This is a genomic window from Nonlabens xiamenensis (assembly GCF_003865345.1).
Taxonomy (GTDB): Bacteria; Bacteroidota; Bacteroidia; order Flavobacteriales; family Flavobacteriaceae; genus Nonlabens; species Nonlabens xiamenensis.
Window position 1 is genome coordinate 346,029 of sequence record NZ_RMVE01000003.1, and the last position, 57,671, is coordinate 403,699.

Sequence of the window (57,671 nt, forward strand, 5' to 3'; positions counted from 1 at the left end):
CTGGATCAAAAGCAATTGGATAAACTCATGCAGATCGCAGATAAATGCCCAGTCCACCGCACATTGCATTCCCAAACCCAAGTTATTACAAAACTGGTCCAGCCATGATCTATGAATTTAAAGCCACATTAAATCATGATGGTTTTACTGGAGCCATTCTGATACCTGAAGACATCGCTGCACAATTGGCCCAAGACAGAGTGAAACGCGTGGTGGCAGAATTATTCCACGATGACCGATCGCTTACCCTTTATGCAGGTGTATTGAAAAAAAAGGGAGTAGTGTATTTAATGTTTTCTAAAGCCAAAAGAAAGGAGTTAGAGGTTGAGCCCGGCGATACCATCAACGTGCAAATGAAGGAGGATACCAGTAAATATCAAGCACCTATGACAGAAGAATTAGAGGCTGTCTTGTTGAGTGATTATGAAGCATACCAGATATTTGAGCAACTGCTGCCTGGCAAACAGCGCAATATTATTTTTATGGTTTATAAAGCCAAAGACTCCCAAAAGCGAGTGGATATTGCCCTAAATGCTATGGAAAACCTAAAAATGGGCAACGCCGACCCTATGAAATTTGAGAAACTATTATGACAAAATCGCAGCCGAAGTACTTATTTTTATCTGCAATAACAACCTTAAACACACAAACTATGAAAAAATTAACTATCGCATTGATGGCTTTTACTATTTCTCTGGGAATGACTTCCTGTAAAGAGGAGAAAAAAGAGGATATGCAAGATGAAGAAATGATGGAGCATAGCGATCACGATGGAGATCATGACCACGAAGATATGGATGAGACCCAGTTGATGATAGGTAAAGAGCTTACCGTAACTCTTTCTGCTAAGAGTGGAAGCAGTGCAAACGGAGTTATCGAATTCATGCAAACTGAAGAAGGCGTCGTGATGGAAGCAGATCTTTCAGGACTTGAGCCTGGACCGCATGCCATTCATATCCACCAGAATGGAGATTGTAGTGCAGAAGATGGAAGCAGTGCAGGAGGCCACTGGGATCCTACCAGCGAGGCTCATGGAAAATGGGGCGATGAAATGCACCACTCTGGAGACATTGGAAACCTGGAAGCTGATGAAGAAGGCAACGCTACCTTGACTTTTAGCACGGACAAATGGTGTATTTCCTGTGATGATGACATGAAAAACATTGTAGGTAAAGGCGTGATAGTACATGCCAAGGCAGATGATTTCACTTCACAGCCCAGTGGCGCTGCCGGAGCTCGAGTAGCTTGTGGCGTGATTGAATAAGCGCTGGCCGTTAAGATAATTCTGACAATCGATAAAAAATCTGTAGGTTTCTTTCCTGCAGATTTTTTTTTTGCATCTTTACTGGATAAACCAAATGATTTTATGAGCACACAACCAGACTTATTAATCGCTAGAATGAAGAGTGGTGATGAAAGTGCCTTTTCCAGGGTATACGATCGTTACCAGGAAGCTTTGCACGGCGTAATCTTTAATATCGTAAAGGATAATGCGGTGTCTCAAGAAATACTTCAGGATGTGTTTATCAAGATCTGGAACAACTCACAATCCTACGACAGTGAACAAGGGAGATTTTTTACTTGGGCTCTTAATATTTCACGCAATGCCTCTATCGATTATCTACGTTCAAAAGGACATAAAAACAGTTTAAAAAACCTAAGTACAGATAATTTCGTAGATGTATTAGAGACCAGCGATGATCTCGAAAAAGAAACCAACGCCATTTTCCTAAAAAAATGGATACAGAAATTGGAACCCATGTGTGTACAGATCATTGACGTGATCTTTTTCAAGGGTTTTACATTTAATGATGGAGCAAAAGAATTGGACATGCCTTCTGGAACACTAAAAACCAGGCATAGGAAATGTATGATGGCATTGCGTAATATGATACTAAACTAATGGATACTCAAGAACTGATCAATAGCGGCGAACTCGAACTCTACGTATGTGGAGTGTTGGACCTTGAGCGATCCATTGAGATTACTCAAGAAATTAAAGACTCTGTCGAGGTACAATTGGAGGTAGAAAAAATCGAAACCACTTATATAAAATTAGCCCAAGGTTTAGCGCCATCTAAAGATGAGCAAGCTATTTACGACCGTTTGATGGCCAATATTCAGACAGGTGGCAACAACAGAACTAAAGAAGGGTCTTCTTGGACCGGATATTTAGGATGGGCAGCTGCCATTGCTTTCCTATTGGGTTGCGCTTACCTATATAATAATAATGCAGAGTTGAACAACGCCAATTCTCAATTGGAAAATGAAGTAACCAATATTCAACAAGAAAAAGAATTCCTCGATGCGGAGATGGAAAACATTAAAGTTTCCAATGAAGATTACCAAGAGGCCTTAACGTTTATCAAGGATAGAAATACGGTTAGGGTAGATCTAGCTGGTCAGCCCGGTTTTGACAACACCTTTGCAACGGCATTCCATAACCCAGTTGAAGATGTGACCTATATAGATATGACGGGATTACCCCCGGCTCCAGATGGTAAAGATTACCAATTATGGTCTCTAACGCTGAATCCGCTGACGCCTACTAGTTTGGGTGTGGTCAAAAACGATACGGACTTGCTGCGTATAGAGAATCCGTATGCCACAGAAGCCTTTGGAATTACCCTAGAACCAGCTGGCGGAAGTCCAGGACCTAACCTGGAACAGTTGTACACTCTAGGGGTGATCAACTAGCCTATATTACTATTATTTTTGGTCTGCCTTCTCCAGGCTCTTTTAAGAGCCTGAAGAAGGCATTCACAAATTTAAATGTCACCCAATGTGACGATGAAAGAATCATGTGTACAGCAACCAAACTAATGACTTTTGAGGCAAATAATAGAATTCCTGAAACAATGATCTTGTGTATTTAGATACGCTACTATTATTTCTTTAATAGGGATTGATGGTATCTCTAATGGTCAACTGTTGGGGCGCGTATAAAAGCAAGTTATCTAAGTTGCTTTTGAGTTTGCTTAAGTCACTGGATGTCGACTCACCCGGGCTAATTATTAAACGCTGTGGGCTTGTCGTTTTATAGCCAGTGCTAAAGAAAATCCTTGTAGCTGATGGAAGAGTCGGTCTAATCATTTTCCGCCCTTATTCCTTATTTTCCAATAGTGGTTAAGCTATTTTCACCAGATAACTTATCAGGCAGAAAACTCACCATAGTTTTTAAAGTGTAGCGAACGAGACCAAGGGCGATGAGATGTTGAATAATCAATACTCAGCCAAACTTCTATAAATAAAAAGTGCCTGAAATCTTAATGATCCCAGGCACCCAAACTAACCAACCAAAAAAACTGCTTTTCCCTGTACAGTAAAGTTGTTGTTTAACCGTTATACTCTATTTACGTAATAAAAACAAAGTCGGTTTTATTATTTGGACATTTTTTTAATAGATGTCATGGTTACTGGCCCTAATTCATAAGCTGCCTCCATCAATTCTGATTGATACTCCCTTGCCTCTTCATTCAGATCATTGGCAAGCAGAATTTCGTATGTGTGTAATGCAGCGACAGGTTCATAGGTTTTATCAATCACATGGGCACGATGGTTTTTCAATGCCTCCTCTTTATTATTGTTTTGCAACAAGGCATATCCCAATAAGTCATAAGTTTCAGGCGTAGGCCTGTGTTCAACTTCCTCTCGGGCAAGCTGAATGGCTTCCTCTTTCATTTTTAGGTTTCCTTGTGCCAATAACTCGATGCGGTAGGTATTGTAAAGCTTACCATATTTGTCTTGTGATGTCTCTTCCAAGAATTCTTCTCGCAGTCGATCTGCTGCGGCAGTATCACCTTGAAACTCCTTAATTTCGGCGATAGCGAGTTTATAGTCAGGTAAGGGATGATTTTCCTGTAATGCCTGAAGTATGTCAAGGGCTTTTGCAGGATCATTTTCGTGCGCGTATTCTATCCATGCGATACCTTTTAGGGCATAGTAATTGTCAGGGTCCAGCGCTAAAGTTTTAAGGTAGTGCTGATATGACTTATCGATCTCGCCATTGTGGCCATAATAATCAGCAATATTTGAATTACTCCACAATTGTAAACTAGTGTTTCCACTCTGATCTGCCAGCTTTTTGGCCTTTTCCATCATCTGTAAGGTAGCAGCCAGATCTCCTTTAAAATCATTCCATTTGGCAGCACGGATGAGGTAATTGTAGTCCCTGGGATTTTCTAGGTTATCCAGCATCTTTTCGGCCAGGGGATAATCTCCCAATTCCATCGCGATATCAAAATATAGCATCTGCTCTTCTTTGCTTAGCTGTTCAGTAGTAAAGGAACGCATTAAACTATCTGCTCTTCTAAACTGATGCTGTTTAATGTATAATTGTGCTAACCCCAGCTTTGCTTTCCAAGGTTTGATAGCCAGGTGTTCTACTTGACGTTCTTTGCTTTGCACTGCTTTGTGCAGGTGATTTACATCGGCCGTCAAATCATAAGATGTATTATACATTACAGAAAGTCTACCCAGGTCTCCCACTGCATTGGGCTGAGACTCTAAGCGTGTTTCCATGCTATCGATGTCCTGTTGTAGATCGGCTATTTTCTGTTGGTTCTCAACATTGAGATACTTTATATAATCTGCCGAATCGGTGATCTTGTCTATGCTTTTTTCCTTTTGGGTTTCTTGCTTGCAGGAAACGATTGAAAGAAGCAACAAAATGATAATAATATTGTTTTTCATGGTAAGGTGGTGGTAGTTATTTAAACAAAAATGCCGATTTCAATTGTAGAAATCGGCATCATTTAGACTAATTCAAAATTTTAGAACTGGGCTGGCGTCAAATACGGGAATGTACTTGTGCTCGTACCAGCTTCTTGGGACACGTTATCTGAAACCAAATTTGGTGTACCGTTATTTCCATCAAATCGTTGTCCAGAATTCCCTCCGAAGAGTACAATTAAAGAAACATCGATTACATCATCTTCTAGCGTTCTTCCAGTCAAAAAGCTAGACGGCATCGTTAGTGCAGTAGCACCAGTTCCAGGAGTGAAGTATGACGTTGGAGCATCTGGGGCAACTTGCAATACGTCCAATGAAAGCACTGCTGTAGTTTGTCCTCTATCCAATCCGAGAATATTATTCTCAAATGTGGCTCCATAGGCATTATAGTAAGCACCTAAAGTAGCGTCAAAAGTACCAGCATAATCAGCCAATTGTGTGGATGGAGTGGTGACGTTAAAATTGTTTTTAGCGGCATCAGATCCCGAAAGCACTGTATTAATACCTGGTCTACCCATTTGATCCTGGGTCATAAATGTTCCAGAGAAATCAGTATCTACCCCACCTCCGGTGATTAGATCGTCATCGCTGTCACAGCTCATTAAAAGGCCGGCTGCCAATGCTGCGGTAAGTATATAATTGAATATTTTCATGATTTTTTCTTTAAGAGTTAAAATTTGATCAGTAATTATCGTCTTTTGGTTTCTACCCAAACATTATAAGAATCTGGCAACCCGTAGACAGGTGCCATCAAACCTGCACGAAACTGATCGGCAAGATGGGTAGGCGCAGTTCCTAATAACGAATTAGGCACTTCTACCACAACTGCGTTGACATTTAAAGGTTCAAAGAAGTTACTTCCTGTCGTACCGAATCCATCTGCTGGAGCTGTACTAATAACAGTATTAAATTGATTAAAGTCAAAGAAGAAAGCGTCTTGACGTTGACCTGCAAAGGCACGTACGCCATTGCTCAATGTCTCTCCAGCGCCGTTGATCTCCACACTACCAATAGCTTGATTAACATCAATGCTTCCTGATAGACCTGTATTTCCCGCAGCGTCGTAAGGACCAAAGAAATACATACGATCTCCTTGTCTCAAGGCTTGGATGACCAATTCCTCAGTAACCCCAACCGAAGCAGGGAACGCACCAGGAACATCTGCGCCTGTGTTATCAATATTAATCTCAATCATCACGTTTTCGTCAAAATTGGCGGCCGCATCTCCTGCAGGCAAAGTGACAATAAAAGTGGTAGCATCAGTATTTTCTCCTTCAAAAGCGTAGAAATCTGCTATGTCGGCAGTTGTACTCGCAACGTTAGGAGCATCGAGGTGGTCAGCCGCGATAAAGATGCTTCCTGCAATCGCAAGAACAGCAAGACTGGACCAAAGGGCAATTTTTTTCATCGTAAAATGGTTATTTTGATTATTTACCCAATCTACGAGTATGCTTACCAGGTGGTTTCACAAGTTTTGTTAAAGTATTCCCAAGGCTTTAACAAACCTTATACAAACAATGCTCTACTTATCCAGCCAATTCTTGAAATCCTTGACCCGCTCTCTACTGACGATCAAATCAAATTCGTTAAAGGAATTTATTTTCACTTTTAATCTAGAGTTGGTATGGTGTATCATGTCATCAATCGCATTTACATTGACAATCGCTTGTCTTGAAATACGGAAGAACTGCTCAGGATCCAGTTCATTTTCCAACGATTCCAGCTTGTTGTCGATCAAATAATTACGACCATTGTCCAGGTGCAGATAAGTTCCCTTATTTTCCGAATAAAAAAGCTGAACTTCATCGGTGGGGAATAGTTTAAGGTGTTCACCTACTTTGGCGGTATATCGCTTTTTGTAGGTTTTGCCTACTGGATTACCTAACATTTTTGCGATATCATTGAAGTCTATGGTTGCAGGTGGAATGTTGGTGGTATCGCTTTCGCGAAAGCGATTTCTAAATTGCTGTACTGCGGTCTCCAACTCTTCCTCGTCAATGGGCTTTAATAGGTAATCAATACTATTCAATTTAAAAGCCTGAAGGGCATATTCGTCATAAGCGGTGGTAAAAATAATGGCACTGTCTACCTGCACCTGATCAAAAATTTCAAATGAAAGACCATCACTGAGTTGGATGTCCAAAAAGATGAGATCAGGTGACGGATGGTTAAGCAGGTATTCTGTGGCTTCCTGTACAGAATGCAACATGGCCAGTGGCTCCAAGTCCAATTCCTTGAGCATACGCACCAATCGCCTGGCCGCTGGCTTCTCATCTTCAATGATGATGGTTTGTATATTTTGTTTGGTCATTATTTGATGTTTTATTGATGGGTCAATATATCTGTGTAGGAACGTCCTTTTTATTCTTCCATAAATTCTTGTAGTTTACGTTCCTGCCATTGTTTATTGGTAAATGGGTTGCGTCCAAATGTTCCATAGGCGTGGCCGAGCAGTCCTAATCCCCAGCCGGCTAGTGTGTAAACGAACCAAGGGGTGGACCATTGATTTTGATAATAATTGAAGGAGGCAATACCCAGGTTCACAACTATATAAATCATCAAGTGATAATAAAAGGAGCGTATTTCCTCTACCCGCTTTTTGGCAGTGTTGTATCTTTCTTTATAACTCTCTTTTTGGTTGGTATAGGTATCTTGAGGTTGATCCAGTAAGACCTGGATTTTGCGTTCCTCCCATCCCCTGCCTAAAAAACCAGAATTACTAAAAGTCCTCAGGTATCGGAAAAACAGCCCTAATGACATTCCCAAGGCAGGAAAAATCACCCATGGAAAATCAGAGCTAAAGAAATTGAGAATGGATAACAGAGCAACGATAACTACGGTTTTGGCAATACTATCATAGAATGATTTGATTCGACTCACTCGTTCTCTAGCTTGGACCAATTTTATATCCTCCACTGCGGCAGGTGCTTCTGGCGTAAGTTGGACATTCTCTGGTCCATCGAGAATTGGAATTTGAACCTTAAATTTACCATCGGCTTCAGAGGTGCTCATCTTGCGATCTGTAAAGAGCTGGTACCTGGCAGCAATATTGTTAAGACCTACACCACTGCTTTTCTTGACGACAGGCTTGACCTGCAAACTATTTTCCACCACCAGATTGCCCGCCTCCTGATAAATGCGTATTTGCAAGGGTTTTGTATCACTGATCACATTGTGTTTTACTGCGTTTTCTAATAATAGCTGCAAGGAAAGTGGCACGACCATGAGCTCAGAAAAAGCAGGGTTATTCTCAATGTCCACCTGGATACTGTCTTCAAATCTGGTCTTCAGCAGACTCACATACGTATCGGCAAATTTTAATTCTTCCTGTATACTTACAAGATCCTTATTGCGCTGCTCCAGCACGTATCTATAGACTTTGGACAGCGAGGTTGTAAATTTTGTGGCTGCCTTTGGGTTCTCCTCTATCAACGAAACCAATACATTAAGGCTATTGAACAAAAAATGTGGATCCAACTGATTTTTCAGCGCATCGAATTGAAGGGTGGCCGACCTGGCAATACTTTTTTGCTCTTTCACCTTATTGGCATTCAGCTCGCGGTAAAAATAAACGGCGTGAAATGTGATACTCATCACAATAGTAATCAGCAAACCAAAGGTGTACCATTCCAGTGATTGATCACTGAGGTATTTGTCTAAGGGAACGTCATAGATCACCACATACATAAACATGAGCAGCAGAAACAAACTCAGCATCGTTAGAATAATGGATCCTACCGCGCCATATATCAACCGTTGCGCCGGTTGTTCCAGCCAAGAAAAATGCTTGTCCATCCAATCAAAGAACCACTGATTGACGAAAGTAAGCGTGACCGAAAACAGTAGGTTGATGGAGAACTCTTCCAGTTGTACAGACCAGGACTTGAAACCCCCATCAAATACCACATCTATAAGACTGATTCCTATTGCAATGAGGATAGCAGCCAGGAGGTTTCTGAATATACGTTTAGAAGTCATGAGTTGGAATTGAATTTTAAAAATAGTCCTTTCTAATACAACAGTACAAATCTGCTATTTGAAGGTAGGCTGTACCAGCAAAACTTACCCAATTGTCAAAAGCTTATACTGAACTGTAATATGTCCGTGGAATTCTGTTGGTTTTTTATCAAACAATTAACCGAAACTTGTAGGAAAAATAGATGAATCTCAGATACATTTGGGCACAAAATTAATCTATTGGTTTTCCTCTATATCCTTCCCATTGTGGCTGCCGCACTGCTTCTTTATTTTTTTGTGTTTAAAAAAGATACACCTACCATTGATTACCCTACCGTTCAATGGCATCAACCCCTGATGGAAAAAGTGTTGTTTTATCAGCAACTGAATGATGTCGAACAAAGAAGATTCAGATATAGAATGGCGATTTTTCTTGAAGATACTTATGTGGAATCGGTAGGTTTTGAGCTGGAGGAATTAGATCGTGTGCTCGTAGCTGCAAGTGCTGTAATTCCGGTTTTTAAATTTCCTGCCTGGCATTATGACGAGCTGACTGGTGTAATCTTATATCCAGATAACTTTAATAAGGATCTTGAATTTGACCACAGCGGAAAGGATAGATTCATCGGTGGGCTGGTAGGAACTGGGAGGTATAAAAACCAAATGATTCTGTCCAAGACATCACTGTATCACGGTTTTGACAACCAAACCGATAAACGCAACACTGGTATACATGAGTTTGTGCATCTGATAGATAAGACTGACGGCGATACCGACGGTGTTCCTGAAGTGCTATTAAAACAATCCTACGTTATTCCTTGGATCAATCTGATGCACCAAAAAATGGATGCCATCAACAAGGACAAGTCGGACATTCGCGCCTACGGAGGTACCAGTCAGGCAGAATTCTTTGCTACAGCCGCAGAATATTTTTTTTCCCGCCCCAAACTCATGCGACGCAAACATCCAGAGCTCTATCGTATGCTGAAGCAATGCTTTGATCCTTCTCTTAAAAAGGCTGCTTAATCTCCTACACATTTACCGCAAGCCTTATTGAACCTGGCATAAATTGATTTTCACCCCTTACTTTTGTAAAAAACTTATTATGCGTCAACTACTTCTCCTTTTCTCAATATTAGTATTCAGTCTTCCTGCTCATGCCTTTGATTGGGGAAAAACTGGTCATCGTACCACTGGCGCTATTGCCGAGCAATACCTTACACGCAAGGCGAGGAAAAACATCGCTAGATTACTTGATGGGGAGTCACTGGCATCAGTTTCCACCTATGCAGATGAGATCAAAAGCGACGAAGCTTATAGAAAATATAGTCCATTGCACTATGTCAATATCCCATTTGATCAAACCTATGACACCCATCCGCCTAGCGACCGAGGAGATATTATTACTGGTATCGACCAGTGCATCGCCGTTTTGAATTCTGCTACCGCTACAAAGGAAGAAAAGGCTTTTCAATTACGTATGTTGGTGCATTTTGTTGGTGACCTACACCAGCCCTTACATACCGGCTTGCAAGAAGATAAAGGGGGGAATGATTTTCAGGTGCGTTGGTTCAATGACGGAACAAATCTGCACCGGGTTTGGGACACTCAGATGATCGAGCATTATGGCATGTCCTATTCAGAATTGGCAGCCAATATGCCCAGACTGAGTCGCAAAAACCGCAAAGCAATGTCGACAGGAACTCACCGCGAATGGTTGGAGGACAGCAGGAAATTGGTTAAAAAAATCTACTCCGATACAGAAAAAGGAGATCAATTGGGGTACAGATATATGTATGATTATTTTAGTACCCTAAAATTACAGTTGCAAAAAGGTGGGGTAAGACTTGCAGCACTACTCAATGAATTATTGGGCTAGAAATGAGATTAAACTGGTAAGGATACCCCCACGAAATAGTTATTAAATAGCTCATTGTAACTTTCAATCGCTCAACACTGACCTTATGAATATCAAAAGACTGTTGACTACCCTGGCGATAGCACTTTCGCTATTACTCATACCGTTGATCGCTATGTTTTTCACGAAAGGAGTTCAATGGAGTACAAGCGATTTCTTGATGATGGGTGTCCTACTTACCGTTTTGGTTGTAATATTCGAGTTGTTGAGAAACATCAAGAAACGCAAATTTCGCATTCTGGCGATGATCGTTCTATTGTTTTTTTTCCTTTTGGTATGGGCAGAATTGGCCGTCGGAGTATTCGGGACGCCTTTTGCCGGTACCTAGAACTATTCGGTTAATTTCACTTTGGCCCTTTCCAATTTAATCTCGCTTATTTTTTCCAACTTACCTTCTTCCCAAAGGTCATCCATTTTGGACAAAGTAGGATCTGTTTGCAATGCTTTATAATTGTTGTAATCCTGAACAATAACTCCGTTGAGGTTGCGTCGGTTCACGCTTTCGCGAAAGCGATATCCACATTCTTGCTCGCAATAGGAATAGGCAAGAAAGTCGATCAAAAAGTTCTCAGCATCAACCCAATAAACAAAAATATCATCATGGTCTTCTCCACCACCTTCCTCGTCAAAGGTGACTTCTATTTCATGATAGGTTTTTCCCTTGATCAGGTCCTGTCCCAAATAGCGCAAATTGATGGCTGGTCCATCCAACCCAAATGGTAATTGGGCAAAATATACCACGCTATTTAAACTGGCAGCATATCGGTTTTTCAAACTATCTGCAATCATTTGAATCTCACCATCGCTGGATCTGGTAAAACCTTGATTGTTCAACCGATCGACAACTTCAAGACTATCTATTTCCAGATGACGCTCATACACGTAGTTGCCGTTTTTTCGCTCGACCGCATAAGCAATACCTCTGAAATCAAATTCCAGTCGGGCGTTTGAAGCAATCGCTGTCCCGTGAGCCTCGAGTGCCTTATTCATGATTTCGCCTGCAGATGGTTGTGGATCCTGACATGCTCCTATGGTCAAAAGCACTAGTAATATGATCAGTTGTTTCAATTTCATTTCACAAAGATATAAGAGATTACAAAGCGGTTTAAGGTATATTTGTCCCGATTATATGGATTTTAAGAACAAAATAGAGATAAAGAATCGCAAGGCCAGGTTTGAATATGAAATCCTGGATAAATATATGGCGGGCATCGTGCTGACGGGTACAGAGATCAAGGCCATTCGCTTGGGAAAAGCCAGTATAGCCGAAAGTTTTTGCGAATTCAAAAATCATGAACTTTATGTCATCAATATGACGGTTCAGGAATATTCACATGCGACCTATTTCAACCACAATCCAAAACAAGAACGCAAACTTCTTTTGAACCGTAAGGAGCTAAAAAAACTGGAAAAAGAGGTAACCAATTCAGGGAACACCATTATTCCTCTCAAACTTTTTGTGAATGACCGTGGATTGGCCAAACTCGATATCGCTTTGGCCAGAGGTAAAAAGCTTCACGACAAAAGAGAGACCATAAAGGATAGAGATAACAAGCGCCGACTTGATGCCATCAAAAAACAATTTGGATAGACACTTTTGATCTTTAAAAATATTGAATGAATGTCCGCGCCATCGACAGTATAAATTGATCTCCCAGTGCAAATGATTTATTGATCTTGAATAGATGATAACCTAACTAAGCATTTAGGTTATTGTGAGGCTGATCTTTCTAGCATGGGAATTGATGCTTGAGTTGAAAAAATTGGTTTATAAATTCTCCCAGACAACCTTTTTACATTTCGTACGTCTTAACAATAGTTAGGAGTCATTCACACTGATTCTTAAAAAGTCTTGTTTTCTTTGTACAACCAAACCAATTACCAGCCAATGAAATTTATCTCTACCTCTTTCGTTCTGTTCATTATTTCTCTTTTGGTGTCCGCTTTTGCGAAAGCGCAACTTACCGGAACCCTGACCGATACCAATAATGAACCCATTGCCTTTGCCTCTATATACATCAAAGGTACTTATCAAGGAACCACTACCAATACCGATGGAAGCTATGCTCTACAGCTCAACGGGAAAGGGCAATACGAGATCGTTTATCAATCGCTGGGCTACGAACCACAAACCATCAGCGTAGATTTTATCGAACAAGGGCAAGTACTGGATGTTCAATTAAAAGAAGAAGTCGCCTCACTAGAGGAAATAGTACTCCAAAGCGATGAAAACCCTGCTGAAAGAGTGATACGAGAGGCCATTGCTCACAGGGAAGAAAATCGGAGAAAGTTTTCCAGTTATACGGCCAATTTTTATTCACGAGGGATCTGGCGTATGGAGGATGTACCAGAAAAATTTTTAGGTCAGGAAATTGGCGACCTGGAGGGATCGTTAGACTCTGTCACCCGTAGCGGTGTCATTTATCTGTCAGAGACCTTTTCAAAGATTGCCTATCAAGCTCCAGATAATTTTAAGGAGCATATCGTCGCCAGCAAGATCAGTGGTGATGACAATGGTTTCAGTGCCAATAGTGCAGAATCAGCCAACTTTGATTTTTACAACAACAATATAGATTTAAACAATCGTATTGTCTCCCCTATTGCAGACTATGCATTTGGGTACTACAGATATAAATTGTTAGGGACTTTTTATGATGATAATAATTTCCTGATCAATAAGATACAAGTTACTTCACGTAGACCTAAAGACAACACTTTTGATGGAATCATCTATATCGTTGAGGACCAATGGACCATTTATGGTTTGGAGTTGACCACGCTTGGAGAAAACATCAATGTTCCTGCCATCGACTCCATTACCTTTAATCAAGACTTTACTTATGAGCCATCAAGCGGAGACTGGGTGAAACGCTCCCAAAGTATAGATTTCTCTTTTGGCTTATTCGGATTTAAAGGAAATGGAAGGTTTATCGCCAATTATACAGACTACAATTTTGATCCACAATTTGAGAAGTCCTCCTTCGGTCCGGAGGTACTGAGTTTTGAGCGTGATGCCAACAAAAAAGACAGTACTTTTTGGAATACCAAAAGACCGGTCCCTTTAACCGTTGAAGAAACTAAGGAGTACATTAAAAAAGATAGTATATCTACTGTGCGCAACGATCCCAAATACAAGGACAGCGTGGATAGGGCGCGCAATAAGTTTCAGGTGATGGATCTGTTGAATGGTTATACCTACCGAAACAGCAAGAAAAACGAGCGCTATACCTATAACGGCTTTGCAGGATTAGATGCTTTTAAAGGATTTAATACTGTACAGGGGTTTATGATGGGTACAGGGGTGAGTTATTACAAGGGATTCGATGAAGATTATAACTCGTCTTTATATATAGGATCCGACTTTACTTACGGATTCTCGGATGACCGCTTGCGATATACAGGAAGAATTACCTATAGATTCAATCGCATTAATTATCGCTATCTCACGTTAAGCGGCGGTACAGAAACCCGGCAAATCAACAATTCAAACCCGATTACTGGGCTGGAAAACATGATCTCAAGTTTAATGTTTGAACGCAATTTTGCCAAGTTCTATGAAGTGGATTTTGGACGGATCGGCTACGGAGAGGAATTATTCAATGGTTTGTTTGTAAATGCTTCAGTAGCTTATGAGCGCAGACAGCCATTGATCAATACCACCGATCAGGTATGGTTTACCCAAAGTGATGTAGATTACACTAGTAATAATCCGCTTGAACTGGACAACGGCAGGATAGCCTTTATTGATGACCATCAGATCCTTAAAGCAGGTTTAGATGTTCGATTGCGTTTTGGCCAGAAGTACCAGAGTTATCCCGATCGTAAATACAATATTACCAACGAAAAGTACCCTACGGTTTACTTGAATTATGAAGGGGGATTTGCTTCCGACAACAGTAATTATAATTTCCAACATTTACGCATGAGTTTAACCCAGGGATTTGATATGGGTAATCTGGGTAGAAGCAGCTATTGGGCCAATGCCGGCACTTTTTTCAATGCAGAGGATATATCTTTTGTGGATTATCGGCACTTTAATGGTAATCAGTTGCGGTACAAACTTTCTGCTCTTAATCCATACAGCTTTGGCTTGTTGAGTTATTATGATTACTCCACTAATGAAGACTATGCACAAGTTCATCTACAGCATGATTTTAAAGGATTTATCCTAGGTAAAGTACCAGGTATCAATCGGCTGAATCTGGACATGGTACTCAGTGGTAAAGCTTTGTTTACAGAACGTAAACCTTACTTTGAAGCTAGTGCTGGTATCAATAATATAGGATGGGGAAAATTTAGACCTTTTAGGGTAGATTATGTGCATAGCATTACCAGTGGTCGGAATTATGGCGCCTTTATTTTTGGTGCCAACCTTGGCTTCTAAAGCCTGATCCTCTCTGTATTTCAAAAGATGAAGCTATAGTAGGTATCCAAAAAACCTTTCCATGCTTTTTTATTGAATATGTAGAATTTTATAGATTTGGCACTTATCATTTAAGCCAACCTTATGTTAGAAATATTTCTGATTATTTTCCTGTCTAAAAAAATTGGTCGTATGGTCGAAGCCAAAGGCCACAATAAGAAATGGTATCAAATAGGCTTTGTCATTTCCTGGATAGTTCTAGAAATATGTGGTTTTATTTGGGGAGCGATCTTGTTTGGAGAAAATGGAATAGCCACTTACCTGGTGGCAATCATTGGTGCTGCTTCATCTTATCTCACTTTTTATATTATTGCCAAATCACTGGAAGACCGAAGCAAATTGGATGAGGACCCATTGGTCCCTGTCAATGGTTAACTGACTGCACTTAACTGAAAATATTTGCCGTTCAGTGGCTTTTACAGTCAATGATTAGAAGAGTCTTTGTTATTAGTTTTTTCCTCCCAGAAAGGGCACGAATCTGAATTCGCCAAATGTTCTTTTGGTAAATTCAGTAGCCGACTCACGAATAATCAATGTCATGACCTGTGCATTCTCCCCTACTGGAATCACTAGCCTACCTCCTATTTTGAGTTGGCTTAACAAAGTCTGCGGAATCTCTGGAGCTCCACAGGTAACGATGATAGCATCAAATGGGGCGTCTCCAGGTAGGCCTTTGTAACCATCACCGAATACAAATTTTCTGGGACGATAATTGAGTTTTCTAAACAACAGGCTTGTTTTTTTGTACAGCTCATTTTGGCGTTCGATGGTATAGACTTGAGCCTTCATCTCAAGAAGAACAGCACACTGATAACCACTACCAGTTCCAATCTCCAACACTTTTTGCCCAGCCTGCAGCTCGAGCAATTGACTTTGAAAAGCTACCGTATAAGGGTGTGATATTGTTTGGTCAGCACCAATGGGGAAGGCCTTATTCTGGTAGGCGTGTTCCAGAAACGAGCTGTCCAAAAATAAATGACGGGGAACCTGATTCATGGCCTCAAGAACAGTCGCATCGGTGATGCCTTTTTCCCGCATTAAATCCACCAACTGACGGCGTTTTCCTTTATGTATATAATTGTCTTTGATGTTTCAAAAATAATGGCTTACCAGTAGATTCCTGTGCCCAATACCTATCGTTTTTTCAACAATTTAATAGGTAGGAAGAATCGTATTGTGGCCTTTTTAATCAGGTTGGTATTTGCTATTTTTACAAAAAACAGAAATAATGCTAAAAGCAGGCGTGTTGGGTGCGGGCCACCTGGGAAAAATCCACCTTAAACTTTTACAACAAAGCGACAGGTACGAACTGGTTGGATTCTATGATGCTCACCCAGAATACGCCAAAAAGATTGAGGCCGAGTTTGGTTACACCTATTATGAGGATGTAGATGAACTGATTGCCGCTTGTGATATGATCGATGTGGTAACTCCCACTTCCTATCATCACGCTAGTGGTATCAAGGTTTTAGAGGCAGGAAAACATCTTTTCGTAGAAAAGCCGATCACGGTGAGTGTAGAAGAAGCAGAGGAATTGATATCGCTTTCGCGAAAGCGGAACCTCAAAGGACAAGTGGGACAAGTTGAGCGATTTAATCCGGCGTTCAGGGCCGTAGCAGATAGGATTGATAACCCGATGTTCATAGAGACCCATCGCTTGGCAGAATTTAATCCTCGGGGAACTGATGTCAGTGTCGTACTGGATTTGATGATACACGATATTGATGCGATTTTGAGTGTGGTAAAGAGTCCAGTAAAAAGAGTGAGTGCTAGCGGTGTATCAGTCATTTCAGAAACTCCGGATATTGCCAATGCGCGCATCGAATTTGAAAACGGATGCGTAGCCAATCTTACGGCCAGTAGAATCAGTTTAAAGAAAATGCGCAAAGCTAGATTCTTTCAACGGGATGCGTATATCTCTGTAGATTTTCTATCCAAAAAAGTAGAAGTCGTACGTATGCAGGATGCACCAGAAACACCTGGAGATTTTGACATGATCTTACAGAATGCTGAAGGCGTTAAAAAACAAATCTATTTTGACAACCCTGAAGTCTCTGACAATAATGCTATTTTGGATGAATTAGAGACTTTTGCAGATGCCATTGAAAACGACACCAGGCCTATTGTCGATCTGGAAGATGGAAAGGCAGCACTGGATGTTGCTTTACAGGTAATTCAAGAGTTCAAGGCTTTGTAATTATCAACTGGACTGGCTTTGATCCATTTCAGCATTAAGTTTCCAACCTCCAAAAGCATTTTTTAATCAATAATACCTAAGAATACTCAGAACAATGAAAAATATTACCGTAATCGGAGCTGGAACTATGGGAAATGGAATAGCCCATACTTTTGCGCAATCAGGTTTTAAAGTGAATCTTGTCGACATATCGCAGGAAGCACTGGATCGAGGTTTGGCCACCATCGCTAAAAACCTGGACCGAATGATCGCCAAAGAAAAAATCACTGCTCTAGACCGGGAGGAAACTTTAGGTAATATTACTTCTTACACGCAATTGACTGATGGCTTAAAGGAAGCCGATCTGATCGTAGAGGCAGCGACAGAGAATCTGGAGCTCAAACTCAAAATATTTAAAGATATAGACCAGGCTGCTCCGTCCCATTGCATTTTGGCCACCAATACAAGTTCGATCTCTATAACCCAAATCGCAGCTGTAACTACCAGACCAGAACAAGTGATCGGGATGCATTTTATGAATCCTGTTCCCATCATGAAGCTGGTAGAAATTATCAGAGGTTATTCTACCAGTGATGAAGTCACGAGGACGATTATGGAACTTTCTCAAAAGTTGGGCAAAACCCCCACCGAAGTAAATGATTATCCGGGTTTTGTAGCCAACAGGATTTTAATGCCCATGATCAACGAAGCCATTGAAACCTTGTATAATGGCGTGGCTGGTGTTCAAGAAATAGATACCGTGATGAAATTGGGAATGGCTCATCCCATGGGGCCATTGCAACTGGCTGATTTTATTGGGTTAGATGTATGTCTGAGTATTTTAAATGTAATGCACGATGGCTTCAAAAACCCTAAATACGCTCCGTGTCCTCTATTGGTAAATATGGTGATGGCTGGAAAAAAGGGAGTCAAGTCTGGTGAAGGTTTTTATGACTATTCCGAAAGTCGAAAGGCAGAAGTAGTCAGCGAAAGTTTTAAGTAAAAAAACATATCAATGCCTACAATCATTCCATTCCGTGCTGTTAGAGCAGCCACAGATAAGGCTGCCCATGTGATCTCACGCACTTATCAGGATTATGATAAAAAGGAATTAAAGGCAACACTCAAATACAACCCATATAGTTTTCTTCATATTCTAAATCCTGGCTATAAATTCAACCAAGAGATTTCAGGTGTAGAACGGTTCAACCTCGTGCGCAACCGATATCAAGAATTCAAAGAAGAAGGCTATCTGGTTAAGGATAGCGAACCCTCCTTCTATGTTTATGAAAACAGCGACCCTCACCACAGTTATACTGGAATTATCGCTGGAACGAGCACTCAAGACTATGCTGAAAATCGAATTAAAAAACACGAAGACACGCTGCAATTCAAGGAAGTATTATTTAAAGACTACCTGAAAGTGGCTGGGTTCAATGCAGAGCCTGTGTTACTTACCTATTCCGATCAAGAAGTAGTAAATCAAATCATAGAGGAGGTCAAACATCACGCCCCAGATGAATTCTTTTCTACCACAGATTTCAATTCGCATAAAATCTGGAAAGTCGTTGATTCCGTCCAGAAAAAGGCTTTGGTAGAGGCCTTTGGATCCTTACCAGAACTTTACATTGCAGATGGGCATCACCGCAGTGCGAGTTCGCACCTCTTGGCTCAAGAAATGCAAGGTGATGCTGAAAGTTACCAGTACTTCATGAGTTTATTGATTGCTGAAAGTCAACTCAATATCTATGAGTTCAATCGACAGGTCAAAGATTTGAACGGAATGGACAAACAGGAATTTCTGATTCGGTTGGATGAGTATTTCAGAATTCAAAACCGAGGCATAGAACTATATAAGCCCTCCAAAAAGCATCATTTTAGTATGTATCTGGACGGTGAGTTCTATAGTCTTTACTTGCGTAAAAATCTTCATCAAATCAAAACTCCTTTGGATGATCTAGATAGTCAGATGTTATATGATCTGGTGTTGCGACCCGTATTAGGAATAGAAGATCTGCGCACGGATGCACGCATACAGTATAGTTATGGAAAACACGACCTTGTCCATATGAAGGAACGCGTTGATCAAGGTCAGTTTGCTGTTGGCTTTGGACTATATCCGGCTACAGTAGAACAGATGAAGTCCATCGCCGATGAAGATTTGAGAATGCCACCAAAGAGTACGTTTATTCGCCCCAAATTACCAAGCGGGCTAATTATTTACGAATTTTAAGCTATGAGTAAGATAAAAGATCGCTTATCCAAGTTTCAGGATATTATCCGAGGAAGTAATGACCATCATGCTACTCAAGAAGTCACGCTTGTGGCGGTCAGTAAGACCAAACCTGAAGAAGATTTAATGGAAGCTTATGAGACGGGGCACCGTGATTTTGGGGAAAACAAAATCCAGGAAATGACCACCAAGTCTGAATCTTTGCCAAAAGATATCAGATGGCATATGATAGGTCACACCCAACGCAATAAGGTGAAGTATATGGCACCCTATGTTCATCTGATTCACAGCGTAGATTCTCCTCGGCTACTGAAGGAAATCAATAAGCAAGCTGCCAAAAATGACCGTGTAATTGATTGTCTATTACAAGTGCATATCGCGGAAGAAAGTTCTAAATACGGTTTTGACGAACAAGAATTGATCCAGCTGATGGAAGATGAGTTATTTAAGGAATATCAGCACGTACAGATCAAAGGCCTGATGGGGATGGCCACCTTTACCGATGATGAAGAGCAGGTAAGAAAAGAATTTAAATCGTTAAAAGCCATGTTTGACCGTGTTAAGGACCGTGGGCTTTTAGATCGACGTCATGACTTCACAGAACTCTCCATGGGAATGACGGGAGATTATGAGATTGCCCTGGAAGAAGGGAGCACTATGTTGCGCATAGGCAGTGCTATTTTTGGTGCCAGGGATTGATGCTATTTAAACATCATTCTACACACCATCAACGAGTAAACATATGGCTGCATAAATAAAAAGAGGTCTTCCAAAGAGCTCATCAACACAACTGTTGTCAATCTTAGCCTGTCGAAGATCTTTTGAAAGTCAAGAGATCATAAACTTCGACAAGTTCAGTTTGAGATGACAAAGTTTATTTTTGGAAAGGCATTGTTGTATCAGACTTGCGGATAAGCGTTTAATCGATGACCTCACTTAAATCGTACCCGCCAAATCTTTTCATATAAGTTTTAATACTACTTCCGTAGGCATCTCTACTGGCCTTGCTCCCATTGGAATTTAAAAAGCGCTTCACGCCTCCTGGTCCAGATAGGTGTGCAGCGGCTAGGAGTCCGCTTTCCGTAATGTGAATACCTCCCACGTTAGAACCCTCATATTTTTCAATGTAAGGTTGCAATACTTTGTGGTTATATTTCAGATTCTTGATAAAAATACGCTCCTGTAATCTGAGGCTGCGCAAGAAAGCAGTTGTATCATTAACTCCAAAATGCTGAAGGGTTACAGGACCGAACTGATATTTACCCAAATAGCCCAAAGTGTTCACTTGCCACCATTGGCCTCTAGACTCTTTATAAGCCAAGGCTTCCTTAAACGATATAAAGCTGTCACGACTTGAAGTAGCCAAGGAATAATCTCTGAAATCCAATGGTTTCTCCTCTAGGAAGGGTCCCATTGGTAAAGAAATAGTATTAGTCTCAATGGCCACATCATGACGAGATGGGACAATGGAATGGTTGGTATTGGTTTTCCATTTAAGTGCCGAAAGGCTCAACACAAAAACAGCAGGGTAGGCTAGAAAACTCACTAAGTGTGATCTCATAAACTTGGTTTTCGAAAGCTACTGTCACTCTTTCATTAACGCGCCGCAAATTTACGATCAAATTCCAGTTGGAAAGCAAATTACTGTTAATAAAGACATTAAGTGAAATTAATTCGTTCAAATACCACCCAAAATGAGTAACTACCCATTTACCGAAGAAAAAAATGTAATTCAGCTATGTGATGTGCAAAAAGAGTCACAAATGCGAAGAAAAATTGATTTAACTTGCCTACTAGCCAGGTATATTTTTCGCATATGTTAATTAAATTGCCGTGTAAAATTTTAAAATGAGATGTAATTCTTGGAAAAAAGCGGTGATTGGTAGTATTTGAGCTTTCCGCTTTCATCATCCCTTAAAGAAGATGAATTACTTATTATTTCTTGCAATCCATCGCCTATAAGCGGCGGCATTCTGATTGTGCTGGGCAAGGGTTTTGGCAAATTTGTGATAGCCAAAATTCTCTACATCGGCCACGAAATAGAGGTAATTGTGTGACTCTGCATTCAGCACGGCGTTGATGGCACTCAAATCAGGGGTTACGATTGGGCCAGGCGGTAGTCCTGCATACTTATAAGTATTGTAAGGATGGTCTAACTCCAGGTGTTTATACAGAACTTGTTTGATTTGTTGATCAAAATCATTTTCCGATTTTTTCTTGGCATAAATGACAGTAGGATCTGCGTCCAATTTGATACCTCTTTCTAAACGGTTCAGGTAAACGCCGGCCACTCTAGGTCGCTCATCCACCTTGGCAGTTTCTTTTTGTACGATAGAGGCCAATGTGTACACTTGCGAGGGAGTCATACCCAACGCCTCAGCTTTGGCTTTACGGGAATCGGTCCAGAAATTGTTGTAATAATTCAGCATTTTTTTTCTGAATCCTTCTGGGCTGATGTTCCAATACACCTCATAGGAATTAGGTAAATATAGGCTTAAAGCCGTATCGCGGTCCAAACCTTGCTCAGACAAGAATACTGGGTCGGTCATTACTTGTAGTAAACTCAGACTGTCAGGCTCAATTTGTTGAGCGATCCGACCGGCCAAGTCCTCCACCCGCTCTTGATTGTTAAACCTTAAGGTAATGGGTGTATTTTGACTGCGCACCCTATTGATGATATCATTGTTACTGGCACCTTTGGGAATGAGGTAATGCCCACCCTTAATATTTTTATGGTATTCTTTTTTAACTGCAGTTGTATGCAAGTCGTCCCTATCTACCACCGCTTCTGCAATAATCAAAAAAGCTGTGTTATAATCGGCATCAGAAGGGATGAATACCTCGTAATATTCCTGCTCAAAATTAGTATTCGGTGCAAACAACACTTGGTAAATGTTGTAGACAAAAATGCCCATAACCACAAGTCCCAGTAGCAGAACACCTAGCAATACTTTTTGGTAATTCTTATTCATTGATCAATTGGTAGATAAGTTCGTTTTTATAAGATTTTTGAGTGGCGATCCAGTCTTTTTTAATTCCGCTTTCGCGAAAGCGAAACTTTTCAAACAATTTACGACTGGGCAGATTGTCTTCACTGATCCCTGCATACAACTGGTGCAGTCTCAGGTGTTCGAAAGCGTAGTCTATCATCAGTCTCATTGCACTGCTGGCAAGGCCTTGAGCGCGATCCGAAGCTTGAGAAATAACAATACCTACCCCAGCTCTTTTATGATATGGATCAAAATCATAGAGATCAATGACCCCTTTGATTTCCTGATCAGTGTTACAAATGGCAAGTCGAAGTTGTTTGACCTCATAAATGTCCCGATGAGCATTTTGCAGGTATTCCCGAATGGTAAACTTTGAATAAGGTGTCAATGTATGGCCAAACTCCCAAAGCGCTGGGTTATTTTCAAGTTCGTAAATAAACTCTAGATCTTCTGGATCTACTGCCCTAAGCAGACATATGTCGTTTTGCAACTTCATAGGTCGATGCTGCCTTTAAACACTTGAACGGCAGGTCCGGTAAGCCAAATATCCTGATAGCCTTCAGGCGATGGCTGGAATTTTACTGCTAGTTCGCCACCTGGGGTGTGTAGTATTACTTCATGAGATTGTGTATGCTGAGTACGATGCATGGCCAGGGCAACGGCGGTGACACCTGTACCACAGCTCAGGGTTTCATCTTCAACACCGCGTTCGTAGGTGCGTACCTTAAATACATTACCTCCTTGAGGTTCGACAAAATTGATATTGGCCCCAGCAGCACCATATCTTTCGCGTCTTAATTTACGGCCAATACCCACCACATCGGTGTGCTCGATATTGTCCGTCAATTGAACGTGGTGAGGAGAACCTGTATCGGTAAATATATGTCCATCAAACACCTGAATTACCGGAACATTTGACATCTGTAACCCTACATGACCATTATCATACAGTATGGCCTCGTGAATACCATCAACGGCTTCAAATCTGGCCCTGTCCTGAACCAAACCTAAATAGCGGGCAAAACTCACCAAACATCGACCTCCGTTACCGCACATGGAACTAGGTTGTCCATCTGCATTGTAATATACCATCGTAAAATCAAGATCAGCATGATTTTCCAACAACATTAAACCGTCGGCGCCGATGCCAAATTTTCGGTCACATAACTGGGCGATAATTTTGGCATCCTTTTTGGAAAATATATGTTGACGATTGTCGATGATGACAAAGTCGTTTCCCGTTCCTTGATATTTATAAAAAGGTATTGCTGTCATGATTTGCAAAAGTACTGCAAATACAGCAAAAACCAGACATGTTAAGGAGCGTTAAACAGCGTTAAACCTATTTATAAACCACAATTCTATCTGTAACTTTAGGTTATAGAAGAAATAAAACAAATTGCACATGAAATCATTTTTTAGATCATTAGGAGTTGCCATTTTGGGCGGCGCAGTTGTTTTGGGATCCTATAAATTAATCATTGAGGAAGATACCCAGACATTGGAATTATCATCCAACCAAGAAACATTACCTACCACACCCGTCACGCCTGTTAATTATACAGGTAACACCAATATCGCTGGGGTGGACTTTACCGAAGCCGCAAAATTAACAGTCAATGCGGTCGTACACGTAAAAAACAAGACTGTAGCGAGGGTGCGCCCCTCCATCAATGACTTTATGAATGGAAGAGTTCCATATAGAGAAGCCATTGGTACAGGTAGCGGAGTGATCATTACAGAAGATGGTTATATTGTAACCAATAATCACGTGATTGAAAACGCACGCGAACTCGAGGTTACCTTAAATGACAACCGTACCTATAAAGCTGAATTGGTCGGTACCGAACCCAATAGTGATATCGCATTGTTAAAAATTGATACTGATCAGGATCTTCCCTATATCATCTTTGGTGATTCTGACCAAACAAAAATAGGCGAATGGGTTCTGGCGGTAGGAAATCCATTTAATCTAACCAGTACCGTAACCGCTGGAATCGTCAGTGCAAAAGGCCGTGATCTGGACCCCAGAGATCCCATTCAGCAAAGTTTTTTACAAACTGATGCAGCAGTAAATCCTGGAAACTCAGGGGGCGCTTTAGTAAATACGAGAGGAGAATTGGTGGGAATCAATACAGCCATCGCCTCAAGGACTGGTTCTTATGTGGGTTACTCTTTTGCCGTACCCTCTAATAATGCCAGAAAGATCATCAATGACATCATGGAATATGGGTTTGTACAAAAAGGTATGATAGGGATTTCTGGAACCGACTTGAATGGTAGCCTGGCCGATGAAATGGGAATCAATGAAAGTGAAGGTATCTTGGTAGCCACCGTTGTAGAAGACAGTGGTGCTGACCAAGCTGGATTGAAAGAAGGTGATGTGATCACTAAAATTGACAACATCAGAATCAAGAAATTTGCTGATCTAACTGGTTATGTAACGAGTAAAAATCCGGGTGATGTTGTGAATTTAGAAGTCCTGCGCAACCAACGATCATTTGATCTGGATGTCGAATTGACCAAAAACAACACCGTTAGTATTCCTTCCATTGAAATGGATTTAAGAAACCTGACCAAAGAGGATCGTAGAACTTATAAAATTAAACAAGGTGTTAAAATAGTAAGAACTACTGGTGAATTGGCCAGGTATGATATGAGTGATTATGTGATTACCAAGATCAATGACCGTACTGTGTCTAATATTGATGATGTGCAGGAAGTCTTACGCGAAGTAGACCCGAGAGCTACTTTATTGATTCAAATGAAGAACTCTTTAGGAGAGATTGAAAGATTCCGATACACCATGAGTTGAATCAAGATCATGTCTGAAAATCCCCATTAGTAATTTATACTGATGGGGATTTTTTATGTGTTGGTATGGGCTGGGTAGGTATCTTCAAGATATTTCTCCTGCTTAAACCAATTCAATTCTAACTTAAAGATTTAAAATACTGACAGTAAATATATTAACACTTGCATATCACCTTGAAATGACTGACATCCTTCCTAAATTTGGTTAAGGAGACATCCAGTTTTAAGTTATAATTTGTGAGCCATGGATAAAAAAATTAAAATAGTTCGTTCGAAAATATTAGGAGAGGTATCTCAAGACGCAAGCTTTGAGGATTATTGGAACAGCAAACCAATAAGAATACCATTGATTGGTAAAGAACTTAATTTGGTATTCATGGATTTCGAACCTGAAAAAGATGAATCATTTATTCAAGAAGCGGACTCTGCACTAGATAACTTTCTCAAATTAGGAGATGAATATAGGCATCAGATTAGTGGACTGATATATGACCACTTTCGAGACTTCTGCTCAAAGGTAGGTAAAGAGGATATCCCTGATGAAATGAAAGAGATTGATAAATCAGAAATTTGGAAATTCATTTCTCCAAGCCAAATCCTCATCGCAAGACGACCTTACAATGAGCCTGATATATTCATTAATATGACATGTCAATGTAAATGGGAGAAAGAACATGGTTTGCAATTAGTATTTAAGAAAGGAAAAGCATTGACGAGAGTTAGCGACCAAGATGGTTACTTAACTAAGGCTGATGCTTATAATATTCCAGACAGTGAAGACGAACTATTGGCAAAATTTGAAGAATGAAAAACGGCTTGTCATGATCGTTTAAAAATCATAGCTGTCCTTTGGCACAGGAACGCTTTTTAGCTTGGGAAATATATGTACCTCGAACATTGTCAGGTAGAAATTATTACAGCTCGAACGGAGAGAAAAATTAATGATACAAAATCAAACGAAAACGTTATAGTCTTCTTACTTTTGCAAAAATTTTAAACTACAAAATCATATTTATGAGTAAGTCCATTGACACTTATGAAAAAGAGCTCGCTTTCCAAACCGACAGGAGACGTGCAGCGGTAGCGTTTATTAAAGCGGTAAGCGATTTATGGTACGACAGGTCCATTGAGCTTGTTCTCTTCAGGAATCAGTTGATCGATCGCAACGTGAGCGAGATTATCAATCTGCATGAATATGCAGGTGAGTTTGTGCAAAAGCCTATTTCTGTTTTTGACAGTGTCGAGATCGCACAGGCTATTCTCTCTTTGGACATGCCGCCAGCAAAACTGGACATTGGTAAGTTGACTTATGAATACCACCTGGAGGACAATGATGTTCAGGACGCGATGAGTTTTGTAATGAAAAAATTAGGGGATGCTAAAATGGCGGAAGAAATCGTTCCCAAAGATGTGGTCCTATACGGGTTTGGTAGAATTGGTCGTCTATTGGCCAGAGAGCTAATGACCAAAGCCGGTAAAGGGAGCCAGTTGAGATTACGTGCCGTCGTCACTCGTGGCGCCATCACTGAATCAGTGTTGGAAAAAAGAGCTTCACTCCTGGCTCAAGATAGTGTACACGGAGACTTTTCTGGAACGGTGAGCTACAATCTTGCCGAAGAAGCCCTATTAGTCAACGGCACAACGGTCAAAATGATCAGTGCCGATGCTCCAGAAGATATAGACTATACCGCTTATGGAATTAAAGATGCCTTGATTATTGATAACACCGGAGCATTTAGGGACAAAGAAGCTTTGAGCAGACACTTAAAGGCTAAAGGGGCACACAAGGTGTTATTGACTGCTCCAGGTAAGGGTATTCCTAACATCGTTCATGGTGTAAATCACTTTGAAAATGATCCGGATGTGATTGATATTTTCTCTGCTGCCAGTTGTACGACCAATGCGATCACACCAGTGCTTAAAGCCATTGAAGATAGTTATGGGGTAGTCAAAGGACATTTAGAAACGATACATGCCTATACCAATGACCAGAACCTCGTAGACAATATGCACGGTAAATACCGTAGAGGACGTGCAGCGGCTTTGAATATGGTGATAACCGAAACCGGTGCAGGTAAGGCTGTGAGTAAAGCTCTACCTTCTTTTGAAGGCAAACTTACTTCCAATGCAATTAGGGTACCAGTACCCAATGGATCCCTGGCCATACTCAATTTAGAACTGGAAAATACCACTACAGTAGACGCCCTCAATTCCACGCTTAAAAAATATGCACTGGAAGGTGATTTGGTCGAGCAAATCAAATATTCGATTGACAACGAATTAGTCTCTAGTGATATTATAGGGTCAAATGCACCCTCCATTTACGATTCCAATGCAACGATCGTAGGACCAGATGGTAAGAATGTAGTATTGTACGTTTGGTATGATAATGAATATGGGTATAGCCACCAAGTTATTCGTTTGGCCAAATATATAGCCAAAGTAAGACGATATACATACTATTAATAGTTGATCTTGATTTAAATCAAAAGCCATTTGCAGTCTTGCAAATGGCTTTTGATCTTTTTTGAAATCTTTTTATCGCCGAATTAGATTCTTTCGTACTCCTCCACACTCTCAAATTGTTCTAGTGCTTCGCCAATCAAAGTTTCACCTTTTACAATTTCGAAGGTAGCTTGATTAGCAGTATTATCAAATAGCACGCTGACCAATGTATGTGCAACATCTGCCCTAGATATCTCTCCCTGCTTACGCAATTTGGCATCCAGCATCACATGTTTAGTTCCAGGTTCTTCGGTCAGGCTTCCTGGTCTTACGATGGTGTAATTGAGTCCAGAATCACGTAAGTGCTGGTCGGCCGCTTGTTTGGCCTCCAAATAATCTTGAAGCTCCTTCACCTGCTCAGGATGGTCAGCTCCCATGGAACTGAGCATCACGAATTTTTTAACCTTGTGTTTTGCGGCATTATCGATCAATTTAATCGCTCCGTTTTTATCGACCTCTTCTAGATTTTTTCCTCCAGAACCCGCTGCAAATATCAATTTATCAATACCCGCCGTAGTTCCTTCCAAGGATCTGGTCAGATCTTTGTGCAATGTCCCTACGCCCATGGCATTAAATTTGGCCTTTTGATGTTCTGAACGTACCATGGCGACAGGCTCAAAATATTGGGATTCCTTAAGTAAGTGTATAATTTTATTTCCGGTAGCGCCAGTGGCGCCTGCTACTAGTATCTTTTCCATGCACATAAGTAAACAAACTTTACGCCAGGCTAGCTCCAAGTGATTTGTCTTAACAAGTGTTTACACTTATCTTAACAAATAGCAATAGTTTTTAGGTATCCCATCAAGGTTCAGGTCAAATTTGGCAGTGTAGCACAAAAAAACGCCTCGAGTAACGAGGCGTTTCATATAATGTAAATGCGTAGGAATTATTTTTTCTTGAACTTAGAGTATTTGTTCTTGAATTTGTCAATACGTCCAGCAGTATCAATCAACTTGCTTTCACCTGTATAGAATGGATGAGATAGACGCGAAATCTCCAATTTGATCAATGGATATTCAGTTCCCTCAACGTCAATCGTTTCATTGGTATCTGCAGTAGATTTAGTGATAAAGACTTCGTCGTTGGACATGTCTTTGAAAGCGACTAATCTATAATTCTCTGGGTGTATTCCTTTTTGCATGATATAAATCTTATTCTTTTGCGGCTGCAAATTTAACTATTTTTCTTTAAACCACAACAATGAGCTTAAATTAAAATGATGAATGTTTTTTATTGACATTTTGATCAACGATGGGTTCTACTTTAGCTCGAACATTTCTTTCAGTTGATACCCGGCCACTACAAACTTAAGCAAAGTTAACCCGTGATTGATCCCCCGCGGAAAACTTTTACCCCTATCATCCTAATTCTTGAAGGGAGTCCATGCAATATCCGCATCGGTTCTGCTTTAAAGCTCGAATGGAGGATTTATATTTGCAAGCAACATCCAAATAAACCGTACCCGATGGACGCAAAGATCAAACGTGATTCCTTTTATATAGGCTTAGTTGGAGCATTCCTTACTGCAGGCATATACATCTATATGTGGCAAGCTCAGGATTACCTCAATGCCGGTCTCAATACCTCCTTATATCTATATCCGATTATTTTTGGGGTAGCGGCGCAAATTTGGGGAAGAAAAATTATGCAGGGCAAGATTGCTTTTAAACAAACCGTTTTGGCTTACTTCATTTGTATAGTCCTGATATTTTTTACCGAATCGATCACGCATTATATTTTACTCAATCACATCAATCCAGAAGCAAAAGATATTTTATTGGAAGCCTGGAAAGGGGTCGGCGAGCAACAAAAAGGTCTGGCGCGCGATCAGGTATTTAAGGCACCAACTTTCAGCTTATCTGAATTCGCCCTTGGCTTTGCAACTAAAACTATGATATTCACTGTTGTCGGCTTGATTACTGGACTATTTGTGAGTAAGATTCCGCAGCGATAAAGCCAGATTTACTACTTATATTTGACTAGCTGACCTGTTTAAACTTTACGGCTAACAATGAAAGTTTTGAACCCTTCATTTTCAGATTATTAGCTAAACAATAACCCATAAAAGAATACCCAACATGACCCAATTTCTAACTAAACCAGCCGTTAAATTCGGCCTTATTGGATTCTTGATCTACATGATTGCCTATTTTGTTATGTGGCAAGTGAATCTGGCCTTGTTTTTGAATCCGCTGATCACCTATCCTCTTGCTATTTCTGTCTTCGTATTCGGAATTCTGGCTCAGGTAGCTCAGAAGAAACTAGATGGCGGCTACATTAGTTTCAGTCGAGTTTTGGTGGTATTTATCATTACCGTAGTCATAGGTTATGCTGGCTATGCTGTTGCTGCCATCTTAATCTTTAATGTTATTGATCCTGGAGCAAAAACTACGATCTTGGAACTCACCATCGAGATGGCTATGGAAATGACCAATCGCATGTTAGGGTGGTTTGGTCTAGAGGCGCAAACACCGACACTTAGTAAAGAACAAATGCGTCAAAGTATGAGTTTGGGAATGGAACCTTTCGGTATCCCCAGTATTATAATTGGATATGTGAGCAATCTAATTATCTGTACCATCGGCGGACTTATCAGTAGCCTAGTGATCAAAAATGAAAAAGCCTACGAATTTGAATAATCCGCAGCTTTCGATTGTCATCCCACTGCTCAATGAAGCAAAATCACTGCCGGAACTCCAATCCTGGATTGATCGAGTACTCGAGTCTGTGTCCCTGGATTATGAAGTCATATATATTGATGATGGAAGTACCGATACAAGCTGGAGTTGGATTAGTTCGCTTTCGCGAAAGCGTCAACATGAATCTCCCTCCCGACCCGTAAAAGGCATAAGATTCCAGGCCAATTATGGAAAATCTCAAGCACTTCACGCAGGTTTCCAGCTTGCTCAAGGCGATGTGGTCATCACCATGGATGCAGATTTACAAGATTCTCCAGAAGAAATACCCGCCCTCTACAGCATGATCGTGGATCAGGGCTATGATTTAGTGAGCGGTTGGAAAAAGAAGCGTTATGACTCGGTGCTATCTAAAAACTTACCCAGTAAATTGTTCAACTGGGCTGCAAGACGTACCAGCGGCGTGCAGCTCAATGACTTTAATTGTGGCCTCAAGGCTTATAAAAAAGCGGTGGTTAAGAATATAGATGTACATGGAGAAATGCACCGATATATTCCAGTATTGGCCAAAAATGCGGGATACTCCAATATCACCCAGAAGGAAGTACAACATCAGGCCAGGAAATACGGAACTACCAAGTTCGGTTACGATAGATTTATCAACGGTTTTCTCGATCTGATCACGATCGCCTTTATCTCCAAATATGCCAAACGCCCGATGCACTTATTCGGCAGCCTGGGTGTGATTATGTTTGTTTTGGGATTTGTTATTGCGGCATATGTAGGCGGTGCCAAGCTCTATAACCTGGCTAATGATTTGCCGTATCGCTTAGTTACGGACAATCCCTGGTTCTTTATTGCCTTGACCTCTATGATATTGGGAACCCTGTTTTTTGTAGCTGGATTTTTGGGCGAACTCATTTTGCGCAGTGGTGCTAGGAACGAGCGTTACAAGATCGCAGAGCAACTTTAAGCTTTCCCAGAAAAGCTAATCACCAGCATAGAAAAGGGAGCCAAGAAGTATCCTTATCTTTGTTGTATCAATCAGTAAGACAAACCATGGACAAGAACCTTATACTCAGCACGGCCCGCACCTGGACCAAGGCACCTTTTGATGAAGAAACAATCACCCGCACCCTTGCCCTGATCACCGCAGATAATGAAGAATTCCGCGAGTCCTTTTATAAAGACTTAGAATTTGGTACGGGAGGTATGAGGGGAGTCATGGGTGTAGGTACAAACCGCATTAATAAATATACCTTGGGTAAGAACACCCAGGGACTCTCACAGTATCTCAAACAACAATTTCCAAACGAGCAGGTCAAGGTAGCCATCGCCTACGATTGTCGCCATAACTCCAAAGAACTAGCCCAGGTAGTTGCCGAGGTATTTAGTGCCAACGGTATTTTGGTCTACCTGTTTGAAGATTTGAGACCAACTCCCCTACTATCCTATACGGTGAGACGTAAATCTTGTCATGCTGGAATCGTACTGACAGCGAGTCACAATCCGCCAGAATACAATGGATATAAAGTGTACTGGCAAGACGGAGGCCAACTGGTTCCTCCTCAAGACAAGGAGATTCTTGACTTAATTAATAGCCTGGATTTTACGGATATCAATTTTGAAGGAGACGATAGTTTGATCCAACTATTGACCGAGGAAGACGATCACGCTTTTATCGAGGACAGCATCAAAGCGGCCAGGATTGCTGGGGATGTAGATCGCTCTAGATTAAAAATTGTTTTTACCAGTCTGCACGGAACCAGTATCACGCTTTTACCGGAAACCTTGAAGCGCGCTGGTTATACTGACTTGCACGTGGTGAAGGAACAGGCATTTCCTGATGGAGATTTCCCAACGGTCACCTCGCCTAACCCAGAAGAACCAGAGGCATTGGCACTTGCTGTCCAACTGGCCAATAAAATTAATGCCGATATGGTCATCGGTACAGATCCAGATGCGGACAGATTAGGAATAGCCGTACGCGACCAACACGGAGAGATGAGCTTGCTGAATGGAAACCAAACCATGATTGCCATGACCAATTTCCTGCTCCAGCAAACCGATCTGACGTCATTGAAGGATCCCTTTATTGGTTCCACGATTGTTTCCACGCCTATGATGCATGAACTGGCCCTATCGCATAAAGTGGAATGTAAAGAGGTACTGACCGGATTCAAATGGATTGCTAAAATGATCAAGGATTGTCCGCAACAAGATTTTATAGGCGGCGGGGAAGAGAGTTTTGGATATATGGTTGGTGATTTTTTACGTGACAAAGATGCCATCACCTCGAGTTTATTGGCTTGTGAGATGTATGCCTATGCCAAAGCCCAACATTCTACAGTTTTTGAGGAGTTGGTTAAGCTTTATGTCAAGCATGGCTTTTATCAAGAGAAATTGGTTTCGTTGGTCAAAAAAGGAATATCTGGCGCCGCCGAGATCAGCAAGATGATGGTCGATCTCAGGGAACAACCACCCGCTCAGATTGCAGGACAAGATGTGATTATTATTGAGGACTACGCTACGAGCCTGCGACAGAATAAACATTTGGATAAGACCGAACGATTAGATATCCCAAAATCTAATGTGTTGATTTTTTATCTTGCCGATGGCTCAAAAATTGCCGCTAGGCCCAGCGGTACTGAACCAAAAATTAAATTTTATATCTCGGTCAAGGCGCCGCTTTCTTCTCCTGATCAGTACGATGTGGTGTATGAAGAGCTTCAACAAAAAATTAAAGGCATTCTAGCCGACTTTGACATTCAATAAATGAACTATTTTAAGGAGATTCTCCATTACGCGAGGCCATACAGAAGATATGGAGCGCTGAACATCCTTTGCAATGTTTTTTTTGCATTATTTGGGGCGCTGAGTTTTATCTCGTTGATCCCCATGTTGGACGTTCTTTTTGATAAAACAATGCAAGTAACTACCATTCCTGAGTGGACCGGTATTCTGGACTTGATGACATATATCAAGAGCTACATGGGTTGGTACATTACAACTCAAGTTGATCATAAAGAACAAGCCTTGATTATCGTAATTGCCTTAGTATTAACTCTATTCTTTCTTAAAAACCTTTTTGGATATTTAGGAATGTATTATATCGCTTATTTGCGTAATGGGGTCTTACGTGACATCAGAAATGATTTATATGCAAAAATCGTTCACCTTCCCATCTCCTACTTCTCAGAAAAAAGAAAAGGTGATGTCATCGCCCGCACCAGTGCAGACGTGCTTCAAATTCAAAACAGTTTTCTATCCATACTCGAACTGATTGTCAAAGAACCTTTGAACATTATTTTTTCTTTAGGATTGATGATCGTGATCAGTCCAAAGCTCACTGTTTTTATGCTTTTATTTCTACCTGTCTCCGGATTTTTGATTTCTAGGTTGGGAAAAAAGTTAAAAAAACGCAGCGGGCAGGTGCAGCAAGAACAAGGTTATTTTATGTCTTTATTGGAAGAAACCCTGGGCGGTCTTAAGGTAATCAAGGGCTTCAATGCAGAAGAGCGATTGGAAAACAGTTTCCAACAGAGCACAAATCGGTTGTACAGGTTTGCCGTCAAATTGAACCACCGTAAAGGACTGGCCAGCCCGGTAAGCGAATTTCTCGGTATTCTTGTTATTGGGATTCTCTTGTGGTACGGTGGACGTTTGGTAATTGTTGAAAACGTGATTGATGGTACTACTTTTATTGGTTTTATGTTGTTAGCTTATGGAATTCTAACCCCTGCCAAAGCACTATCCAAGGCCAGCTATCAAGTTAAGGAAGGAAACGCTGCAGCGCAACGAATTCTAGAAATCTTGAAAACCGACAATGAGATTGAAGACCAACCAGAGGCGATTGATGTTACCGCTTTCGCGAAAGCGATACAATTGGACAAGGTGACATTTGCCTACAAGGATGAACCTGTACTCAAGGACTTTTCACTTAACATACCCAAAGGTAGCAGTGTCGCGTTGGTAGGACAAAGCGGCTCTGGAAAAAGTACAATTGCCAATTTGCTCACTCGTTTCTACGATGTAGAAGATGGTACGATCAGCATTGATGGCCAGCCCATCAAGGAGGTCAGTCTGAAAAGTTTGAGGGATCAAATGGCTCTCGTTACACAAGACAGTATTCTTTTCAATGATACGATCGCAACAAATGTTGCCTTAAGTAACAAAGATGCCTCAGAAGAAAGTATTATCGACGCGCTCAAAATTGCTAATGCCTGGGAGTTTGTCAAAGATTTACCTGATGGTATCCACACCAATATAGGCGACAGTGGAAATAAGTTAAGTGGCGGTCAAAAGCAACGGCTCTCGATTGCCCGTGCGGTACTTAAAAACGCCCCTATTCTGATCCTTGATGAGGCCACAAGTGCGCTTGATACTGAAAGTGAACGTTTGGTTCAGGATGCGTTAGAAAAAGTAATGAAAAATCGTACCTCGATTGTGATTGCTCACCGCCTATCTACCATTCAAAACGCAGATATGATCGTGGTGATGAAAAAAGGACGAATCGTGGAACAAGGAACACATATCGAACTCATGGCGAAAAATGGGCTTTACCACGGACTTGTAGGTATGCAAAGTCTGGGATAATATCTATATTTAAATAAAATAATTCCAATGAAATCAACCATCTTTAGTGTACTGTTTATCTGCGCTGCTGCCCTTAGTGTAAGTGCGCAAAAATCCACCAGTGAAATCATGGCGCAAGCCATGGAAAAGGCTGAGATGGAACAAAAACATATCTTAGTGAAGTTTGAGGCTTCGTGGTGCGTTTGGTGTAAACGCATGACCAAACAGTTGAATGACCCAGCCGTAAAAGATTATTTTGACCAAAACTATATCATCACACCCTTGGTGGTGTTAGAATCAAGCAACAACAAAAATTTGGAAAATAAAGGCTCACTTGATTTCCTAACAAAATTCAATGGTGAAAAAGCCGGGTTACCATTCTTTGTGATTCTAAACGCCAAAGGTGAACTTGTTGAAGATTCTTTCAATGACCAAGGGCAGAACTTAGGTTGCCCAGCTTCCGCAGAAGAAGTGGATACTTTTTTAAAGATATTGGAGACCACCTCTAATTTATCTGAAAAAGATGCCAAAGCCGTCAAAGAAGTGTTTACCTTAAAAGATTAAACTGCATCTGAGGAGGTAACTTTTAAAAATTTAAATAGCATTTTAGAAACGATCTCAGGCTTGACTGGTTTTGAGATAAAGTCGTCACAACCAGCTTCCATGGCTTTTTGCTTATCTGATATTGTCGTGTAAGCAGTTTGCATAACCACTGGTATTTGAGCGTTATAGGTCTTGATGAGTTCAGTGGCTCGATATCCATTCATGATCGGCATTTGAATATCCATAAATACCAGATCCACATGTTCTCCGGAACGCACGTGGTCTACGGCTTCTTGTCCGTTTTCTGCCCGCAGGACCTGGATGTCAAATTCTGAGTTACGATCCAGCAATGCCTTCAGAAACATAAAATTGAGTTGTACGTCTTCGGCAATAAGCACTTTAAAAAGGGGACTCTCTGACCTCAATTTTCTTTGCTGAGGTTGACATTCTTCACTAGGGCCAATGTCGTGTACAGGAACCCAAATTTCCACTTCGGTACCCTTACCCAATTTGGAGTGTATTTCCAATCGCCCATTCATTAAGTCTGCATAGGCTTTAGAGATTGTGAGTCCCAGACCAAGGCCTTCATAAAGCTCTGTGGTGTCCTGATTGGATTTGGAATAGCTGTCAAAGATGGACTCGAGTCGTTTTTCAGAGATACCGATGCCTGTGTCAGAGATAGAAACGTACAATTGATCGTCAATGATTTTGCCAGATAAAGAAATGCTACCAGAAGCGGTGAATTTGATAGCGTTATTCAAGGTATGCAGTATTATTTTTCTCAATTTCGCTTGATCTACAAGAACGCAGTTCTGCGATTCATCAATAGGTACATTCAGGTCATATTTGATTTTCTTTTGAATGGCCTGGTCTTTAAATTTATCATAACATTGTTGAATAAGCAGCTTTACATCCGTACTTGTATTTAGGGTTTTGATTTGATTACTTTGAAGAAGTGACACTTCCAATACGTTATCCATCATGTCCATTAACCGCAGACAACCCTGATTGATAATATTTATATACTCTAGCCTCGTTTCTCTATCGACATGATTGTTCTTTAATAAGCCAGAGAAACCCATGACCGCATTCATAGGGGTGCGCATCTCATGGGTAATATTATTGATAAAGGAAGTTTTAAGTATACTGCTTTCTTCCGCTTTTTCTTTGGCTTGTTCTAATTGTTTTGTTCTGCGCTTGATCGTATACTTAAGGTATCTGTTGATCACGAGAAGAGCAAGAAGAAAACTGAGAATTAAAATAGTAGCTGTTATCCAGAAACGTTCTGTTTTATAAATAGGCTTATTGAACATCACCAACCAGCGATTGATCACCTCCTTTTTCTCCTCGTACGTTATTTCATTAAGCCCTTTATAAAGAAGACTGTTCAGCATCTCATTGTCCTTGACTGCTGCCATGGAAGGATCATAATCCCTACCTAAATTGCCCAGAACTATCAAATCCTCAAGCCCCTTAGACTCAGTAAAATAAGTAACTACAGTTTGCGGCCCAATAAAATAAGCTTGTTTATTTTGCAACAGTTTTCTTAAACATTCCTCATCGGTAGCGCAGTTGGAAATGACATTCGCCTCTGGAAAATCTCTAAGAATACTTTCAGATATGGCAAAATCCTTGGGCAGATAAAAGTCGGCTGTAGAAAGGGAGTCACGATCGTAAGACTTCTGCTGATCTTTGTGTCCCACAATAACAAATGGAGTTTCAAAAAGCTTGGTATAAAATTTCAGATATTCTTTCCTAGATTCTGTTTCTTGTACTTCCAGTATCCAATCTATTTTCCCATTTTGTGCATCTTCGATCACTACTGAAAAATCTGAATATTCCACTACCTCAAACTTAGTATCCAGCTTTTTTTCCAATAATTTCAAATAATCGTAGAGTATTCCCTCTGGATTACCTTCTTCATTTTTAAATATGTAAGGTGGATAATAGGGATAAACTGCAACTTTGACCGGATCATTGTTTTTTAACCAGTCCCTTTCCTCTTTCGTTAATACATCTCCTGAGGAACAAGCAAACGCAATGCCGGTGAGCACACTTATAAATAAGATAAAGCGAGGTAGTCTTTGAATCATATGATGACGTTTGTCTTTTAAAGATACACAAAAAAGTAGCTTGGCAACGGCTAATCAACGATCTACCTGACTGGAAATGGTGTTGGTTAAAAATAGTAGGAGTCAGACTTTCCATTTAATTTTGCACTCAGAATCCCAAACAAGATGGAATTTAAATTGTTAGACCTATCTGATACCGTCCAATTTCCAGAAATTTTCCCCTCGCCGTTCCAGAAAAACCCAATAGAATTGGCTCAACGGGCGGCGCTGGACCTACAAGCTTACTTAAAAACTCAACAGGACTGGAAGCATGATTTTGGAATTAGGACCCCCACTAGCCCAGGGGCCATGGGGAAGATGTTTGGGGTACTGGTAGTCAAGGATCATCAGAATCGCCTTGGTTATCTATCTGCCTTTTCTGGTCAACTTCAAGATCGTACCAGTCATCAGCCTCCATTTGTTCCACCAGTATTCGGCGAGCTAAAAGATGTAGATTATTGTACGTCAGAATACGAAGCTTTCAGCTCGATGAATCGTAAAATTAAAGCATTGGAGAATTCGTCTGAATTATTACAGCTCGAGAAGCAGGTCAATGAGCAACGTGAGATTCACCAACAACTTCTATCCACCCAAAAATTAAAGCATCGACAACAAAAGCAACTGCGCAGAAAAAGATTGGCCTGTCTGCCCCCAGACAAGTCCAACAAAGCATTCAAGCAAATGGAAGCTGCACATCTACAAGCCGAGCTGAACGAGAAGTTTATGTTGAAGGAGTACGAGATTTATTTGGGAGGTAAAATAGAAGATTCACTCAACGCATTGGGTGCTTTACAAGAACAAATTCAATTATTGAAGAAACAACGTCAGCAGCGTTCGCGAAAGCTGGGAGAATGGATATTTGATCACTATGACTTTCTCAATTCTCAGGGTGCCGTTAAGAATGTTCGCCAACTCTTTTCAGAAACGCCTCCGGCTGCTGCTGGAGACTGTGCAGCCCCCAAGCTCCTACAGTTTGCCTATAAAAATGGCTATCAACCTATTGCGATGGCAGAATTTTGGTGGGGTAAGACCAATAAATTAGGGGATAAAAAGCATGGCGAATTTTACCCTGCTTGTGAGGCAAAATGCCGTCCAATTCTAGAGTTTATGCTGTCTTAATATTGAACTGGAGCTAATGAATAGCTTATTTTTGCCAGGCAAAACTTTACCTGCCTTGCCTACCCAACTTCATCCTTTTATTGCACCCCTTAACGCCTCGGGAGCTCCCGAACGATTCACCTTTCCTTTTAACTATGACCCTCATCCCTGGGCCATTGAGGCCAGCAGGCAATTGCAATCATATCTTGAAGATATGGATGATTGGTTTTTAGATTTGGGGTTAGGATCCTCAGATCAGGGCCTCCTTCAAGGAAAAATGTTTGGGGTGCTGGTGGTAAAAGATAGGGATGGCCGACTGGGACAACTTTGGGCTTATTCGGGTGTTGTCACAGGCGGTAATGATCACGCTGACTTTGTACCTTTAGTCTTTGATATTTTTGAGAAAAATGGCCATTATGTACAAGAAAACCATCGACTTGAAAAGCTGACCGAGCAAATCAATGTATTGATTCAAGATAAAGATTACCAAGCCAACCGCCAGAAATTAAAAAATCTTCAAAGCAAGCACATCCATCTTCTCGATGAGCTTAAGGAAAAGCACAGAACCCAAAAAATTCAACGCCGCAAACAACGGGCACAGAAAAAATTGGAGTTGAGCACCGATAAGTATGAAAAGTTTTTAGAAAAACAAGGTTACCTGAGCATGCAGGCCAAGTTCATGCAGAAGGAATACGCCATTTATCTGGATGAGAAAATTAGAAATCTGCGTAGAGAAGTAGAAGTGATCGACGGACAAATCGACAAGCTTTCAAAGCATCGCAAGCAAAGTTCGCAAAAATTGCAGGAAAGGGTTTTCACGCAATATCAATTACTCAATGCCAATGGAGAAAGCAAATCTGCTTTGGATATTTTTAAGAACATACCTCCATATTTCCCGCCTTCTGGGACTGGCGATTGCGCGGCGCCCAAGCTTTTGCAATTTGCTTATACCCATGGTTATACTCCACTGACGATGGCCGAGTTTTGGTATGGTGAATCACCAGATTCTCAAGTGCGGCAACACGGAAATTTTTATCCAAGTTGCAGGTCCAGGTGTGAGCCACTGCTCCAACACATGCTCAAAGGCTTGGAAGTGGATGAGAATCCACTATTGCAGCTTCAAAATAATGTTAGCGATCTAAACATTCATTATCAGGATGAACATCTCGTAGTGATCCACAAACCTGCCGATTTTTTATCAGTTCCAGGAAAAAATATTACTGATTCAGTCCTTCAGAGGCTCAGGGAAAAATTTCCTGATGCTACTGGCCCCCTACTGGTTCACCGCTTGGACATGGGTACCTCTGGCATTTTGGTGGCGGGATTGAGCAAGGAAGTTCATCAAGATCTTCAGGATCAATTTATCAGACGTAGCGTCGAAAAAAGATATGTTGCTATACTTAATGGCATCCCGGATCAGGACTACGGATACATAGATTTACCCCTGCGGGTTGACCTGGATAATAGACCATATCAACTGGTGGACCCTGTACATGGCAAAAACGCCCGCACAAAGTTTGAGATTATTGAAAAGTCAGACGGTCGCAGCCGGGTACATTTTTACCCCATCACCGGTCGTACTCATCAATTACGTGTGCATGCGGCTCATAGAGATGGTTTAGGTTGTCCCATTGTTGGGGATGACCTCTATGGCGCTTCTTCAGACCGACTCTACTTGCATGCTGAAAGCTTGCGCTTTAGGCATCCTATTTCCGGAGAAACAATGAGTATGGAAATTCCAGCCGAATTTTAGAACTGCCTTGTGAATAATTAATCTGCTCGACGGTGGTCTCAGTTAGCTGAGGGTCGTATTTTTAACTTTGAAATTTTAGTCGTTTTCTTATGCCTCAAGAATTGAATTGGTTGTTGTTTTTATTGTTAGGAGTTCTAATGGGAGCATTGGTGGCTTGGTTTTTTGCCAAGACTAAATTCAAAGGCGCGCAGGAATTGTTGGAATCAGAGCGCAATCGACTTCTAGAGGAAGTTGAGACGCTGAGGTCGATCGTACAGGAAAGAGATAATTTACGCCTTCAGAACAGCCAGTTTGGCGCCCAGCTTGAACAAAGAATAGAGCAAGTCAAGGAACTGGCAGCCCGTTTAGAAAAATCTGAAAAGGAATATAGGGACAAGGTGCTGGAAAAGGAAAATTTGCAAGTACTGTTGGCAGAGCAACGTACCGCTTTCGCGAAAGCGGAAGAAAAACATGCAGAAGCCCAAAACGAAATTGAAAAACTCAACGAAAAATTCACCAAAGAATTCGAGAACCTGGCCAACAAGATCCTCGATGAAAAAAGCACCAAGTTTACCGACCAAAATAAAAAGAACATCGAGCAGATCCTGAGTCCGCTGCAGGAAAAAATCAAGAGTTTTGAAAAGCGTGTGGAAGACACCCACAAAGATACTATCGATCGACAGAGTGCTTTAAGACAACAAATTCTGGGACTTAAGGAACTCAACCAACAAATGAGCAAGGAGACCAGCAACCTCACCAAAGCCCTGAAGGGAGATGCCAAGATGCGAGGTAACTGGGGTGAGCTTGTATTAGAACGTGTATTAGAAAAATCAGGATTGGTCAAGGACTCTGAATATGTGGTACAGCAAAGTCATAAGGATCAAGATGGACGCACGGTTTTTCCTGATGTGATTGTGAACCTTCCTTCTGACAAGAAGATGATCATTGACTCCAAAGTTTCCCTGAATGCCTATGAACGCTACGTAAATGAAGAAGAGGAAGAATTACAGGAAAGATACCTCAGAGAGCATGTGTTGGCCTTAAAGAAACATGTCAATGATCTTTCTGCCAAAAACTACCACGATCTCTATAGGATTGAAAGCCCTGACTTTGTGTTACTTTTTGTGCCTATTGAACCGGCTTTTGCGATCGCTCTTCAACGAGAACCTCATCTTTATAGCGAGGCTTTTGAGAAAAATATTGTTATTGTTACACCTACTACCCTATTGGCTACTCTCCGAACCATAGATACCATGTGGCAGAACGAAAAACAACAACGTAATGCGATGGATATTGCCAATGCGGCAGGCGCTTTGTACGATAAATTTGTCGGACTTTCAGAAGATTTGATCAAAGTGGGTTCACAGTTGGACACCGTTAAAAAATCATATTCTGCCAGCATGAATAAACTTACAGAAGGATCTGGAAACCTTATTGGACGGGTGGAACGTCTTAAAAGATTAGGCGCCAAGGCCAATAAAGCCTTGAATCAAAAGTTGGTCAATCGCGCCATTGAAAATGATCCGGATTATTTGGAAGCCCAAAATTCTAACGATCAGGACCCTTCAGCCAATAAAGGATAATAAGGTGTACTCAATGCATTTTTTAAACGCAATAATCTGAATATCAATTATTTTTATTGGTATGATATATTTAGAACATTTGGTCTAAATATTTGATTATTACGTAAAAGCGTAATAAATTTGAATTATTACGTAAAAGCGTAATAAACATAGATTATTACGTATATGCGTAATAAACACCAATTATTACGTAAAAGCGTAATAACTTATAGTACATTAATTATTGTTTATGCCTATGGAAGTAATTATTGCTGGTGATATAGTGGATTCCCAAAAGAACCCGCCAGAATTATACCTGGAAATATTGAAGTCAATACTCCTTAAATATTCCCGAACCAACATGTTTCAAATGTACAGAGGAGATAGCTTTCAGGCCTGGATCAACAAGCCCGAAGATGCCTTAAAAGCGGCCATAGAAATCAAGGCTGCCTTAAAAAGAAATGAGGGTTTGGACGTACGTATCGCCATCGGATTGGGCAGTATCAATCTAATTGATAACAACATTGCTGTTTCAACTGGCACTGCGCTGACCAGATCTGGAGCGTTGTTGGATTCCTTAAAGTCTCGCGAGCAGAATCTGATGGTAGACGCTGATAGCCCTTTGGATATCTATATGAACACTGCTTTACAAATGGCCTTGCTCTATATGGATGAGTGGACTGAAAATAGCGCCGCAACCATTCATGCCGTTTTAGACCAACCAGCTACTACCCAAGAAGCTTTAGGTAAGTTATTGGGAATACGGCAAGCAACCGCCAGTCGTCGCCTGGATCGTGGATACTGGAAGGAAACTCAAATATTGCTAGGTTTGTTTGTTCAATATTATAAAGATGTAAGCCATGCACATACTAGCTAGACTATTGATTGCTCACTTATTGGGTGATTTTGTTTTTCAAAATGATTGGTTTGCCAAAAAGAAAAGCCAGTATCAACTGCGTTCCTACCACCTGTATCTACATGCAGTTATCCATGCAGGGCTATCTTGGATACTACTTTGGGAATGGAAATACTGGTATGTGTTTCCAATTATAGGGGTGAGTCATTTGGCCATAGATGCAGGAAAGCTATACCTATCTGGAAAATGGAACAAGCGCTGGTTATTTGCGTTAGACCAATTGGCACACCTGCTTGTATTGATAGGACTTTACCTGGCTATGACCAACAAGGAGTTCCTTTGGTGGGAAGGATTTGAATTAATAGCATGGCCTTTGATATGCTGTATTCTCTTTCTGACTACACCGGTAGCGATTATGCTTAAAGTATTTTTTACCCGCTGGACTCTGACTGAAGAAGATACAGGCATATACGGATTGAAAAATGCAGGCAAGTGGATAGGGATTATTGAGAGGTTACTTATCTTTTTATTTATCATCACAGATCATTTTAGCGCAGTAGGATTGTTACTTACGGCCAAATCTGTTTTCAGATTTGGAGATTTAAGTAAAGCCAAAAACATGAAGCTTACAGAATATGTTTTGATCGGGACATTGCTTAGTTTTGGAATCGCTATTCTGGTGGGATTACTTTTTAAAGGACTTTACTTATGAAAAAGATTTTAGGTATCATATTGACTGTTATTGTGCTGATGATGGTGTCGTGGTACGCATTTTTGTATTTCGCCAATTACTCTGATGGTTACCGCAGTGGCGAACTGATCAAATTTTCCCATAAGGGCTTTTTAGTTAAAACATGGGAAGGCGAAATTTCACAAGGCATCAGCGGTGCACAAATTTTTTCTTTTTCGGTCATGGACAAGGAAGATGAAGTGATTAAAAAGCTACAGGAATACCAGGGAGAATACGTTAAACTCAAATATGAAGAAAAGTTTGGAACTTTCTTCTTTTGGGGTGATACCAAGTACTTTATTACCGAGGTAAGTCTGGAACAAAGCCCACATTTTAACAGGAATTGAAAGGACAACTACCTCCGTTAACCATAAAAATAAATGGAGGTGCAGTGTATCATTCTTTATTTTAGGTTACTAGCCTATTCATTATCAAAATATCTGACATGAACGATCAATTCAAATCTCCTGAACAGTCCAGAGTGGTCTTATCCATCCTCATGCTTCCCTCTCATGCTAATTTTTCTGGGAAAATTCACGGAGGTTATATTTTGTCATTGATTGATCAAATCGCTTTTGCCTGTGCATCAAAGCACAGTGGGCACTATTGCGTCACTGCAAGTGTTGATGTCGTTGATTTTATGGCGCCTATTGAGGTGGGCGAAATGGTAACGCTAAAGGCCTCTATCAATTACGTGGGAAGAACCTCCATGGTTGTAGGGATCAGAGTAGAAGCAGAAAATATTCAGACGGGAGAAAGTAAGCATTGCAACTCGTCATTTGTGACCATGGTGGCCAAAGATGAGCACAGTAAAACGGTAAGTGTCCCCGGGTTAAAAATCAGTAATGAAACTCATGTACGTCGTTTTGCCAGAGCCATCAAGCGAAAACAACTCAAAAACAAAAGCTCCGAAGAAATACAATCGGCCAATTTTTCAGATGAAAAATATAAAGAGGCATTGAAGGAGTACAATGTTCAGGTCAACCTCTAACAGTTTGTATGCACCTAACTATCAAGGAATTGATCTAGATATGGGTTCATGAGGTTAAAATACCCGTACCAGATTGAATCCAAAGTAAAAGCGCCCATCGGTCCAGTCACCTGCACCCTGACTTAAAAAACCATTGGTGAGCATGGGCTGAGCATTAGTAAAGTGCATCTGAAATACATGCCCCCCGGTTTCAAGATCTACACCAATACTCAATGGATTAACAAATGGACTGTCCTCGGCCCTGTTGAGGTGATAACCATAGTCTGCATTGATGCTCCATCTGTTTGACAATTTATATCTAGCCCCTAATCCCACAGCATATTGGGAATTATCTTGCTCATCCAATGGAACAAAGTTTTGATGAAAAAAAGTGGGACTGATCTGACCAGACAAGCGATCTGACAGCTTTCTGGCAACAATTAGCTGGGCAGTATACCCCAATCGATCCACAAACTCCAATTTGGGATAAATAGCCTTGTCTAATTCTGTGTTGGCATCCATGGCAGTAAATAAGGCAACAGAAAACGGAAATCCTTCCAACTCCTGAGATTTCAAACGAAACTTAGAGGCCAATTGATAGGTTTTGTTGAATCCGCTGCGACTGGCTTCTATATGCATCCATGGCGTAAGGCCGTAAACAAATTGAAATCTCGTCACGGCGTTATCTAAACCAAAAAGATCGTCAATACCGTTTTCCACACTGCCAAAGCGGTGCGAAATGACCACTTGTAACTCTTTAGGAGCAACCAGTTTAGTGGTTTCAAAATTGACCACTTTCAGGGATTTCCAGGTAGCAAATACCGTCTTGTCCTGCTCAGGCTCCAGCCCCTCCAACAAATCATCTTCTTGAGCCATGGCCACTAGGCTAAAGCAAAACAATAGCATTCCGATAAAAAATCTTTTCATATATGGGTAATGGTTTGGATTTGAATTGAATTTATCGACCCTGGTCGGTATTGAAAACAGTTGGTTGATTTAAAATAAAAATAATGGCAGGGTTATACCCCACCATTACTAAGTTTGCTCAAATTTATTGTTTGAAAAATTTCTGTACTGCCACCTGATCATCTACGCTTACGTGACTCAGGTACATGCCGCTAGCCAGGTGACTGATATCCAATTGGTCTTCTCGATTAATTTCACGCTGGATGACGGTTTGACCACTCATATTATAAATCTTCAAATTAGCCTGTTCAGCATTGGCTAGGACAAAATTAAGATTTGATGAAGCTATGGAAGGAAATAAACGGTAAGCGCTAATTGATTCGTCTGAATTAGTTAAGACCGCCGTAGAATTACCGCTGATCATCTGGTCTCCACCGTTACCACTGGCATTATTAGCCTGAATGGTAGCGTAGTAAAAAGTCACCGGTCCTTCATCAGTGGCTGGTGCAGTCCAGTCCAAGTTCCAGTTATTGGAACTATTACCTGATCCCGTGTGGGTCAGCCCGGCATTGTCCGAACGTAACATTGTACCAGTTCCTGCGGTCCACGAACCCACCTTTGTACCTCCGGCAGTTTCGGCAGTGATGTTAAATCCAAACTTAGAAACACTACTCCCATTGATGGCCAAATTGAGAGTGTAGGTTTGATTGGCCGCATAGGCAGTAGGCACATTGCTTAAGACTGGTGTTCCACCGTGGTTAGCACCTGGACTATGACATTGTGTACAGGTGTTACCACCATCTCCCGGAGATCCAGAAAAACTACCTGGTTGACCGCTTGAAAAAGCTACCAGTATGCATAAGGCTATAGGAATAACGGTTAGAATGCTGTAAAAGGAGTAATTTTTTCTCATAACAATTGAATTTAGGGATTATTGATTATTATAGCTTGATCAATTTTAATTTCCTCCAGAAGGTCATCGTAGCCTACACACCTTCCTTTGATCATTAAAACTGTATTATTGGTAGAACTTAACTCCTCAGCTAATTCTATAAAAACTTTGTTGTCTAAAGTTATATTGAAAGACTCCTGAGAAGTGATTTTTCCTTGTACCTGGATCACTTGATCTATAATATCGCGATCGTTCTCTGTGTCTGCATCCTGAAAAATAGCTAGCAATTCATCTGCTTCATAGGTAGCAATAGCATCTTCTGAGGCGATGTCCCTATGATCTTGATAGATAAAATAATAACCGCTCAACCCTACAAGAGCAATTAAAATCAGCACGACCAATAATATTTTTTTCATTGTAGGAACAATTAAAGTAAATTTAGTTTAAATTTATAACAAACTGTTGATATTCAACAAATAAAACACTCCGTGTGAAAAACATCATTTTCCTTTTGTTAATTTCTTGGTTATTTTTTTCTTGTTCAGCAACCAGTCCAGAAGACCTAGTAGACGATGAACCCATCACTGCATCGGTCACCTATAATGACGACATTAGTCCCATTGTGGAAAGCCAGTGTCTTTCCTGCCATAATGATAATTTTATGTCTGGCGGCAACAGTTATAGCAGTTACGTGCAATTCAGAGATGCTGTAGAAAATGGAGAGGTGATCAATCGCATCACCAGACCTGTGGGAGATCCTGAAAAAATGCCCCAAGGCGGACAATTACCCGATAGCAGTATCAATCTAATCATCCAGTGGCAAGCCGATGGATATCTTGAAAATTAAATATGATGAAGACATTTTTCCTCTTAGTTACTATACTCTGTAGTTTAACGATAACTGCTCAAAAGAAAATTCTGACCAAAACCGCCAGTATCTCTTTTGAAGGTTCTGTGGATTCCTTTGAACCAGTGCAAGCCGAAAATAAAAATGTAACTGTGGTGATGGACGAGCAAGGCAATCTTGCCGCATTGGCATTGATGCGCGGATTTAAGTTTCCTATAGCGCTAATGGAAGAGCATTTTAATGAGAATTACATGGAAAGTGATCAATACCCCAAGGCGGTGTTAAGAGGTACGATTGTCAATTTTACGAGTATTCCACAGGATGGCATCGCTCATAACGTAGAATTGAAAGGAAATCTTGAAATGCATGGGGTTAAACGCGCTGTAACCGTTCCTATCCGAATTACAAGATCAGGCGATACTTACGGTATAACAGCCACTTTTGACATACTACCCAGACACTACGATATAGCAATTCCATCTGTTGTACGCAACAAAATTGCAGAAAGTATCAAGGTGACCGTAAAGGCCAATCTATCCGAATAAGCGCACCGATTACTCGTTAACCCTGACGGCATTCAGCTCATAGAAGAAAATATCCTGGTTGGGTATGTCAAAACTAATTCCTTTGACATTCCCATAGGCATCCTTTTCAAAATTCACCGTTCCAAAACCAAACCACGCCTGTGGATGATCCCATACTATTTCGTAGGCATCGTAATTAAAATGCTCCAGACTGCTGTTCAATAATGGGGAATGTTCCCAAAGTAAACGCAGTTTCCCCTCTTCTTCAACTACCTCAAAATTTCCGTAGATATCTGCATGATAGGTACCAGTGATGGTCTTTCTATCTAAGATGGGTGTTGTTCCTTTTACTCGCTTTGAACGTCGGTCAGCCACTCTTGTATCACTGGCTTTCCAATTTTTATAACTCACCTGCATCTGGCTGCTCCAATCTTTTTCATCTCTGCCTAGGTAGCGGTCCAAAATGTAAAAAGCAATAGCGTTGGTTGGAGCTCGTAAACCATTGGTTAGCACCACAACACCTAATTTTTCATCAGGTAGCATTTGCACAGTGGATATCATACCGTCATATCCACCGCCATGTCGAACTCTGAAGTGCCCATAATAATCCCCCAGAAACCACCCTAATCCATACCCGTTGTATTGACTACCAGTGGCATTGCGATTTACCTGATTGGTGGTAAAGCTGTTGTGCAGGGTCCACATGCGATTTCGGTTGGAAATATTAAATAAGGTATCAGAACCATGCACTCCGTGATTCATATTGAAAATCATCCATTTGCCCATGTCGTGCACACTAGAAATCAATCCGCCGGTGGATTGTATATTGTCCCAAGCTACCCACGGAGTGATGTAGTGATCATCATTTGCGTCCAAAGCATGCGGAGTTGCCACATTGCTCTTGTTTTTCAAGTCTTTTACACTCACTACCGTATCATCCATGTTCAGTGGCTGTAAGAATCGTTCCTGAACGTTTTCTTTAAAGGACTTTCCTGTTACTTTTTCAATTAAGTCCCCAGCGGTAATAAACATCAAGTTAGAATATCCATAACCCGCCCTAAATTCGTAGGCTTGAGGGACAAATTTTATTCGACGCACGATTTCTTCTGTGGTAAAGGTTGATTTGTACCAAATTGCATCCCCAGAAAAGTTCCCTAATCCCACGTTGTGACTCAATAAGTCTTCTACCGTCACCATCTGTGAGATTACAGGGTCATAAACTTCAAAATAAGGTAAGTATTGCTGTACCTTGTCTTTCCAGTCCAGCTTCCCCTCTTCTACCAGCTGGGCAATAATAGCCGCAGTAAATGCTTTGGTGTTGCTAGCAATGGCATATAAGGTGTGCTCGTCTGGACTAGTTTTACCACCCAATTCCTTGACTCCGTATCCTTTTTCAAAAACGATCTTCCCATCCTTGACGATGGCCACACTCAAACCAGGTATTTCCCACTCCTTTTGAGTTTTAGCGATATAACTATCTATTTGTTTTAAGTCCGGTTGTTGGGCCTGTAGGCTTAGACTGAGCAAAAGGACCAAGGTCATCAAAAGATTTCTCATGATAGTAATATTTAGGGGAAAGATAGTGGTTGTTCCGCTTTCGCGAAAGCGATATGTGCTGTACTTTACCTTTGAATCCTCTTAAGCCTCAAGTTGAATGCACGGCTGGTAGCACAATTTAGATCAGCCTTGTCCCATTCATAAATTATGCATACCATGTTTTTGAATTTTCCGTTCATTGTTTGCTCCCTACTATTGGCGAGTAGTTTTTAGATAATGGTGGAGGAAATCTAACCTTTCTGAAGGGTGACAATGAGTCAATTTGTCTCAGCTTTTCTAAACCTCGGGTGAATAAGGAATGAATTATCGCTTTTCAAAATACGGGGAGTTTGCTCTTATCAATAGCTGTTTCATTCTTTTTTGAGACGGGATCCAGATCCACAAGCCGATGATATTCAGAAATAATACAAAAAAGCTTTCGCTCCATTTGCGTGATTGACGTACAGGCATTTTTTTCCAAATAAACCATACGGCGTAAAACCCTGGTATAAACTTGAGCAGTATCCAATAATAAGATGGCAATCCCCAAGGATTCAAAAAGGAGAAATCAAAGTCAAAACCTAAGTCTAGAATTAAAAAGATAAGTAATATCACGGTATAAATGGTCATCAACCTGCGCAACCGTTGTAAATGTAATAAGGTCGCTTGCTGTTCTTGTGTTTCCATAGCTTAGAAGATAGAAAATATGGATTACAAAAACAAATCCCGATGCAGGGCATCGGGATCGTTGTTGTTGAAATAGAAATATTATTTGCTTAAGTACATTCTGCGCCGGGCGTACAAATCATAGAATTCGTCGTCTTTCAGGCTGTCCACAAACAGAATGCTTTCTCCAGTTGACTTCATTTCAGGTCCCAGTCGCTTATCTACGTTAGGGAATTTATTAAAGGAGAACACAGGTTGCTTGATGGCATAACCATTCAATTGAGGATTGAAGTCAAAGTCAGTGACCTTGTTGTGTCCGAGCATGATCTTGGTGGCATAGTTGACATATGGTTCACCATAAGCTTTGGCGATAAATGGTACCGTACGCGAGGCACGCGGATTAGCTTCAATGATATAAACCATATCATCTTTGATGGCAAATTGAATATTGATCAAGCCCACGGTCTTCAGTGCCAGCGCAATCTTCTTGGTATGATCTTTAATCTGTTGCATTACCAGGTCGCCCAAGTTAAATGGTGGCAAAGTAGCGTTTGAGTCTCCAGAGTGGACTCCACAAGGCTCGATGTGCTCCATGATCCCGATGATATATACATTTTCTCCATCACAGATCGCATCAGCTTCTGCTTCTATTGCTCCGTCCAGGTAATGATCCAACAGCAATACATTATTAGGAATCTTACGCAGAATATCTACTACATGTGCTTCCAGCTCATCCTTATTGATCACGATCTTCATACCCTGGCCACCCAATACATAAGAAGGTCTCACCAGTATCGGAAAATCAAGTTTATCGGCGACCTTTAGGGCTTCATCAGGTGTGGTGGCGGTATCAAATTCTGGATAAGGGATATTATTCTCCTTGAGCAAGTTGGAAAATTCTCCTCTGTCCTCGGCGAGGTCCAGTGCCTCATAGGTAGTCCCCATGATTTTGATCCCGTATCTGTCCAGTTTTTCGGCCAATTTTAAGGCGGTTTGACCTCCCAATTGCACGATCACACCTTCAGGCTTTTCATGACGTATGATGTCATAAATATGTTCCCAGAAGACAGGCTCAAAATAAAGTTTATCGGCTGTATCAAAGTCGGTAGATACCGTTTCTGGATTACAGTTGATCATGATGGTTTCATACCCACATTCTTGCGCAGCATAGACTCCATGCACACAGCAGTAATCAAATTCGATTCCCTGACCTATTCGGTTAGGGCCTGATCCTAATACTATGATTTTCTTTTTGTCACTGACCACACTTTCATTTTGCGTGTAGCGCTTACCATCGGCGGTCTCAATATCAGCTTCAAAAGTAGAATAATAGTAGGGTGTAACTGCGGGAAACTCTGCCGCACAGGTATCTACCAGTTTGTACACTCGGTTGATGTTCAGTTCGTCCCTTTTGTTATAGACTTCACTTTCCAGGCAACCTAACATATGAGCGATCTGGCGGTCAGCAAATCCTTTTTGTTTGGCCTCCAGGAGCAGCTTTCGCGAAAGCGTATCTATCTTATATTTCCCGATCTCTTTTTCCAAAAGGAAAAGTTCCTCAAACTGCTTGAGGTACCACATGTCGATTTTGGTAATCTCGTGGATGCGAGAAAGTGATATTCCCATGGCAATCGCATCGTACAAGGCAAAGACACGGTCCCAACTCGCGTGTGTCAACTTGTCGATCACCTGGTTATAGTCGGTATATCCTTTTCCATCTGCGCCCAGACCATTTCTTTTGATCTCTAGCGATTGGGTCGCTTTGTGCAAAGCTTCCTGGAAGGATCTACCTATTCCCATCACTTCACCTACAGCTTTCATCTGTAGACCCAATGTGCGATCAGAACCTTCAAACTTATCAAAGTTCCAACGAGGGATTTTTACAATCACATAATCCAATGTTGGCTCAAAAAGCGCAGAAGTAGTTCCCGTAATCTGGTTATTCAACTCGTCCAGGGAGTAGCCCAATGCTAGTTTTGTAGCCACCTTGGCGATTGGATATCCGGTAGCTTTACTGGCTAGTGCCGAAGATCTGGATACACGCGGATTGATTTCAATGGCAATGATATCTTCTTTTTCATCTGGACTTACCGCAAACTGTACGTTACAACCACCCTCAAACTCACCAATACTGCGCATCATATGGATAGCCATGTCACGCATTTTCTGATAAGTCCTATCAGAGAGCGTCATGGCTGGTGCTACTGTGATCGAGTCACCAGTATGGATTCCCATCGGGTCCATATTTTCAATCGTACAGATGATAACAACATTGTCATTTTTGTCCCTGAGCAATTCCAGCTCATATTCCTTCCATCCCAACAAGGCCTTATCGATCATCACCTCATGGATAGGCGATGCTTCAAGCCCTCGGGTGAGGAGTTCGTCATAATCTTCCTCTTTATACACAATAGCTGCACCCGCACCTCCCAAGGTAAACGAAGAGCGAATACAAAGAGGGAACCCAAATTCCTGGGCAATTTCTTTTCCTTTAAGGAAAGAGGTCGCTGTAGCTTGTGGAGCCATACCTACTCCGATTTCGCTCATCAAAGCGCGAAATTTCTCTCTATCTTCTGTAATGTTGATAGCATCGATATCCACACCGATCAAGTCCACATCATGGTCTTCCCAGATTCCTTTTTCCTGAGCTTCGATACATAAGTTCAAAGCGGTTTGTCCACCCATAGTAGGCAAAACGGCATCGATCTGTGGGTGCTCTGCAAGGATCTTTCTGAGCGAATTGGTATTGAGCGGAAGGAGATAAACATGATCGGCCATACTGGGGTCGGTCATGATGGTCGCAGGATTGGAATTGATCAGGATGGTTTCAATTCCTTCTTCTCTTAACGATCGTAAGGATTGCGAACCCGCATAATCAAATTCGCAGGCTTGACCGATGATGATGGGACCGCTCCCGATGATGAGAATGGATTTGAGATCGCTTCTTTTAGGCATGTTTTTGAATGGTTTTTATGGGACTTAAATATCGTGATTTTGAGGTATAAAAAAAGGCGTTGATTCCAGAGAATCAACGCCTTTTATATTTAGTAATGAACAATCATTATCGTTTGTGTCTTCTTTCGGTAGATACAGAGAGCTTCTTACGTCCTTTAGCTCGACGACGGGCAAGGACCTTGCGACCGTTAACAGATGCCATACGCTCTCTGAAACCGTGCTTGTTTCTTCTCTTTCTCTTACTTGGTTGATATGTTCTCTTCTGTGCCATAGCTTGAAATCTGTATCTATATATAAAAAGGCATCACTGCCTTCGTTTTTAATCGGGTGCAAAGATAACAAGTCTTTCTTATCACACAATAGCAATCTGAAGTTTTTTTGGAAGTGTAGCGATAAATATACCGCCATACGGTTGTGCACCCGCATCACAAACTTGGTTCAGCAAATCATTGTACCGATTTCAAGCAAGGCAAAGCAAGCTTTCAAGAGCAAATCCTTATCTTTGCAGGCTGAAAAATGACCTTCCATGTTTAACAAAAACATCAAACTGGTATTGGCTGCGCTTGTCGTCGCTTATGCCGTATATCAATTTACCAGGAACGAGATCATGACCGGTATATTTCTGGTACTTTTTGCCGGAATTTTTGTCTTTCTCTATTTTAAAAACGAAATCATCTTGTTGGCTTTTTTAAGATTGAGAAAACAAGATTTTGCGGGTGCCAAAAAATGGTTGGACAAAATCAAGAATCCTGAGGCTGCGTTGGTCACCAAGCAACAGGGATATTACAACTACCTTCACGGATTAATGATTTCTCAGGAAAGTATGACCAAAGCCGAAAAGTATTTTAAAAAAGCCATCAAATTAGGTTTGAACATGGACCAGGATCTGGCTGTCGCCAAACTGAACTTGGCTGGAATTGCAATGACCAAAAGACGTAAACGCGAGGCCACTACCCTACTTACCGAAGCCAAAAAACTGGACAAACACGGGATGCTCACCGATCAAATCAAAATGATGAAGCAGCAGATGAAGAAGATTTAAGTAAAGGCCAACCTTAAGTTGAACCGATAAGAACAATAAGCTCTATGATGAGTTGCAAGAGTCCAGGCCTATAGTTGAAGTTGCCTTTAGGTTAAAAATTTAAATTTCCTGACAGCTCGTTTTCCTGCTCTACTTCAGTTCAAAATTGACCAGATACACTTAATAACATTCGGTGGACATATTTTTTGCTCCTGTAGGCACGAATCTTAGGCTGACCATATTGCTGCCATTTACTCAATTGTAACATGACCGGTGTGATTCCTGGATTCTTTTCTGCACTATTCCCAGTGATGTGAAGTATGCCTTGGACAGATTTAATCCCATAAATAATATATCCTTGGTCAGGCAGTTGAATGTTGTGTTCACTCAGATCTACCGTAACCCAACCACGTCCTCTAAAATCAACCACGTGTTGCTCTTTATCTTGGGGTAATAAATCTTTCAAATCGCTCAAATCATCATTGGCAGTATGCAACAAAATGACCTCAAAGCTACTCAAATAACTTCTTCCTGGTATGAATGGGCCTGGACCTCTAAAATGAACTTTTAGTTCGTCCACATATTTTCCTGCTTGGGTACTATCAATTTGGAACAAGGTTCCAGTAGCACCACCACTATGCATGGTGTAAGGGATTCGTTTAGCTTTTGTTGGCCCTATGGTGAGTACCTGCTTCTTTGAACTTACAACGATTTCATCCAATCTGCCACGAGTGTCGATTGGAAAAGGCTTTAGGAAATCGTGCTGAAAAGGAAGTTTAAACTTCTCGAAGCTTTTATGAATGATGATTGAGTCAGCCTGGTTATACAACTCTTGTGGAATACAGATACTTCCCTTTTGATGATCGTATTGGATAGTTGCTACCTCTTTTTTGTGAATCTTAATATAGAAATCTGACAGGTCCGTATTGTTTTGCTGATCAACTAGCTTTAATTCAAGACAATCGGTTTGACCCTCACATATAAATACATTCATAAGTAGCCCAAGCCAAAGCAGGCTTGGGCAATTATTGGTTAGAAATACCATATTAAATTTTTACCATCCATTAGCCCAATCTTCGTATGTACAAGCCAAGCCCAGAATCTCCTGTGTGCGTAGCCCTATCCAAAATCGTCTCACTGAAACTGTCATGTCAAAAGCAAATCCAATAAACTCACCATCTTTATTATATCTCGGTGTCCATTCCGATCTTTCTATTTCTTGCCTACACCAAAACCAGCCTTCCGTAGATACATCGGATGAATTGTTTTCTAAAATAAGGAATTAAAAAAGAAAGAATCAATTTTAAGATGGATCCTAAGGGTTTTTAAATGCAGAGCTCACATTGAAACGGGAATATAAATCAACTTAAAACTCAAACACCCGCCCGTCAAGAGCTAGTTCGCTGTCTTTAAAAACAGTTTGCGCCTCTTCCTTAAAGAGCTCGTAATCCCCATACCTGGAGGAATAATGGCCTAGTATCAAAGTACCTACCCCAGCTTTTTGTGCTATCGTAGCAGCTTGGGCAGCCGTGCTATGTTTGGTTTTTTCACACAAATGCTCATGAGAACTCAAAAAAGTACTTTCATGGTACAAGGCGGTGACTCCTTTGATTTGGGGAACAATATCTTCTTTGTACACCGTATCACTGCAAAAGGCATAGCTTTTGGCTGGGTCGCCATCTGTGGTCAGTTCTTCATTGGGAATGACTTCTCCGTTCTCTAAAGCAAAATCATGACCTTGCTTGATCTTGCGGTAATAGGCATGGTCGATTCCATATTCCTCACAAGCGACAATATCCAGGTGTCTGTCTCCGGGCTTTTCTCTGAATAAAAACCCATGGGTAAAAATACGATGCTCCAGTGGGATGGTTTCAACCGTCAATTTCTCATCTTCATAGAGTAACTGTACGTTTTGTTCCGCGCTTTCGCGAAAGCGTAAATCAAAAGAAGTGTAAACTCCAGCCAACTTAAGCTGCAAAAGAATGAGTTCCTTTATACCCTTTGGACCGTAAACATGCAAAGCCGATTCCCTGCCCAACAAACAGAAAGTTGAGATCAGACCTATCAATCCATAAACATGGTCACCGTGCAGGTGCGAAATAAAAATGTGTTTGATCCGGCTAAATTTGACCTTGTTCTTGCGCAGCGCCATCTGTGTGCCTTCTCCACAATCAATGAGGAAAAGATGCCCCTTCATTTCAAGGACCTGGGCCGTTGGACGGGCATTATCCCGAGGTGTGGCACTATGACATCCTAAAATGGTAAGTTTCAAACTAAGCGTTTTTGGCAATTAAAAGTAGATGATTCTGGAACCGAACTTTCCCAATAAAAAGAGAAAGGATGTGTTCTAAAAGCCCAGATCTCGTTCGATCTCTTCCATTTCAATGACATCTTCGGCTTCCTGAAGTGTTGGCACTACCATGAGTTCTTCTGGAATATCATCTGGGGACAAAGCATCGTTAACCAATACAAATGATTGCCTGGTGGCGCGGTGCTGGTTGCTTAATTCCAAAAAATTAACCAGTTGCATCAGGCTAGCCTCCTTGTACTGTAACAAGTCGACGATGATATTTTCTCCTTCAAATTGTTTAAAAATGCCCTCGAGAAAAGGGGCGAACTTTTCTATATCGTTGTGCTCATCTTTGAGCAAAATGTATTTATCGTGTTTTTTACTGATCATTACGTCTGATTTTTGCAGCGACCAGGTAGAGTACGGCCATACGTATGGCCACACCATTTTCGACCTGGTTCAAAATAATGGCTTGGTCTGAGTCTGCCACATCACTGGTGATTTCTACACCGCGATTGATCGGACCTGGATGCATGATGACGATCTCTTTATCCAAACTGTCCAACAACTCACGATTCACACCGTATTGTTGAACGTATTCCCGCACACTGGGGAAATAAGAAATATCCATACGCTCATTCTGTACCCGCAACATATTAGCGACATCGCACCATTCCAGTGCTTTTCTCAAGTTGAGCTCCACCTTGACCCCTAGTGAAGCGATGTGTTTGGGCAAAAGGGTGGCTGGCCCACAAACCATCACCTCAGCACCTAGTTTTTGCAGGCAGTAGATGTTGCTTAAGGCTACCCGACTGTGCAATATATCTCCAACGATCACTACTTTTTTACCGCTGAGATCTCCCAGCTTTTCTCTAATAGAATATGCGTCGAGCAAAGCTTGAGTCGGATGTTCATGAGCGCCATCACCCGCGTTGACGATACGGGCATTGACGTGCTTTGAAAGAAAAACTCCTGCACCAGGGTTGGGATGTCGCATGACAACCAGGTCCACCTTCATGGCGAGAATATTGTTCACCGTATCTACCAGCGTTTCCCCTTTCTTCACCGAACTCTGAGCAGCGCTAAAATTGATCACGTCGGCGCTGAGTCTTTTTTCGGCCAACTCAAAAGAAAGTTTGGTTCGGGTAGAATTTTCAAAAAATAAATTGGCAATCGTTATATCCCTTAGGCTAGGAACTTTTTTGATGGGGCGATTGATCACCTCTTTGAACTGGTCGGCTGTGCGGTGAATCAGCTGTATATCTTCTGGAGTGAGATATTTGATCCCCAAAACATTATCGACACTCAACTCACTCATGCGTTGTCATTTTTAAGCAGATATACGGCATCCTCTCCCGTATTCTCTTGCCACATTACCTTTACTTTTTGGTTGTTGATCGCATCTACCTGTCGGCCGTTGTAATCGGGCTGAATGGGAAGGTGCCTTGAAAAACGTCTATCGATCAAGGTGAGT

General features: G+C 41.1%; 59 protein-coding genes (2 of these 59 cut by a window edge). 34 read left to right on the top strand and 25 right to left on the bottom strand.

The annotated features are described in order from the left end of the window. The 5 genes from EGM47_RS09980 to EGM47_RS10000 all read left to right on the top strand — a co-directional run. Positions 1 to 108, top strand: partial view of a bifunctional alpha/beta hydrolase/OsmC family protein gene (locus tag EGM47_RS09980; RefSeq protein ID WP_124980667.1) — the final stretch only. Its footprint begins 1,110 nt before the window's first position; the window shows 108 of its 1,218 coding nt (coding positions 1,111-1,218); its start codon lies beyond the left edge, outside the window; its stop codon occupies positions 106 to 108. Further along, positions 105 to 593: a YdeI/OmpD-associated family protein gene (locus tag EGM47_RS09985; protein ID WP_124980668.1), complete on the top strand. Its 489-nt coding sequence runs from the start codon at positions 105 to 107 to the stop codon at positions 591 to 593. The genes EGM47_RS09980 and EGM47_RS09985 overlap by 4 nt, the downstream gene beginning before the upstream one ends. Before the next feature lie 59 nt (positions 594 to 652). Further along, positions 653 to 1,264: a superoxide dismutase family protein gene (locus EGM47_RS09990; protein WP_124980669.1), complete on the top strand. Its 612-nt coding sequence runs from the start codon at positions 653 to 655 to the stop codon at positions 1,262 to 1,264. A gap of 102 nt (positions 1,265 to 1,366) precedes the next feature. Next, positions 1,367 to 1,903 (top strand): RNA polymerase sigma factor, encoded by a 537-nt coding sequence (locus tag EGM47_RS09995; protein WP_124980670.1) that lies wholly within the window; start codon positions 1,367 to 1,369, stop codon positions 1,901 to 1,903. Then, on the top strand, positions 1,903 to 2,697 hold the full coding sequence (locus EGM47_RS10000; protein WP_124980671.1) for an anti-sigma factor: 795 nt from the start codon (positions 1,903 to 1,905) through the stop codon (positions 2,695 to 2,697). Before EGM47_RS09995 ends, EGM47_RS10000 begins: the two co-directional genes overlap by 1 nt. A 684-nt stretch (positions 2,698 to 3,381) precedes the next feature. Here the strand turns inward: EGM47_RS10000 and EGM47_RS10005 are convergent. From EGM47_RS10005 to EGM47_RS10025, 5 genes are all read right to left on the bottom strand, one after another. Beyond that, a complete protein-coding gene (locus EGM47_RS10005; protein ID WP_240642389.1) occupies positions 3,382 to 4,692 on the bottom strand; it encodes a tetratricopeptide repeat protein in 1,311 nt (436 codons plus the stop codon). An 80-nt stretch (positions 4,693 to 4,772) separates the two neighbouring features. After that, entirely contained in the window at positions 4,773 to 5,384 is a 612-nt protein-coding gene (locus EGM47_RS10010; protein ID WP_124980672.1) for a DUF4331 family protein, read from the bottom strand. Positions 5,385 to 5,419: 35 nt separating this feature from the next. Next, on the bottom strand, positions 5,420 to 6,139 hold the full coding sequence (locus EGM47_RS10015; protein WP_124980673.1) for a DUF4331 family protein: 720 nt from the start codon (positions 6,137 to 6,139) through the stop codon (positions 5,420 to 5,422). A 114-nt stretch (positions 6,140 to 6,253) separates the two neighbouring features. Then, positions 6,254 to 7,027, bottom strand: coding sequence for a LytR/AlgR family response regulator transcription factor (locus EGM47_RS10020; protein ID WP_124980849.1), 774 nt, complete (start codon positions 7,025 to 7,027; stop codon positions 6,254 to 6,256). 65 nt (positions 7,028 to 7,092) lie between these two features. Beyond that, a complete protein-coding gene (locus EGM47_RS10025; RefSeq protein WP_124980674.1) occupies positions 7,093 to 8,709 on the bottom strand; it encodes a 2TM domain-containing protein in 1,617 nt (538 codons plus the stop codon). Positions 8,710 to 8,928: 219 nt separating this feature from the next. On the opposite strand from EGM47_RS10025, the gene EGM47_RS10030 reads away from it, so the two are divergent. The 3 genes from EGM47_RS10030 (at position 8,929) to EGM47_RS10040 (ending at position 10,934) form a co-directional block, all read left to right on the top strand. Further along, positions 8,929 to 9,714, top strand: coding sequence for a M90 family metallopeptidase (locus tag EGM47_RS10030; RefSeq protein WP_124980675.1), 786 nt, complete (start codon positions 8,929 to 8,931; stop codon positions 9,712 to 9,714). Between the two features lie 79 nt (positions 9,715 to 9,793). Then, complete coding sequence (locus EGM47_RS10035) at positions 9,794 to 10,567, top strand: S1/P1 nuclease (RefSeq protein WP_124980676.1); 774 nt, start codon at positions 9,794 to 9,796, stop codon at positions 10,565 to 10,567. Between the two features lie 85 nt (positions 10,568 to 10,652). Next, complete coding sequence (locus EGM47_RS10040; protein WP_124980677.1) at positions 10,653 to 10,934, top strand: hypothetical protein; 282 nt, start codon at positions 10,653 to 10,655, stop codon at positions 10,932 to 10,934. A gap of 2 nt (positions 10,935 to 10,936) precedes the next feature. Here the strand turns inward: EGM47_RS10040 and EGM47_RS10045 are convergent, their stop codons facing one another. After that, on the bottom strand, positions 10,937 to 11,680 hold the full coding sequence (locus EGM47_RS10045; RefSeq protein ID WP_124980678.1) for a DUF6503 family protein: 744 nt from the start codon (positions 11,678 to 11,680) through the stop codon (positions 10,937 to 10,939). Between the two features lie 55 nt (positions 11,681 to 11,735). On the opposite strand from EGM47_RS10045, the gene smpB reads away from it, so the two are divergent. The 3 genes from smpB (at position 11,736) to EGM47_RS10060 (ending at position 15,404) form a co-directional block, all read left to right on the top strand. Next, complete coding sequence (gene smpB, locus EGM47_RS10050; protein ID WP_124980679.1) at positions 11,736 to 12,197, top strand: SsrA-binding protein SmpB; 462 nt, start codon at positions 11,736 to 11,738, stop codon at positions 12,195 to 12,197. Positions 12,198 to 12,494: 297 nt separating this feature from the next. Then, positions 12,495 to 14,990 carry a DUF5686 and carboxypeptidase regulatory-like domain-containing protein gene (locus tag EGM47_RS10055; protein WP_124980680.1) on the top strand — a complete coding sequence of 832 codons (2,496 nt, stop codon included), beginning with the start codon at positions 12,495 to 12,497 and terminating at the stop codon, positions 14,988 to 14,990. A gap of 123 nt (positions 14,991 to 15,113) precedes the next feature. Then, complete coding sequence (locus EGM47_RS10060; RefSeq protein WP_124980681.1) at positions 15,114 to 15,404, top strand: hypothetical protein; 291 nt, start codon at positions 15,114 to 15,116, stop codon at positions 15,402 to 15,404. Between the two features lie 72 nt (positions 15,405 to 15,476). On the opposite strand, the gene EGM47_RS10065 is transcribed toward EGM47_RS10060, so the two are convergent. After that, entirely contained in the window at positions 15,477 to 16,118 is a 642-nt protein-coding gene (locus EGM47_RS10065; protein WP_124980682.1) for a protein-L-isoaspartate(D-aspartate) O-methyltransferase, read from the bottom strand. Positions 16,119 to 16,257: 139 nt separating this feature from the next. Between EGM47_RS10065 and EGM47_RS10070 the strand changes: the two genes are divergently transcribed. The 4 genes from EGM47_RS10070 to EGM47_RS10085 all read left to right on the top strand — a co-directional run bounded on the left by EGM47_RS10070 (position 16,258) and on the right by EGM47_RS10085 (position 20,137). Further along, positions 16,258 to 17,226, top strand: a complete 969-nt coding sequence (locus tag EGM47_RS10070; protein ID WP_124980683.1) for a Gfo/Idh/MocA family protein — start codon at positions 16,258 to 16,260, stop codon at positions 17,224 to 17,226. Between the two features lie 94 nt (positions 17,227 to 17,320). After that, positions 17,321 to 18,208, top strand: coding sequence for a 3-hydroxyacyl-CoA dehydrogenase family protein (locus EGM47_RS10075; RefSeq protein WP_124980684.1), 888 nt, complete (start codon positions 17,321 to 17,323; stop codon positions 18,206 to 18,208). A gap of 12 nt (positions 18,209 to 18,220) precedes the next feature. Then, on the top strand, positions 18,221 to 19,438 hold the full coding sequence (locus EGM47_RS10080) for a DUF1015 domain-containing protein (protein ID WP_124980685.1): 1,218 nt from the start codon (positions 18,221 to 18,223) through the stop codon (positions 19,436 to 19,438). Between the two features lie 3 nt (positions 19,439 to 19,441). Next, a complete protein-coding gene (locus EGM47_RS10085; RefSeq protein ID WP_124980686.1) occupies positions 19,442 to 20,137 on the top strand; it encodes a YggS family pyridoxal phosphate-dependent enzyme in 696 nt (231 codons plus the stop codon). Between the two features lie 220 nt (positions 20,138 to 20,357). Here the strand turns inward: EGM47_RS10085 and EGM47_RS10090 are convergent, their stop codons facing one another. The 4 genes from EGM47_RS10090 to dapF form a co-directional block, all read right to left on the bottom strand. Beyond that, positions 20,358 to 20,999: a lysozyme family protein gene (locus EGM47_RS10090; RefSeq protein ID WP_124980687.1), complete on the bottom strand. Its 642-nt coding sequence runs from the start codon at positions 20,997 to 20,999 to the stop codon at positions 20,358 to 20,360. A 367-nt stretch (positions 21,000 to 21,366) separates the two neighbouring features. Continuing rightward, the gene (gene mltG / locus EGM47_RS10095) at positions 21,367 to 22,410 is read right to left on the bottom strand and encodes an endolytic transglycosylase MltG (RefSeq protein ID WP_124980688.1); all 1,044 of its coding nucleotides are present in this window, start codon (positions 22,408 to 22,410) and stop codon (positions 21,367 to 21,369) included. Further along, on the bottom strand, positions 22,403 to 22,924 hold the full coding sequence (locus EGM47_RS10100; protein ID WP_124980689.1) for a GNAT family N-acetyltransferase: 522 nt from the start codon (positions 22,922 to 22,924) through the stop codon (positions 22,403 to 22,405). Before EGM47_RS10100 ends, mltG begins: the two co-directional genes overlap by 8 nt. Next, on the bottom strand, positions 22,921 to 23,703 hold the full coding sequence (gene dapF / locus EGM47_RS10105; protein ID WP_124980690.1) for a diaminopimelate epimerase: 783 nt from the start codon (positions 23,701 to 23,703) through the stop codon (positions 22,921 to 22,923). The genes EGM47_RS10100 and dapF overlap by 4 nt, the downstream gene beginning before the upstream one ends. A 130-nt stretch (positions 23,704 to 23,833) precedes the next feature. Between dapF and EGM47_RS10110 the strand changes: the two genes are divergently transcribed. The 3 genes from EGM47_RS10110 (at position 23,834) to EGM47_RS10120 (ending at position 27,708) form a co-directional block, all read left to right on the top strand. Beyond that, complete coding sequence (locus EGM47_RS10110) at positions 23,834 to 25,243, top strand: trypsin-like peptidase domain-containing protein (protein WP_124980691.1); 1,410 nt, start codon at positions 23,834 to 23,836, stop codon at positions 25,241 to 25,243. Positions 25,244 to 25,486: 243 nt separating this feature from the next. Then, positions 25,487 to 26,050 carry a DUF6985 domain-containing protein gene (locus EGM47_RS10115; protein WP_124980692.1) on the top strand — a complete coding sequence of 188 codons (564 nt, stop codon included), beginning with the start codon at positions 25,487 to 25,489 and terminating at the stop codon, positions 26,048 to 26,050. A gap of 206 nt (positions 26,051 to 26,256) precedes the next feature. Then, a complete protein-coding gene (locus tag EGM47_RS10120; RefSeq protein ID WP_124980693.1) occupies positions 26,257 to 27,708 on the top strand; it encodes a glyceraldehyde-3-phosphate dehydrogenase in 1,452 nt (483 codons plus the stop codon). A gap of 83 nt (positions 27,709 to 27,791) precedes the next feature. Here EGM47_RS10120 and EGM47_RS10125 read toward each other — a convergent pair whose 3' ends face one another. Together EGM47_RS10125 and EGM47_RS10130 are read right to left on the bottom strand one after the other, a co-directional pair. Then, positions 27,792 to 28,445 (bottom strand): SDR family oxidoreductase, encoded by a 654-nt coding sequence (locus EGM47_RS10125; RefSeq protein ID WP_124980694.1) that lies wholly within the window; start codon positions 28,443 to 28,445, stop codon positions 27,792 to 27,794. Between the two features lie 188 nt (positions 28,446 to 28,633). After that, positions 28,634 to 28,888, bottom strand: a complete 255-nt coding sequence (locus tag EGM47_RS10130) for a type B 50S ribosomal protein L31 (RefSeq protein WP_124980695.1) — start codon at positions 28,886 to 28,888, stop codon at positions 28,634 to 28,636. Positions 28,889 to 29,212: 324 nt separating this feature from the next. Here EGM47_RS10130 and EGM47_RS10135 point away from each other — a divergent pair, with 324 nt between their 5' ends. From EGM47_RS10135 to EGM47_RS10160, 6 genes are all read left to right on the top strand, one after another. After that, complete coding sequence (locus EGM47_RS10135) at positions 29,213 to 29,701, top strand: DUF4199 family protein (RefSeq protein WP_124980696.1); 489 nt, start codon at positions 29,213 to 29,215, stop codon at positions 29,699 to 29,701. Between the two features lie 124 nt (positions 29,702 to 29,825). Further along, positions 29,826 to 30,386 carry a DUF4199 domain-containing protein gene (locus EGM47_RS10140; RefSeq protein WP_124980697.1) on the top strand — a complete coding sequence of 187 codons (561 nt, stop codon included), beginning with the start codon at positions 29,826 to 29,828 and terminating at the stop codon, positions 30,384 to 30,386. Continuing rightward, positions 30,361 to 31,356 carry a glycosyltransferase family 2 protein gene (locus EGM47_RS10145; RefSeq protein WP_124980698.1) on the top strand — a complete coding sequence of 332 codons (996 nt, stop codon included), beginning with the start codon at positions 30,361 to 30,363 and terminating at the stop codon, positions 31,354 to 31,356. The genes EGM47_RS10140 and EGM47_RS10145 overlap by 26 nt, the downstream gene beginning before the upstream one ends. A gap of 86 nt (positions 31,357 to 31,442) precedes the next feature. Then, the gene (locus EGM47_RS10150) at positions 31,443 to 33,158 is read left to right on the top strand and encodes a phospho-sugar mutase (protein ID WP_124980699.1); all 1,716 of its coding nucleotides are present in this window, start codon (positions 31,443 to 31,445) and stop codon (positions 33,156 to 33,158) included. Further along, positions 33,159 to 34,979, top strand: a complete 1,821-nt coding sequence (locus tag EGM47_RS10155) for an ABC transporter ATP-binding protein (RefSeq protein WP_124980700.1) — start codon at positions 33,159 to 33,161, stop codon at positions 34,977 to 34,979. It abuts the gene before it with no gap. 27 nt (positions 34,980 to 35,006) lie between these two features. Beyond that, the gene (locus EGM47_RS10160) at positions 35,007 to 35,522 is read left to right on the top strand and encodes a thioredoxin family protein (protein ID WP_124980701.1); all 516 of its coding nucleotides are present in this window, start codon (positions 35,007 to 35,009) and stop codon (positions 35,520 to 35,522) included. On the opposite strand, the gene EGM47_RS10165 is transcribed toward EGM47_RS10160, so the two are convergent. Then, positions 35,519 to 37,594 carry a response regulator gene (locus EGM47_RS10165; protein WP_124980702.1) on the bottom strand — a complete coding sequence of 692 codons (2,076 nt, stop codon included), beginning with the start codon at positions 37,592 to 37,594 and terminating at the stop codon, positions 35,519 to 35,521. The two genes, EGM47_RS10160 and EGM47_RS10165, sit on opposite strands and share 4 nt — an antisense overlap. Before the next feature lie 144 nt (positions 37,595 to 37,738). Between EGM47_RS10165 and EGM47_RS10170 the strand changes: the two genes are divergently transcribed. From EGM47_RS10170 to EGM47_RS10200, 7 genes are all read left to right on the top strand, one after another. Next, the gene (locus tag EGM47_RS10170; RefSeq protein WP_124980703.1) at positions 37,739 to 38,731 is read left to right on the top strand and encodes a hypothetical protein; all 993 of its coding nucleotides are present in this window, start codon (positions 37,739 to 37,741) and stop codon (positions 38,729 to 38,731) included. Positions 38,732 to 38,747: 16 nt separating this feature from the next. Next, positions 38,748 to 40,463 (top strand): RluA family pseudouridine synthase, encoded by a 1,716-nt coding sequence (locus tag EGM47_RS10175; RefSeq protein WP_124980704.1) that lies wholly within the window; start codon positions 38,748 to 38,750, stop codon positions 40,461 to 40,463. An 89-nt stretch (positions 40,464 to 40,552) separates the two neighbouring features. After that, entirely contained in the window at positions 40,553 to 42,025 is a 1,473-nt protein-coding gene (rmuC, locus tag EGM47_RS10180) for a DNA recombination protein RmuC (protein WP_124980705.1), read from the top strand. A 229-nt stretch (positions 42,026 to 42,254) separates the two neighbouring features. Next, positions 42,255 to 42,881, top strand: a complete 627-nt coding sequence (locus tag EGM47_RS10185; protein WP_240642391.1) for a hypothetical protein — start codon at positions 42,255 to 42,257, stop codon at positions 42,879 to 42,881. After that, the gene (locus EGM47_RS10190; RefSeq protein ID WP_124980706.1) at positions 42,865 to 43,572 is read left to right on the top strand and encodes a DUF3307 domain-containing protein; all 708 of its coding nucleotides are present in this window, start codon (positions 42,865 to 42,867) and stop codon (positions 43,570 to 43,572) included. Before EGM47_RS10185 ends, EGM47_RS10190 begins: the two co-directional genes overlap by 17 nt. After that, positions 43,569 to 43,937, top strand: coding sequence for a 6-phosphogluconate dehydrogenase (locus EGM47_RS10195; protein ID WP_124980707.1), 369 nt, complete (start codon positions 43,569 to 43,571; stop codon positions 43,935 to 43,937). The genes EGM47_RS10190 and EGM47_RS10195 overlap by 4 nt, the downstream gene beginning before the upstream one ends. 98 nt (positions 43,938 to 44,035) lie before the next feature. Further along, positions 44,036 to 44,581, top strand: coding sequence for an acyl-CoA thioesterase (locus tag EGM47_RS10200; RefSeq protein WP_124980708.1), 546 nt, complete (start codon positions 44,036 to 44,038; stop codon positions 44,579 to 44,581). Between the two features lie 54 nt (positions 44,582 to 44,635). On the opposite strand, the gene EGM47_RS10205 is transcribed toward EGM47_RS10200, so the two are convergent. The 3 genes from EGM47_RS10205 to EGM47_RS10215 form a co-directional block, all read right to left on the bottom strand. After that, entirely contained in the window at positions 44,636 to 45,487 is an 852-nt protein-coding gene (locus tag EGM47_RS10205) for a DUF5777 family beta-barrel protein (protein ID WP_124980709.1), read from the bottom strand. A gap of 124 nt (positions 45,488 to 45,611) precedes the next feature. Continuing rightward, positions 45,612 to 46,379, bottom strand: coding sequence for a choice-of-anchor V domain-containing protein (locus EGM47_RS10210; RefSeq protein WP_124980710.1), 768 nt, complete (start codon positions 46,377 to 46,379; stop codon positions 45,612 to 45,614). An 11-nt stretch (positions 46,380 to 46,390) separates the two neighbouring features. After that, positions 46,391 to 46,774 (bottom strand): OB-fold protein, encoded by a 384-nt coding sequence (locus EGM47_RS10215; protein WP_124980711.1) that lies wholly within the window; start codon positions 46,772 to 46,774, stop codon positions 46,391 to 46,393. A 74-nt stretch (positions 46,775 to 46,848) separates the two neighbouring features. Here EGM47_RS10215 and EGM47_RS10220 point away from each other — a divergent pair, with 74 nt between their 5' ends. After that, entirely contained in the window at positions 46,849 to 47,205 is a 357-nt protein-coding gene (locus EGM47_RS10220; protein WP_240642393.1) for a hypothetical protein, read from the top strand. Positions 47,206 to 47,210: 5 nt separating this feature from the next. After that, a complete protein-coding gene (locus EGM47_RS10225) occupies positions 47,211 to 47,750 on the top strand; it encodes a YceI family protein (RefSeq protein ID WP_164510858.1) in 540 nt (179 codons plus the stop codon). Between the two features lie 9 nt (positions 47,751 to 47,759). Here the strand turns inward: EGM47_RS10225 and EGM47_RS10230 are convergent, their stop codons facing one another. The 3 genes from EGM47_RS10230 to rpmH form a co-directional block, all read right to left on the bottom strand. After that, complete coding sequence (locus EGM47_RS10230) at positions 47,760 to 49,286, bottom strand: serine hydrolase (RefSeq protein WP_124980713.1); 1,527 nt, start codon at positions 49,284 to 49,286, stop codon at positions 47,760 to 47,762. A 747-nt stretch (positions 49,287 to 50,033) separates the two neighbouring features. After that, the gene (gene carB / locus EGM47_RS10235; protein ID WP_124980714.1) at positions 50,034 to 52,886 is read right to left on the bottom strand and encodes a carbamoyl-phosphate synthase large subunit; all 2,853 of its coding nucleotides are present in this window, start codon (positions 52,884 to 52,886) and stop codon (positions 50,034 to 50,036) included. Positions 52,887 to 52,992: 106 nt separating this feature from the next. After that, entirely contained in the window at positions 52,993 to 53,157 is a 165-nt protein-coding gene (gene rpmH, locus EGM47_RS10240; RefSeq protein ID WP_124980715.1) for a 50S ribosomal protein L34, read from the bottom strand. Positions 53,158 to 53,412: 255 nt separating this feature from the next. Between rpmH and EGM47_RS10245 the strand changes: the two genes are divergently transcribed. Then, positions 53,413 to 53,928 carry a DUF2892 domain-containing protein gene (locus EGM47_RS10245; protein ID WP_124980716.1) on the top strand — a complete coding sequence of 172 codons (516 nt, stop codon included), beginning with the start codon at positions 53,413 to 53,415 and terminating at the stop codon, positions 53,926 to 53,928. A gap of 139 nt (positions 53,929 to 54,067) precedes the next feature. Here EGM47_RS10245 and EGM47_RS10250 read toward each other — a convergent pair whose 3' ends face one another. The 5 genes from EGM47_RS10250 to pyrR form a co-directional block, all read right to left on the bottom strand. After that, on the bottom strand, positions 54,068 to 54,901 hold the full coding sequence (locus EGM47_RS10250) for a hypothetical protein (RefSeq protein ID WP_124980717.1): 834 nt from the start codon (positions 54,899 to 54,901) through the stop codon (positions 54,068 to 54,070). 372 nt (positions 54,902 to 55,273) lie between these two features. After that, on the bottom strand, positions 55,274 to 56,179 hold the full coding sequence (locus EGM47_RS10255; protein WP_124980718.1) for a ribonuclease Z: 906 nt from the start codon (positions 56,177 to 56,179) through the stop codon (positions 55,274 to 55,276). A gap of 75 nt (positions 56,180 to 56,254) precedes the next feature. Further along, complete coding sequence (locus EGM47_RS10260; RefSeq protein ID WP_124980719.1) at positions 56,255 to 56,587, bottom strand: ribonuclease Z; 333 nt, start codon at positions 56,585 to 56,587, stop codon at positions 56,255 to 56,257. Further along, on the bottom strand, positions 56,577 to 57,515 hold the full coding sequence (locus EGM47_RS10265) for an aspartate carbamoyltransferase catalytic subunit (protein ID WP_124980720.1): 939 nt from the start codon (positions 57,513 to 57,515) through the stop codon (positions 56,577 to 56,579). The genes EGM47_RS10260 and EGM47_RS10265 overlap by 11 nt, the downstream gene beginning before the upstream one ends. Next, on the bottom strand, positions 57,512 to 57,671 hold the 3' end of the coding sequence (pyrR, locus tag EGM47_RS10270) for a bifunctional pyr operon transcriptional regulator/uracil phosphoribosyltransferase PyrR (RefSeq protein ID WP_124980721.1). Its footprint extends 389 nt past the window's final position; the window shows 160 of its 549 coding nt (coding positions 390-549); its start codon lies beyond the right edge, outside the window; it ends in the stop codon at positions 57,512 to 57,514. The genes EGM47_RS10265 and pyrR overlap by 4 nt, the downstream gene beginning before the upstream one ends.

Excerpts from the sequence above, each read along its gene's own strand:
- EGM47_RS10130 (WP_124980695.1), bottom strand. The coding sequence starts at position 28,888 with ATGCAAAAAGGAATACACCCAGAGAATTATAGATTAGTCGCTTTCAAA.
- EGM47_RS10110 (WP_124980691.1), top strand. The coding sequence starts at position 23,834 with ATGAAATCATTTTTTAGATCATTAGGAGTTGCCATTTTGGGCGGCGCA.
- EGM47_RS10205 (WP_124980709.1), bottom strand. The coding sequence starts at position 45,487 with ATGAAAAGATTTTTTATCGGAATGCTATTGTTTTGCTTTAGCCTAGTG.
- EGM47_RS10120 (WP_124980693.1), top strand. The coding sequence starts at position 26,257 with ATGAGTAAGTCCATTGACACTTATGAAAAAGAGCTCGCTTTCCAAACC.
- EGM47_RS10040 (WP_124980677.1), top strand. The coding sequence starts at position 10,653 with ATGAATATCAAAAGACTGTTGACTACCCTGGCGATAGCACTTTCGCTA.
- EGM47_RS10115 (WP_124980692.1), top strand. The coding sequence starts at position 25,487 with ATGGATAAAAAAATTAAAATAGTTCGTTCGAAAATATTAGGAGAGGTA.
- smpB (WP_124980679.1), top strand. The coding sequence starts at position 11,736 with ATGGATTTTAAGAACAAAATAGAGATAAAGAATCGCAAGGCCAGGTTT.
- EGM47_RS10210 (WP_124980710.1), bottom strand. The coding sequence starts at position 46,379 with ATGAGAAAAAATTACTCCTTTTACAGCATTCTAACCGTTATTCCTATA.
- EGM47_RS10045 (WP_124980678.1), bottom strand. The coding sequence starts at position 11,680 with ATGAAATTGAAACAACTGATCATATTACTAGTGCTTTTGACCATAGGA.
- EGM47_RS10100 (WP_124980689.1), bottom strand. The coding sequence starts at position 22,924 with ATGAAGTTGCAAAACGACATATGTCTGCTTAGGGCAGTAGATCCAGAA.
- EGM47_RS10015 (WP_124980673.1), bottom strand. The coding sequence starts at position 6,139 with ATGAAAAAAATTGCCCTTTGGTCCAGTCTTGCTGTTCTTGCGATTGCA.
- EGM47_RS10135 (WP_124980696.1), top strand. The coding sequence starts at position 29,213 with ATGGACGCAAAGATCAAACGTGATTCCTTTTATATAGGCTTAGTTGGA.
- mltG (WP_124980688.1), bottom strand. The coding sequence starts at position 22,410 with ATGAATAAGAATTACCAAAAAGTATTGCTAGGTGTTCTGCTACTGGGA.
- dapF (WP_124980690.1), bottom strand. The coding sequence starts at position 23,703 with ATGACAGCAATACCTTTTTATAAATATCAAGGAACGGGAAACGACTTT.
- EGM47_RS10160 (WP_124980701.1), top strand. The coding sequence starts at position 35,007 with ATGAAATCAACCATCTTTAGTGTACTGTTTATCTGCGCTGCTGCCCTT.
- EGM47_RS10070 (WP_124980683.1), top strand. The coding sequence starts at position 16,258 with ATGCTAAAAGCAGGCGTGTTGGGTGCGGGCCACCTGGGAAAAATCCAC.
- EGM47_RS10200 (WP_124980708.1), top strand. The coding sequence starts at position 44,036 with ATGAACGATCAATTCAAATCTCCTGAACAGTCCAGAGTGGTCTTATCC.
- EGM47_RS10245 (WP_124980716.1), top strand. The coding sequence starts at position 53,413 with ATGTTTAACAAAAACATCAAACTGGTATTGGCTGCGCTTGTCGTCGCT.
- EGM47_RS10260 (WP_124980719.1), bottom strand. The coding sequence starts at position 56,587 with ATGATCAGTAAAAAACACGATAAATACATTTTGCTCAAAGATGAGCAC.
- EGM47_RS10090 (WP_124980687.1), bottom strand. The coding sequence starts at position 20,999 with ATGAGATCACACTTAGTGAGTTTTCTAGCCTACCCTGCTGTTTTTGTG.
- EGM47_RS10025 (WP_124980674.1), bottom strand. The coding sequence starts at position 8,709 with ATGACTTCTAAACGTATATTCAGAAACCTCCTGGCTGCTATCCTCATT.
- EGM47_RS10010 (WP_124980672.1), bottom strand. The coding sequence starts at position 5,384 with ATGAAAATATTCAATTATATACTTACCGCAGCATTGGCAGCCGGCCTT.
- EGM47_RS10060 (WP_124980681.1), top strand. The coding sequence starts at position 15,114 with ATGTTAGAAATATTTCTGATTATTTTCCTGTCTAAAAAAATTGGTCGT.
- EGM47_RS10005 (WP_240642389.1), bottom strand. The coding sequence starts at position 4,692 with ATGAAAAACAATATTATTATCATTTTGTTGCTTCTTTCAATCGTTTCC.
- EGM47_RS09990 (WP_124980669.1), top strand. The coding sequence starts at position 653 with ATGAAAAAATTAACTATCGCATTGATGGCTTTTACTATTTCTCTGGGA.
- EGM47_RS10225 (WP_164510858.1), top strand. The coding sequence starts at position 47,211 with ATGAAGACATTTTTCCTCTTAGTTACTATACTCTGTAGTTTAACGATA.
- EGM47_RS10215 (WP_124980711.1), bottom strand. The coding sequence starts at position 46,774 with ATGAAAAAAATATTATTGGTCGTGCTGATTTTAATTGCTCTTGTAGGG.
- EGM47_RS10000 (WP_124980671.1), top strand. The coding sequence starts at position 1,903 with ATGGATACTCAAGAACTGATCAATAGCGGCGAACTCGAACTCTACGTA.
- EGM47_RS10175 (WP_124980704.1), top strand. The coding sequence starts at position 38,748 with ATGAATAGCTTATTTTTGCCAGGCAAAACTTTACCTGCCTTGCCTACC.
- carB (WP_124980714.1), bottom strand. The coding sequence starts at position 52,886 with ATGCCTAAAAGAAGCGATCTCAAATCCATTCTCATCATCGGGAGCGGT.
- EGM47_RS10055 (WP_124980680.1), top strand. The coding sequence starts at position 12,495 with ATGAAATTTATCTCTACCTCTTTCGTTCTGTTCATTATTTCTCTTTTG.
- EGM47_RS10145 (WP_124980698.1), top strand. The coding sequence starts at position 30,361 with ATGAAAAAGCCTACGAATTTGAATAATCCGCAGCTTTCGATTGTCATC.
- EGM47_RS10085 (WP_124980686.1), top strand. The coding sequence starts at position 19,442 with ATGAGTAAGATAAAAGATCGCTTATCCAAGTTTCAGGATATTATCCGA.
- EGM47_RS10195 (WP_124980707.1), top strand. The coding sequence starts at position 43,569 with ATGAAAAAGATTTTAGGTATCATATTGACTGTTATTGTGCTGATGATG.
- rmuC (WP_124980705.1), top strand. The coding sequence starts at position 40,553 with ATGCCTCAAGAATTGAATTGGTTGTTGTTTTTATTGTTAGGAGTTCTA.
- EGM47_RS09985 (WP_124980668.1), top strand. The coding sequence starts at position 105 with ATGATCTATGAATTTAAAGCCACATTAAATCATGATGGTTTTACTGGA.
- EGM47_RS10080 (WP_124980685.1), top strand. The coding sequence starts at position 18,221 with ATGCCTACAATCATTCCATTCCGTGCTGTTAGAGCAGCCACAGATAAG.
- EGM47_RS10265 (WP_124980720.1), bottom strand. The coding sequence starts at position 57,515 with ATGAGTGAGTTGAGTGTCGATAATGTTTTGGGGATCAAATATCTCACT.
- EGM47_RS10250 (WP_124980717.1), bottom strand. The coding sequence starts at position 54,901 with ATGAATGTATTTATATGTGAGGGTCAAACCGATTGTCTTGAATTAAAG.
- rpmH (WP_124980715.1), bottom strand. The coding sequence starts at position 53,157 with ATGGCACAGAAGAGAACATATCAACCAAGTAAGAGAAAGAGAAGAAAC.
- EGM47_RS10170 (WP_124980703.1), top strand. The coding sequence starts at position 37,739 with ATGGAATTTAAATTGTTAGACCTATCTGATACCGTCCAATTTCCAGAA.
- EGM47_RS10230 (WP_124980713.1), bottom strand. The coding sequence starts at position 49,286 with ATGAGAAATCTTTTGATGACCTTGGTCCTTTTGCTCAGTCTAAGCCTA.
- EGM47_RS10035 (WP_124980676.1), top strand. The coding sequence starts at position 9,794 with ATGCGTCAACTACTTCTCCTTTTCTCAATATTAGTATTCAGTCTTCCT.
- EGM47_RS10150 (WP_124980699.1), top strand. The coding sequence starts at position 31,443 with ATGGACAAGAACCTTATACTCAGCACGGCCCGCACCTGGACCAAGGCA.
- EGM47_RS09995 (WP_124980670.1), top strand. The coding sequence starts at position 1,367 with ATGAGCACACAACCAGACTTATTAATCGCTAGAATGAAGAGTGGTGAT.
- EGM47_RS10075 (WP_124980684.1), top strand. The coding sequence starts at position 17,321 with ATGAAAAATATTACCGTAATCGGAGCTGGAACTATGGGAAATGGAATA.
- EGM47_RS10190 (WP_124980706.1), top strand. The coding sequence starts at position 42,865 with ATGCACATACTAGCTAGACTATTGATTGCTCACTTATTGGGTGATTTT.
- EGM47_RS10165 (WP_124980702.1), bottom strand. The coding sequence starts at position 37,594 with ATGATTCAAAGACTACCTCGCTTTATCTTATTTATAAGTGTGCTCACC.
- EGM47_RS10185 (WP_240642391.1), top strand. The coding sequence starts at position 42,255 with ATGCCTATGGAAGTAATTATTGCTGGTGATATAGTGGATTCCCAAAAG.
- EGM47_RS10140 (WP_124980697.1), top strand. The coding sequence starts at position 29,826 with ATGACCCAATTTCTAACTAAACCAGCCGTTAAATTCGGCCTTATTGGA.
- EGM47_RS10125 (WP_124980694.1), bottom strand. The coding sequence starts at position 28,445 with ATGGAAAAGATACTAGTAGCAGGCGCCACTGGCGCTACCGGAAATAAA.
- EGM47_RS10155 (WP_124980700.1), top strand. The coding sequence starts at position 33,159 with ATGAACTATTTTAAGGAGATTCTCCATTACGCGAGGCCATACAGAAGA.